41 protein-coding genes, 1 tRNA gene and 4 pseudogenes are annotated in these 52,596 nt (G+C 33.1%); 11 read left to right on the top strand and 35 right to left on the bottom strand.

Features of this window, described 5'->3' with window-relative positions; all coding sequences use genetic code 11:
* Positions 1-99 (top strand): annotated as a pseudogene (locus ACFX5F_RS15015) (IS982 family transposase); the annotation flags it as partial.
* A gap of 162 nt (positions 100-261) precedes the next feature.
* On the opposite strand, the gene ACFX5F_RS15020 reads toward ACFX5F_RS15015, so the two are convergent.
* The 22 genes and pseudogenes from ACFX5F_RS15020 to ACFX5F_RS15125 form a co-directional block, all read right to left on the bottom strand.
* Complete coding sequence (locus ACFX5F_RS15020; protein WP_379852846.1) at positions 262-462, bottom strand: hypothetical protein; 201 nt, start codon at positions 460-462, stop codon at positions 262-264.
* The gene (locus ACFX5F_RS15025) at positions 456-590 is read right to left on the bottom strand and encodes a chemotaxis protein CheB (protein WP_379852848.1); all 135 of its coding nucleotides are present in this window, start codon (positions 588-590) and stop codon (positions 456-458) included. The genes ACFX5F_RS15020 and ACFX5F_RS15025 overlap by 7 nt, the downstream gene beginning before the upstream one ends.
* A gap of 238 nt (positions 591-828) precedes the next feature.
* The gene (locus ACFX5F_RS15030) at positions 829-3,252 is read right to left on the bottom strand and encodes a response regulator (protein WP_379852849.1); all 2,424 of its coding nucleotides are present in this window, start codon (positions 3,250-3,252) and stop codon (positions 829-831) included.
* A 67-nt stretch (positions 3,253-3,319) separates the two neighbouring features.
* Entirely contained in the window at positions 3,320-7,285 is a 3,966-nt protein-coding gene (locus tag ACFX5F_RS15035; protein ID WP_379852850.1) for a DUF705 domain-containing protein, read from the bottom strand.
* 33 nt (positions 7,286-7,318) lie between these two features.
* Entirely contained in the window at positions 7,319-7,882 is a 564-nt protein-coding gene (locus ACFX5F_RS15040) for a chemotaxis protein CheB (RefSeq protein ID WP_379852851.1), read from the bottom strand.
* The gene (locus tag ACFX5F_RS15045) at positions 7,883-8,707 is read right to left on the bottom strand and encodes a CheR family methyltransferase (RefSeq protein ID WP_379852852.1); all 825 of its coding nucleotides are present in this window, start codon (positions 8,705-8,707) and stop codon (positions 7,883-7,885) included. It lies immediately after the preceding gene.
* 94 nt (positions 8,708-8,801) lie between these two features.
* Positions 8,802-9,236, bottom strand: a complete 435-nt coding sequence (locus ACFX5F_RS15050; RefSeq protein ID WP_379852853.1) for a response regulator — start codon at positions 9,234-9,236, stop codon at positions 8,802-8,804.
* A gap of 2 nt (positions 9,237-9,238) precedes the next feature.
* Positions 9,239-12,214 (bottom strand): ATP-binding protein, encoded by a 2,976-nt coding sequence (locus ACFX5F_RS15055; protein WP_379852854.1) that lies wholly within the window; start codon positions 12,212-12,214, stop codon positions 9,239-9,241.
* A gap of 2 nt (positions 12,215-12,216) precedes the next feature.
* Positions 12,217-12,780 (bottom strand): helix-turn-helix domain-containing protein, encoded by a 564-nt coding sequence (locus ACFX5F_RS15060; RefSeq protein ID WP_379852890.1) that lies wholly within the window; start codon positions 12,778-12,780, stop codon positions 12,217-12,219.
* Positions 12,781-13,273: 493 nt separating this feature from the next.
* Entirely contained in the window at positions 13,274-13,750 is a 477-nt protein-coding gene (locus ACFX5F_RS15065; protein ID WP_379852855.1) for a hypothetical protein, read from the bottom strand.
* A 3-nt stretch (positions 13,751-13,753) separates the two neighbouring features.
* Entirely contained in the window at positions 13,754-14,431 is a 678-nt protein-coding gene (locus tag ACFX5F_RS15070) for a peptidoglycan DD-metalloendopeptidase family protein (protein WP_379852856.1), read from the bottom strand.
* A 99-nt stretch (positions 14,432-14,530) separates the two neighbouring features.
* A complete protein-coding gene (locus tag ACFX5F_RS15075) occupies positions 14,531-14,722 on the bottom strand; it encodes a hypothetical protein (RefSeq protein ID WP_379852857.1) in 192 nt (63 codons plus the stop codon).
* 4 nt (positions 14,723-14,726) lie between these two features.
* Positions 14,727-15,901: pseudogene (locus ACFX5F_RS15080) on the bottom strand (IS3 family transposase).
* A 171-nt stretch (positions 15,902-16,072) separates the two neighbouring features.
* The gene (locus ACFX5F_RS15085; RefSeq protein WP_379852858.1) at positions 16,073-18,481 is read right to left on the bottom strand and encodes an alpha-ketoacid dehydrogenase subunit alpha/beta; all 2,409 of its coding nucleotides are present in this window, start codon (positions 18,479-18,481) and stop codon (positions 16,073-16,075) included.
* A gap of 186 nt (positions 18,482-18,667) precedes the next feature.
* The gene (locus ACFX5F_RS15090) at positions 18,668-21,424 is read right to left on the bottom strand and encodes a gluzincin family metallopeptidase (protein ID WP_379852891.1); all 2,757 of its coding nucleotides are present in this window, start codon (positions 21,422-21,424) and stop codon (positions 18,668-18,670) included.
* A 191-nt stretch (positions 21,425-21,615) separates the two neighbouring features.
* The gene (locus tag ACFX5F_RS15095; protein ID WP_379852860.1) at positions 21,616-22,344 is read right to left on the bottom strand and encodes an LOG family protein; all 729 of its coding nucleotides are present in this window, start codon (positions 22,342-22,344) and stop codon (positions 21,616-21,618) included.
* A gap of 69 nt (positions 22,345-22,413) precedes the next feature.
* Positions 22,414-25,245: an excinuclease ABC subunit UvrA gene (gene uvrA, locus ACFX5F_RS15100; RefSeq protein WP_379852861.1), complete on the bottom strand. Its 2,832-nt coding sequence runs from the start codon at positions 25,243-25,245 to the stop codon at positions 22,414-22,416.
* 86 nt (positions 25,246-25,331) lie between these two features.
* The gene (locus tag ACFX5F_RS15105) at positions 25,332-27,116 is read right to left on the bottom strand and encodes a chloride channel protein (protein WP_379852863.1); all 1,785 of its coding nucleotides are present in this window, start codon (positions 27,114-27,116) and stop codon (positions 25,332-25,334) included.
* 41 nt (positions 27,117-27,157) lie between these two features.
* Entirely contained in the window at positions 27,158-27,826 is a 669-nt protein-coding gene (locus ACFX5F_RS15110; RefSeq protein WP_379852864.1) for a DNA alkylation repair protein, read from the bottom strand.
* A gap of 13 nt (positions 27,827-27,839) precedes the next feature.
* The gene (gene ggt, locus ACFX5F_RS15115) at positions 27,840-29,525 is read right to left on the bottom strand and encodes a gamma-glutamyltransferase (protein WP_379852865.1); all 1,686 of its coding nucleotides are present in this window, start codon (positions 29,523-29,525) and stop codon (positions 27,840-27,842) included.
* 32 nt (positions 29,526-29,557) lie between these two features.
* The gene (gene ggt, locus ACFX5F_RS15120) at positions 29,558-31,243 is read right to left on the bottom strand and encodes a gamma-glutamyltransferase (RefSeq protein WP_379852866.1); all 1,686 of its coding nucleotides are present in this window, start codon (positions 31,241-31,243) and stop codon (positions 29,558-29,560) included.
* A complete protein-coding gene (locus ACFX5F_RS15125; protein WP_379852867.1) occupies positions 31,240-31,824 on the bottom strand; it encodes an acyl carrier protein phosphodiesterase in 585 nt (194 codons plus the stop codon). Before ACFX5F_RS15125 ends, ggt (ACFX5F_RS15120) begins: the two co-directional genes overlap by 4 nt.
* A 99-nt stretch (positions 31,825-31,923) precedes the next feature.
* On the opposite strand from ACFX5F_RS15125, the gene glmM reads away from it, so the two are divergent.
* Positions 31,924-33,312, top strand: coding sequence for a phosphoglucosamine mutase (gene glmM / locus ACFX5F_RS15130; protein WP_379852868.1), 1,389 nt, complete (start codon positions 31,924-31,926; stop codon positions 33,310-33,312).
* Between the two features lie 82 nt (positions 33,313-33,394).
* Here glmM and ACFX5F_RS15135 read toward each other — a convergent pair whose 3' ends face one another.
* The 3 genes from ACFX5F_RS15135 to ACFX5F_RS15145 all read right to left on the bottom strand — a co-directional run bounded on the left by ACFX5F_RS15135 (position 33,395) and on the right by ACFX5F_RS15145 (position 37,407).
* Positions 33,395-35,929 (bottom strand): TonB-dependent receptor plug domain-containing protein, encoded by a 2,535-nt coding sequence (locus ACFX5F_RS15135; protein ID WP_379852870.1) that lies wholly within the window; start codon positions 35,927-35,929, stop codon positions 33,395-33,397.
* Positions 35,916-36,830, bottom strand: coding sequence for a FecR family protein (locus ACFX5F_RS15140; protein ID WP_379852871.1), 915 nt, complete (start codon positions 36,828-36,830; stop codon positions 35,916-35,918). The genes ACFX5F_RS15135 and ACFX5F_RS15140 overlap by 14 nt, the downstream gene beginning before the upstream one ends.
* A gap of 61 nt (positions 36,831-36,891) precedes the next feature.
* Positions 36,892-37,407 (bottom strand): RNA polymerase sigma factor, encoded by a 516-nt coding sequence (locus ACFX5F_RS15145; RefSeq protein ID WP_379852873.1) that lies wholly within the window; start codon positions 37,405-37,407, stop codon positions 36,892-36,894.
* Between the two features lie 259 nt (positions 37,408-37,666).
* Here ACFX5F_RS15145 and ACFX5F_RS15150 point away from each other — a divergent pair, with 259 nt between their 5' ends.
* The 4 genes from ACFX5F_RS15150 to ACFX5F_RS15165 all read left to right on the top strand — a co-directional run bounded on the left by ACFX5F_RS15150 (position 37,667) and on the right by ACFX5F_RS15165 (position 42,040).
* The gene (locus ACFX5F_RS15150) at positions 37,667-38,710 is read left to right on the top strand and encodes a hypothetical protein (RefSeq protein WP_379852875.1); all 1,044 of its coding nucleotides are present in this window, start codon (positions 37,667-37,669) and stop codon (positions 38,708-38,710) included.
* Between the two features lie 96 nt (positions 38,711-38,806).
* Positions 38,807-39,583, top strand: a complete 777-nt coding sequence (locus ACFX5F_RS15155; RefSeq protein ID WP_379852876.1) for a membrane metalloprotease — start codon at positions 38,807-38,809, stop codon at positions 39,581-39,583.
* 37 nt (positions 39,584-39,620) lie between these two features.
* Complete coding sequence (locus ACFX5F_RS15160; protein ID WP_379852877.1) at positions 39,621-40,202, top strand: porin family protein; 582 nt, start codon at positions 39,621-39,623, stop codon at positions 40,200-40,202.
* A gap of 350 nt (positions 40,203-40,552) precedes the next feature.
* Positions 40,553-42,040 carry an aminotransferase class V-fold PLP-dependent enzyme gene (locus ACFX5F_RS15165; protein ID WP_379852879.1) on the top strand — a complete coding sequence of 496 codons (1,488 nt, stop codon included), beginning with the start codon at positions 40,553-40,555 and terminating at the stop codon, positions 42,038-42,040.
* A 124-nt stretch (positions 42,041-42,164) separates the two neighbouring features.
* Here the strand turns inward: ACFX5F_RS15165 and ACFX5F_RS15170 are convergent, their stop codons facing one another.
* Positions 42,165-43,034, bottom strand: a complete 870-nt coding sequence (locus tag ACFX5F_RS15170; protein ID WP_379852880.1) for a lysophospholipid acyltransferase family protein — start codon at positions 43,032-43,034, stop codon at positions 42,165-42,167.
* 115 nt (positions 43,035-43,149) lie between these two features.
* Here ACFX5F_RS15170 and ACFX5F_RS15175 point away from each other — a divergent pair, with 115 nt between their 5' ends.
* Positions 43,150-43,788, top strand: coding sequence for a rhomboid family intramembrane serine protease (locus ACFX5F_RS15175; protein ID WP_379852881.1), 639 nt, complete (start codon positions 43,150-43,152; stop codon positions 43,786-43,788).
* A gap of 58 nt (positions 43,789-43,846) precedes the next feature.
* The gene (locus tag ACFX5F_RS15180; RefSeq protein WP_379852882.1) at positions 43,847-44,536 is read left to right on the top strand and encodes an SIMPL domain-containing protein; all 690 of its coding nucleotides are present in this window, start codon (positions 43,847-43,849) and stop codon (positions 44,534-44,536) included.
* 193 nt (positions 44,537-44,729) lie between these two features.
* On the opposite strand, the gene ACFX5F_RS15185 is transcribed toward ACFX5F_RS15180, so the two are convergent.
* From ACFX5F_RS15185 to ACFX5F_RS15210, 6 genes and pseudogenes are all read right to left on the bottom strand, one after another.
* Positions 44,730-44,810, bottom strand: a tRNA-Tyr gene (locus ACFX5F_RS15185).
* A 173-nt stretch (positions 44,811-44,983) separates the two neighbouring features.
* Positions 44,984-45,370: pseudogene (locus ACFX5F_RS15190) on the bottom strand (TlpA family protein disulfide reductase); the annotation flags it as partial.
* Positions 45,371-45,388: 18 nt separating this feature from the next.
* Complete coding sequence (locus ACFX5F_RS15195; protein WP_073209871.1) at positions 45,389-46,156, bottom strand: DUF4369 domain-containing protein; 768 nt, start codon at positions 46,154-46,156, stop codon at positions 45,389-45,391.
* Between the two features lie 320 nt (positions 46,157-46,476).
* Positions 46,477-46,722 carry a hypothetical protein gene (locus ACFX5F_RS15200; RefSeq protein WP_073209869.1) on the bottom strand — a complete coding sequence of 82 codons (246 nt, stop codon included), beginning with the start codon at positions 46,720-46,722 and terminating at the stop codon, positions 46,477-46,479.
* Between the two features lie 167 nt (positions 46,723-46,889).
* Entirely contained in the window at positions 46,890-47,330 is a 441-nt protein-coding gene (locus ACFX5F_RS15205; protein ID WP_379852883.1) for a KTSC domain-containing protein, read from the bottom strand.
* Positions 47,331-47,504: 174 nt separating this feature from the next.
* Positions 47,505-47,753, bottom strand: a complete 249-nt coding sequence (locus ACFX5F_RS15210) for a hypothetical protein (protein ID WP_379852885.1) — start codon at positions 47,751-47,753, stop codon at positions 47,505-47,507.
* A 92-nt stretch (positions 47,754-47,845) separates the two neighbouring features.
* Here ACFX5F_RS15210 and ACFX5F_RS15215 point away from each other — a divergent pair, with 92 nt between their 5' ends.
* On the top strand, positions 47,846-48,391 hold the full coding sequence (locus ACFX5F_RS15215) for a hypothetical protein (protein ID WP_379852886.1): 546 nt from the start codon (positions 47,846-47,848) through the stop codon (positions 48,389-48,391).
* A 74-nt stretch (positions 48,392-48,465) separates the two neighbouring features.
* On the opposite strand, the gene ACFX5F_RS15220 is transcribed toward ACFX5F_RS15215, so the two are convergent.
* On the bottom strand, positions 48,466-48,861 hold the full coding sequence (locus ACFX5F_RS15220; protein ID WP_379852887.1) for a response regulator: 396 nt from the start codon (positions 48,859-48,861) through the stop codon (positions 48,466-48,468).
* Positions 48,858-51,698: a PAS domain S-box protein gene (locus ACFX5F_RS15225; RefSeq protein WP_379852888.1), complete on the bottom strand. Its 2,841-nt coding sequence runs from the start codon at positions 51,696-51,698 to the stop codon at positions 48,858-48,860. The genes ACFX5F_RS15220 and ACFX5F_RS15225 overlap by 4 nt, the downstream gene beginning before the upstream one ends.
* A gap of 378 nt (positions 51,699-52,076) precedes the next feature.
* On the opposite strand from ACFX5F_RS15225, the gene ACFX5F_RS15230 reads away from it, so the two are divergent.
* Positions 52,077-52,232, top strand: a complete 156-nt coding sequence (locus tag ACFX5F_RS15230; RefSeq protein WP_139259865.1) for a hypothetical protein — start codon at positions 52,077-52,079, stop codon at positions 52,230-52,232.
* An 8-nt stretch (positions 52,233-52,240) separates the two neighbouring features.
* On the top strand, positions 52,241-52,477 hold the full coding sequence (locus tag ACFX5F_RS15235; protein ID WP_379852889.1) for a hypothetical protein: 237 nt from the start codon (positions 52,241-52,243) through the stop codon (positions 52,475-52,477).
* Between the two features lie 20 nt (positions 52,478-52,497).
* On the opposite strand, the pseudogene ACFX5F_RS15240 reads toward ACFX5F_RS15235, so the two are convergent.
* Positions 52,498-52,596, bottom strand: a pseudogene (locus ACFX5F_RS15240) (IS982 family transposase); the annotation flags it as partial.

Genomic DNA, 52,596 nt, shown 5'->3' on the forward strand with positions numbered 1-52,596 from the left:
AGAATTTTAGCAAAAATAACAGCATTAACATTGGTTCAATATATCAATAAATTTATCTTTGATAGACCAATAAATAATATCAAAAATCAAATCATTTAATTACACCCAACGGGTTAATTTATATTAAATTATAAAGCGGTTTCGCGCAGTTCTAAATTTTGTAGTTAAAATTAATCGTTTTTCATGGCGTCAAGTTCTGCTTGTATTTCTTTACAAGCCTGAATACAAATTCGCTCAAGTTGAGAAAATAAGTCAATTAATTCAGAAGTATATTCTTTTTTTTCTGCAAACTCCTGAATTTTTTTCAGCCATATTTTCACATAAGATATCGATTCCCATTATTGAAAAAGAGGGTGTCATTTTATGTGTAGAAGTGGCTATTGTTTGCCAATTTTTTTCTGCTAAACCTTTTTTTAATGCGCCAATTAAAGAAGGAGTTTGGTTTAAATAGATTGTTAACATCTCAGACTTTTATAGTCTAGACTTAGGTGTTGAACGTCGATATATGCCATACTAGTATTAGCGGGTAATTTTTTTAGTAAAAGACTAAAACCCTCTAGTCCTCCGGCTGATGCACCAATAGGATCCACCGTAAAGGATTATTTTTCAATCTCTTTATTAGCTACTGATTTATCAGATTTAGGAATATATGCCATTATGCACTGTTTTTAAAATATTTTTTTATTATTAGTATCTTTTATCCAATTGTTGGATATCTTGAATTTTTAAACAAGGAAAACAATATGTTAATTTTAACCCTTTTGCAATTTTTTCAAAAATCATTTTTAAAGTGTTCTGATAATCTTTCATAATTTAGTTAAAATATCTTTATTTACTTTTTATGATGGCAAATTCTTCTTCTAATTCTTCACAAGCCTGAGTACAAATAGCTTCAAGTTGACTAATTAAATCGATTAATTCAGTTGTGCTTTCTTCTTTATCAGCAAGCTCCTGAATTTTTTTTGCCATACTTTCAAAATTTGCACTGATACCCATTATCGCAAAAGAAGGAATCATTTTATGTGCCGCAGCTGCTAATAAAGTCCAGTTTTTGGCTTCTAAACTCTGTTTTAAGGTAGTAATTAGAGGAGGCGTATGAGTCAAATATAACGTTATCATTTCCATCATTAATGCAGGATTTGACTTGGTACGGTTGTTCAAATACGTCAAATCAACACATTTTGTTTGTTTACATCGACTATTTTCAATCTCAATCAACTTTTCGGTTTTTTCGAGATTCGGTTTTTTTACTAAGCCCACGATCTTACTGTATAATATCTTTTCGTCAACTGGCTTCGAAATATAATCGTCCATCCCGACTGCTTTGCATTTAGCTAGATCAATTGTTGTAACATCGGCAGTCAATGCAATGATGGGAATTTTAGATTTCAGGGTATTACGGATATAATCCGTGGCTTCAAATCCATTCATTACTGGCATTTGCAAATCCATCAAAATTATATCATACGAATTCTTCTGAAACAATTCGATGGCTATTTTTCCGTTTTCGGCAATATCTCGTTCAAATCCAAAATCATCCAGTAGGGTTTTCATCAGTAACTGGTTAAGTGCAATATCTTCCACTACCAATACTTTTATATTTTTAATTTCCGAATTTAATTGTGTTGCAATTGTTTGTGATTTTGCTTTCGCTTTTGTTTTTCGGAAAGGAAGTGTGAAACTGAATGTTGAACCTTGGTCAATTTTGCTTTCTACTTGTATGTTGCCTCCTTGTGTTTCTACTAATTGTTTTACTATGGCTAATCCTAAACCAGTTCCTCCATACAATCTTGAGGTTCCATTGGTAGCCTGTTGAAAATTTTCAAAAACTGTGGGTATCTTTTCTGCAGCAATACCTATTCCCGTATCTGTAACTGCAAATCGGATAATGACTGTTTCATTATCTTCATGTACCAAGTCAACATTAACTGTAATCTCTCCTTTTGTGGTAAATTTTAAAGCATTACTGACTAAATTTAAAATAATTTGATGCAAACGAACTGGATCTCCAACCAAAACCTCAGGAATTTTACTGTCGTAATTTTTGAATAATTGCAGGTTTTTTTCCTGAATTTTTGTTTCAAACAAATGAAGCATGGCCGATAGTGATGTCGCTATTTTGAAAGGAGTTTGCTCAAAGGTCATTTTTCCTGAATCTACTTTTGCCAAATCAAGTATGTCGTCAATTAGTACTATTAAGGCATCACCCGAGACTTTAATAGCATTAAAATATTCATTCTGTTTATCCGTCAAGTGGGTTTTAATCAACACTTTTGTAAACCCGATAATCGCATTCATAGGCGTACGGATTTCGTGACTCATATTAGACAAAAATTGCTGTTTTGCTTTCATTGCGTCTTCTGCTTTACTTTTTGCTTCTTCGGCAATTAAGGTGGCCAACTCCGCAAATACTTTAGCTTCAATCAGCTCGGTTTCAATCCTTTTTTGATCTGTAACATCCCTGGCAACAATTACTACTCCAAGCACATTTCCTTTCTCATCTTTGTACACTGATCCGTTAAATAATACGTCTGTCAGATTGCCATTTTTATGGCGAAGAATAAGTGGAGAGTCAGCAACAAATCCTTTTTCGAAAACTTTTTGATACACTTCTCGTGCCTTCTGAGGCTCAGTGAAATAATTAAAAAAATCGGTTCCAATCAATTTCTCCCTTTCTATTCCTGTTACTTGTACTGATGCATTATTCATATCGGTTATTTTTCCTTCAGGACTAATAGCAAACAAAGGATCATGACTTGCTTCAATAAGACTAAGTGAATATTCAGATAATAATTTTTGTACAGTTAAATCAGTATTTAATTTTTTAAGTTGCTCAGCTTGAACTAATAGTTCCTGATTTTTCTTATATAAATCTACAAAAACCGCCACTTTTGCCTTTAATATTTCAGGTGAAAGCGGTTTAATCATATAATCAACGGCACCTGCTTGATAGCCTTTGAAAATTTGGACCGTATTGTCCATGCTTGCCGTTAAAAAAATAATCGGTACATGTTTGAGTGTTTCGATTTGGCGAATTAGTTCTACAGTTTCAAATCCGTCCATCAACGGCATTTGAACATCTATTAATATGATGGCAAAATCTTGTTCGTGGAGAAGAATTTTTAAGGCATCATTACCGGAAGTTGCTTTTATGCATAAATAATCCTCAGTAGAGAGAATTACTTCTAAGGCAAACAAATTTTCAGGTAGATCGTCTACTAATAAAATTTTAACAGGGCGATTTATTTTCATTTTCAATTGTAAAATAAAAGTTTAACTTAAGGCATAGGGGAGTTGCCAACTTTATCATGGCATTCCATTATTTGCTTAACCATACGCGCATCAATGATAACAAACGTTCTACATCAATTGGCTTAGTAATGTAATCGTTTGCACCAGCGTCTATACATTTTTGTTTATCATCTTTCATAGCTTTTGCGGTGAGGGCAATAACCGGTAAACTCCTGAATTTTATCTGAGCACGTATTCTTTTCATGGCTTCATAACCGTCCATTTCGGGCATCATTATATCCATTAGAACTAAATCAATATCAGGATTTTTTTCCAGCATATCTAATGCGGTTTTCCCATTTTCGGCTTTTATAACGTCCATCCCGCGTTCTTGAAGTATTTTGGATAATGCAAAAACATTTCGCATATCATCATCCACTAAAAGTATTTTTTTAGAATGAAATATAGCCTCTTTATCGTACAAATTATTTATGATTATTTGTTTCGATTTTGGTAAATTACTAATTGTACGATGCAGAAATAGCGCGGTTTCGTCCAGTAATCTTTCTTCTGATTTTATTCCTTTAATAATAATGCTTTCTGCATATTTTTGAAGCAGATTGTTTTCTTCTTTTGTTAGTTCTTTTCCGGTGTAAATAATAATAGGAGGCATGTTATGTCCTTTGATCTCTTCCAATTTATGGATGAGCTCAAAGCCACTTATGTCTGGTAAACCAATGTCCAAAATGATGCAATCGATGTTATTTTGTTCATATAGCTCCAAAGCTTCTTTACCGCTTCCTGCTTCAAAACATTTTACATCGCCATTACCAATAAGTATTCTCACTGCTTTTCTGGAGTTTTCATTGTCTTCAATTATCAGCAGGTTTTTAATTTTTCTGTTTACAAAATTCTCAATTCGGTTGAAAGCTTCTTCCAGTTCATTTTTAGCGATTGGTTTCATCAAATACTCCACAGCACCTTCTCTAATTGGTTCTAGTGTGCGGTCATTTGCTGATATAATATGTACTGGTATATGTCTTATGGATGGATTTGCTTTTAGTTCGTGTAATACTTGCCGCCCTTTGATGCCAGGTAGACCCATATCTAGAATAATGGCGTTAGGTTTGTATTTTGAAGTAAGTAATAGTCCATCTTCTCCTGTTGCTGCCGACAAGCATTTGAATCCTTTTTTGTGTGCTTGTTTTGAAAGTATAGCGGCAAAATTTCGATCATCCTCGATAATCAGTACCACTTTATCATCCTTACTTATCGTATCTCTATCATCTTTTATAGTGTCATAATTAAGATACGTTGATTCCTTTGTAACTTTTAGTGTATAGGAAACAGGTTGCACTGGAATGGGGTTGAATGTCTCTTCTTGAGGGTGAATTTGCAGAGGAATAATTAGAGAAAAAGTAGATCCATGGTTAAGTTTGCTTTTCAATTGAATTTCTGCTTCTAATAATTTTGCAAGTTCTCGAGAAATAGAAAGTCCTAGACCCGTTCCTCCATATTTTCTTGAAGTACCACCTTCGGCTTGCTGAAAAGCTTCAAAAATAGCAGTTTGTTTGTCTTCCGATATTCCAATGCCAGTATCGATAATGGAAATGTTCAATGTAGTTGCCGTATTTGGTTTAATAGATAAAGTTACACTTCCTTTTTCGGTGAATTTTATAGCGTTGGATATAAGATTTTTTAATATCTGATTCAATCGTTGTGAATCAGTATGTATATATTCGGGTAAATCAGTATTCAATTTGCAAACTAGTTTTAATCCTTTCTGTTCTGCCTGATGTCTAAAATCACGAATTAAATCATCGGTGAAATTTTTTAAGGATACTTTTTCAATGTTAATAGACATTTTACCTGCTTCAATTTTAGAGAGGTCCAGTACCTCGTTTATTAAGACCAGTAAGTCATGTCCACTTTTATAAATTATTTCCGCACTTTCAACCTGTACTTCGTCCAGATTTTTCTTTCTGTTTTCTGATAGATCTTTTGACAGTATCAGCAAGCTATTAAGCGGGGTTCTCAATTCATGTGACATATTTGCCAGGAATTCAGATTTATACTTGCTGCTTATCTCCAGTTGTTTTGTTTTTAATTCTATACTGTTTTTTGAAGCTTCGACTTCTTTATTTTTCTCTTCCAATGACTGGGTCTGCTCTTCCAATTCTTCATTGGTCATTTGCAATTCCTCTTGTTGTTGTTTTAGATTTTGCGCTTGCTGTTCCAGTTCTTCATTCAGTTGTCTGAGTTCTTCCTGCTGCATTTGAAGTTCTTCTGCTTGAATCGAAAGCTCTTTATTTGCAAAACTCAACTCTACTGCCCTTTTTTCTTTTTCATCATTTTGATACGCGAGTTCCTTGTTTGCAATTCCTAATTCGGCAGCCCTTTTTTCTTTTTCATCATTTTGATACGCGAGTTCCTTGTTTGCAATTCCTAATTCGGCAGCTCTTTTTTCTTTTTCATCATTTTGATACGCGAGTTCCTTGTTTGCAATTCCTAATTCGGCAGCTCTTTTTTCTTTTTCATCATTTTGGTACGCGAGTTCCTTGTTTGCAATTCCTAATTCGGCAGCTCTTTTTTCTTTTTCATCATTTTGAAAGGCGAGTTCTTTGTTTGCAATTCCTAATTCGGCAGCTCTTTTTTCTTTCTCATCATTTTGATAGGCGAGTTCTTTGTTGGCAATTCCCAATTCGGCAGCTCTTTTTTCTTTCTCATCATTTTGATAGGCGAGTTCTTTGTTGGCAATTCCCAATTCGGCAGCTCTTTTTTCTTTCTCATCATTTTGATAGGCGAGTTCTTCGTTGGCAATTCCTAATTCGGCAGCTCTTTTTTCTTTCTCATCATTTTGATAGGCAAGCTCCTTGTTGGCAATTCCTAGCTCTGCAACTCTTTTTTCCTTTTCTTCAGCTTGTTGTACCGTATTGACACTTATGGCAATACTATTCATAGAGACATTAACAAATTCCTTTTCTGTTTCGTTAAAATCGCTAAGCTTGCCTATTTCGATTACTCCTATCGTTTTTCCGTCAAGCAGAAAAGGGGTAATAAGTAAATTTTTAGGTTTAGCATCCAGCACGGTTGATATGATGCGTATTTGATCTTCGGATACTTCTGTTATAGCAATTTGTTTCTGTTCCCAGGCGGCCTGACCAATTAATCCCTCATTTAATTTAAATATTTCCTTACCTTCTTTTGAAGATGAAAAAGCAAATTTCCCATTTAGAATCAGCGTATTTTCTTTTTCATTAAATAGATAAACAGCTCCTATATTAGCGTTCAGATAATTACATAAAAAACTAATCGTATTGTTTGCTAATTGCACAATACTTTGATTTCCTATTAATTTTTCGTTGAGTTCTGAGTTACCGGTAAGCAACCAATTTTTATTGGCAGTTTCTGATTCGGAGCTTTTAAGTGCTTTTAAATTTCCAACGACTATAGTGTAAACAATGAGAAGAATTAGAATAATGATTAACAATAAAAAAGCAAAAACAAGATTAAACTTGCCGGCATCATATTCGCTGGTTTTCATTCTTTCATTAAGTAAAGTACGCTCTGTTTCCTCTGCTTTAGCAATTGTTTTTCTTATTTCATCTTGCAACTGTTTCCCCTCGCCAGACGCAATAAATTCTTGCGCTTTTTTAAAATCGCTTTTACGAAAACCAATGCATTTATTTAGATTATCAAAACGAACTTTGATTTGTTCCGAAAGTTCTTCAATATTTTTTTGTTGAATTGGATTGTCTTTTGTCAATTCCTTTACTTTAGCAAGTTGCTCTATTATTCTTGTTTTGGAAGATGAAAATGGTTTCAGGAAATCTTTTTCGCCCGTAATTACATAACCACGTATACCGGTCTCTGCATCGATAGAAGATATCAGTATTTGATCAAATTGAGATAACACCTCATTGGAATGATTAACCAAGCCATTTGAAGTGACAAATTTTTCACTATTTTTATAAGAGAAAATTGCAACTGCTAAAAGGACAACGACACAGGTACTAAATCCGATTACTATTTTTCTGCCAAGGGTCATTTTCATTTTTTTATTTGTAAAGTTTATATCTATTCGTTTTTACGAATTCAGTTTTATCAATAATGCGATTATGTTCTCTATTGATAAAACATGATCAGGTTCAATAGCCCTAATCGCTGATTCGGGCATATAAGGATATTCAGCTGTTTTTGGGTCTTGAATAATGGTCAGACCACCACATTCTTTTATTCGTTTTATACCTTTAGTGCCATCATTATTTGAGCCTGTTAGCACGATTCCTATTAATTTGTTCCTGTAAGCCTCAGCAGCTGTTTCAAACAAAACATCAATTGCTGGTCTTGCAAAATTTACGCGTTCGTCTATTGTGATTGAAAAAGTTTTATCTTTTTCAATTAGTAAATGATAATTAGGTGAAGCAATGTAAATTTTTCCATTTTCTATTATTTCTTTTTCATCGGCTTCCTTAACATGAAGATTACTTTTTTTATCTAAAAGTTGTATCCATTGGCTATCGGAAGTCGCCCCTACGTGTTGGACTATAATAATTGGTATTTTGAAATTAATCGGTAAGGCTGCGGATATAATTTTTAAAACATTCATGCCTCCAGATGAAACTCCTATAACAATTGCTTCATAACGCATTTAATATTTCTTTTTAAATATTCGTTGTTTAGTATCCATCTCTTGATACTCCGAATATAAATCGGAATATCGCAAACTTTCTTTAGATCCTAAACATAAAACGCCTCCATTAATGAGGCTATTGTAAAAAAGAGTTTGCACACTGTTTTGCAAATTTTTATCAAAATATATGAGTACATTTCGACATAATATCAAGTTAACTTCAGCAAATACGCTATCTGTTACTAAATTATGATTGGCCCAAACAATATTTTTTTTCAAAGATTGGTTCATAATCACATGATCATAACTCGAAGTATAATAATACGAAAAAGATTCTTTTCCTCCGGACAGTTGATAATTTACAGTGTATTCTTTTATCATTTTGTTCGAAAAAATACCTTCTTTTGCACGGTTCAATGCCAACTGGTTAAAATCAGTGGCATAAATCGTAGTTCTGTCATACAGGCCTTCTTCCTGCAAAAGAATAGCCATTGAATACGCTTCTTCTCCTGTAGCACAGCCAGCATGCCATATTTTTATAAAGGGATACGTTTTTAAAATAGGGATGACCTTTTCTCTTAATGACCGATAAAAAGTTGGATCACGAAACATTTCGGTTACCGTTATTGATAAATCCTGCAGTAGTTCTGAAGCAAATGCTTCGTCATTCAAAACTTTAGACTGCATTTGAGAAATATCTGCAAATCCTGAAATGGCCATTCTGTTCATTATTCTTCGGCGAATATGAGCTTGAGAATACTGCCTGAAATCATAACCATGTTTTCTATAAATCGCTTCTAATAGCAATGAAATTTCTAGATCTGATGTGTTTTTATACTGCATTTTATTGAAATAAATTTGGTTTTAACTTGACCAAATCGAGAGTGATTAAAATACCGATCGATGAATGATAAGGATAGTTATAGAGGAATATGGATTACATGCGGTCCATATACCAGCTTAATTCTTTTTCCATTTTTTGATATTTAAAAATGGTAGTAATAATCTTTTGTAAACGAACAAATGCAGTTTCACTTTTTACAACATAATCAAATGCTTTGTGATGCATACAGTTTATTGCTACCTCAATTTTATCCTGAGAAGACAACATTACAACGGGGATGTTAGGATTAAAATTTTTTATTTTATCCAAAGTTTCCAGTCCGTTCATGGCATTTTCTACAATACCATCAAGTTGATAATCTAATATTACAACATCAGGAGTATTAGACAAGTTTGCAACACACAGTTCCCCTGTAGGATAAGTTTCAATATTAAAATCAGCGTTTTCTAGAAATTCAATTTCTAGGGATTTTAAAAATAATGCATCATCATCTACCAAGAATATTTTTATTTTAGTATCGTTTTTCAAAATTATGTGTTTTTTATAAGGTTAAATTCTTCTTCTAGTTCATTACAAGCCTGCAAACAAATTTCTTCAAGTTGTCTGACTAAGTCGTGTATGTCGTCTTTTTGTTCTTTTGCGATTGCGTATTCATGAATTTTTTTTGCCATGTTTTCAAAATCAGGATGGATACCCATTATTGAAAATGAAGGAATCATTTTATGCACGGTTGAGCCTAATAATAGCCAATCTTCATCCGCTAAACTTTTCTTTATGGTGCATATTAAGGAAGGTGTTTGTTTTAAATAAAGTGAAATCATCTCCATCATTAATGTTGGATTAGACTTTGTTCGTTGATTTAAATAAACTAAGTCAATACATTTTATTTTTTTTTCAGAACCATTTTTATCCCCAATATTTTCATTAAGCTTTATACTAAGTTTCACCAATTTTGGTTTTTTTAGTATTCCAACTATTTTACTGTACAACACTCTTTCGTCAACAGGTTTTGCAATATAATCATTCATTCCTACGGATTTGCATTTTGCCAAATCTACTGTAGTAACATCAGCAGTCAATGCAATAATGGGAATTTTTGAATTCATCGTATTACGAATATATTCTGTGGCTTCAAATCCATTCATTACAGGCATTTGCAAATCCATCAGTATAATATCATACTTTTTAGCTTTTAATTTTTCGATTGCTATTTGACCGTTTTCGGCAATATCTCTATCGAATCCAAAATCATCCAACAGCGTTTTCATTAATAATTGATTAAGTGCAATATCTTCAACTACTAATACTTTTATATCTTTTATTTCGGTATCCAATTCTAGAATTTCATTCTCTAATTGAGCATCGGCATTTGTTTTTTGAAAAGGTAATGTAAAACTAAAGGTAGTTCCAAAATCAACAGTACTTTTTACTCGGATTTTTCCTCCTTGTGGTTCCACTAATTGTTTCACGATAGCTAGTCCAAGTCCGGTTCCTCCATATAGCCTTGAAGTATCGCTAGTTGCCTGTTGGAAGTTCTCGAATATGGTATCTATTTTTGCTTTAGGAATACCAATTCCAGTATCTGTAACCGCAAATTCAAGAATAACTTTTTCATTATCTTCATGCAGCATATGAACTCCTACGGTAATATCTCCTTGATTAGTAAATTTCACTGCATTACTAACAAGATTTAAAATTATTTGGTGCAATCGAACTGGATCTCCCACCAAAACATCAGGAATTTTATCATCGTATTCCTTTATTAATTGTAAGTTCTTCTCTTGGATTTTTGTTTCAAATAAATGAAGCATAGAAGATATGGATGCCTTCATTTTAAAAGGAGTTTTTTCAAATACCATTTTTCCTGCATCTACTTTTGCTAAATCAAGTATATCGTTGATAAGAACGATTAAAGCATCGCCACTCATTTTTATAGCTGTTAAATATTCTTTTTGTTTGGCAGATAATTCTGTTTTTAAAACCACTTTCGTAAATCCGATAATAGCATTCATCGGTGTCCGAATTTCATGACTCATGTTTGACAAAAATTGCTGTTTTGCTCTTACTGCATTTTCTGCTATAATTGTAGCATTTTCAGCATTAAGTTTTGCTTCTTCCGCAATTTCAGTTGCTAATTCGGCAAAAAGTCTTGCCTCTATTGATTCTTTTTCAATTCTTTTTTGGTCCGTGATATCTCTTGCTACCACAACAACCCCAAGTACTTCGCCCTTTTCATTTTTATAAACGGAACCATTAAGCAAAACATCAGTTAATCTATGATCTTTTATCGTCAATGGGTAGTCAGCTATAAAACCTTTGTCAAAAACTTCCTGATATGCTTTTCGAGCCTCTTGTGGTTCAGTAAAATAATCAAAGAAATCAGAACCAATTAATTTATCACGCAAAACTCCTGTCACTCTTACCGATGCCTCATTTGTATCTGTTATTTTCCCTTTTGGACTAATCGTAAATAGAGGATCGCGGCTTGCTTCAATAAGACTTAAAGAATATTGAGAAGCTAATTTTAAAGAATTGCTAAAATCTTCCAATTCTTTGTTTTCAATTTTTCGCTTTTCTTTTTCTTTATTCTGAAATATAAGTTCTTTGTTGGCAATCAGTAATTCTGCTGCTCGTTTTTCTTTTTCATCATTTTGAAAACGTAGTTCTTTATTAGCAATTACTAACTCATCAGCACGTTTTTCTTTTTCATCATTTTGGTACGCTAATTCTTTATTGGCGATAACTAACTCCTCAGCACGTTTTTCTTTTTCATCATTTTGGTACGCTAATTCTTTATTGGCGATAACTAACTCCTCAGCTCGTTTTTCTTTTTCGTCATTTTGGTACGCTAATTCTTCATTGGCAATAACTAACTCGTCAGCACGTTTTTCTTTTTCATCATTTTGATACGCCAATTCTTTGTTAGCAATAACTAACTCATCAGCACGTTTTTCTTTTTCATCATTTTGAAATGCTAATTCTTTATTTGCAATAACTAACTCTTCTGCACGTTTTTCTTTTTCATCATTTTGATACGCCAATTCTTTGTTGGCAATAACTAATTCATCGGCACGTTTTTCTTTTTCATCATTTTGATAGGCTAACTCTTTGTTGACAGAACGTAATTCAGTTGCCCATTTTTGTTCGGCAATATCTCGGGCTACAATCACAACTCCTAAAACATTGCCTCGATCATCTTTATAAACGGAACCATTGAATAATACATCTGTCAGTTTTCCCTCTTTATGACGAAGTGTAAGGGGAGAATCAGCAACTGAACCCTTAGCAAAAACTTCTTGGTATACTTCACGAGCTTTTTGTGATTCAGTAAAATAATCAAAGAAATCAGAACCTATTAACTTTTGGCGGTCAATACCAGTAATGTTGACCGTAGCTTGATTCATATCAGTAATTTTACCACTGCTATTTATAGTAACCAGTGGATCTAAACTTGCTTCAATTAAACTACGAGTATATTGAGGATCCTGCGTCCTTGATAGTTTCATTTTTAATTATTTGGTTCGTTTGAAATACCAATTTCTTCAATTGGATTTCGTCTTTTGTCTTTCAATTGTTTAAAATGAGAAGGGGAGAGACCCGTAACTTTTTTAAACTGACTCGATAGATGCGCTACACTACTGTAGTTCATTTTCCAGGCAATTTCAGTAATATTTAATTCACCATAAATAATCAATTCTTTTATTCTTTCTGTTTTATGGGAAATTATAAATTGTTCAATGGTTGTACCTTGGACCTCTGAAAATAAATTCGATAAATAAGTATAATCATGATTCATTTTTTCACTCAAATAATCAGAGAAATTTACTTTGATATTTTCCGTGGAATGATGTACCATTTCAATGATCACATTTTTTATTTTTTCAATCAGCATAGACTTTTTGTCATCCATCAATTCGAGACCTGAGTCTAAAAGCGCTTTTTTTAATTGTTCCCGTTGATTCATAGAAATATTTTCCATGATTTCAACTTCCCCTAAATCAACAACAATGAAATGAAGCCCAAGTTTTTTCAATTCCTCTTTTACCGCCATTTTACAGCGATTACTGACCATGTATTTGATATATAGTTTCAAATTATTATTTTTAATTGATCATGTAAAAATGATGTTATTATTCCTGATTTAACTTATAGAACTAAAAAAAAAAATTGTAAAATTCACAGATTTATATTTTTTCTAAATTTACAAATAAAGTATGATAATGAAAAGAGATTGCTGCTTCTATTAAATTGGAAGTGCTAAGAGCTGTAGTGATTTTAAAATAAATAAAAAAAAATTCTATAATTTTATCTATGAATACTACATTTTTTTTATAAAAATAAGAGTTCAAAAGCCAAATAAGTCACTAATTTACTAGTTTGCAGGATTCATTTTGCCGTATAATTTTTGAAGGTTTAGGGAATTCGTGAATATGTTTTTTACTAGAAAGACTAAAAAATAGAACCTTCTTGTATTTTTTATTCTTCAATGTTAAAGATAAAAAAAGAAGGTCTCTAATATATAAATTTTTGAAAATAAATACGAGCAATTGGTAATGCTAAATATTCTATTTCACTTGAAAATTATCGGTCCAATCAAGTGATTTAATAGCCGAAACTTTGTTTTCTTCATTCAATGAAACACGAAGTTCTTTGTTTGCTACTTTCTTTGTATATAACGCTTTATAACGAAAAATAAGTGTTTTGTCAATGTAGTTTTTATAAATTTCGACTAATTGCAGGTCGTTGAAAGTTCCATAATATTGACGAAATTTAGTACATGTTTTTGTCAATCTTTCTTCGGTTGTATTTTGAATTACCGAAGCGGTGGCTTCACTTTCGTTAAAAGGTTTAAACTTTGAAGTGTTGCAGGTCATCAGCACTCTTTTTCCGAGTTCATACGCTTTGTCTTTTTGAAGTTCATTGACATTTGACAGCATCAGTTTTGCAATTTTAACTTCGGCAGGTTTTGGTGTCTCAACGACCTTTTTAGATTTGCAGCTAATAAATAAAACGATACCTAAAATAAGAATTATCTTTTTCATGATTTATGTGATTTTTAATAATATGTTTGGATCTGGACAGTTTTCTAAATAATAATCCAGGTCATTTTTGCTGCAAACCCCAGGATAATCTCCATAATTATCTCCAATATTTTTTATAATTTGGAAATGCAAATGTGGTGCATAATCTCCATTAATGGCTGCATTGCCCAAAGTCGCTAATTGTTGTCCTTTTTTGAAAGTAGTGCCAACTTCAATTTCAGCAATGCTTTCTAATGAAAGGTGTCCATATAGTGTATAAAAAGTCTGACTTTCTATTTTGTGTTCTAAAATAATAGTTGGTCCATAATCTCCCAACCCTACATTGTGTTTGAAACTATGAATTGTTCCATCAAGTGCCGCCAGTACAGGAGTTCCCGCTTTTATCCATAAATCTAATCCAATGTGAATATTTCTTTCTTCTGTTTCAGCATCATTAAAAACGGCGCTTCGCTTGTATAAATTGCGCTCTTCGTTGTAACCACCAAAAGCTAATTTTGAATTTTCTTTGGCCAAATATTTTTCAATAAATTCTTCAAAATCAGTTGATGTGCTAATTTCTTGTTTTGAAAAAAAGGCATTTGACACGGATAAATCCAAAGGAGTATAGTATTTATTATCAACAGAATCATCGATTACTTTGACTTTTTGAATACTTTTTAAGATAGTTTCTAATGTGCTCATTTTGCATTATTTGTAATAAACCTTAAAATAAAATAAAAAATGCCAACATAAAAAATTTACATTGGCATTATAACTTTTAATTAAGAGAATATCCGAATCTTATTTTTTTACCTCAATTTTTGCTGTACCACCAGAAACATTAACACTAGTTTTAGTAGCTCCACTTTTAATAGTAACATTTACGCCATTTGTGCCAACTATTATTGACGAACTGTCTTTCACTTGTTTTGAAGAAGTTGGAGCGGCGGGAGTTGTCACGGTAGTTTGGATATGCAAATAAAAAGTGCACATTAAGTTAAGCTACATTTTTGTAATTAATTTGATTGTTAAATTCTTCAATAGTTGCATAATTCAAAGCAGAATGTCTCCTTTTTCTATTGTACCAAATTTCAATGTATTCAAAGATTTCCAGTTTCATTTGTTCTTTAGAAATCAGTTTGTTTCCATAAATCAATTCAGTTTTCAAGGATTTAAAAAAGCTTTCCGCTACTGCATTGTCCCAACAATTTCCTTTGCGGCTCATACTACGGGTTATTTTTTTGTAGGAATCAAGAACATTTACAAACTTTTTGCTTGCATATTGAACACCTCTGTCGGAATGAAAAATCAAACCTTCCTCAATATTTCAATTTTTAACTACCATTTTCCAAGCTCCAAGGGTAGTTTCTTCTGTACTCATTCCGTCACTCAAACTCCAACCGATAATTTTTCTGTCGTATAAATCCATAATAGTGGTCAGATATACAAACCCCTCTTTAGTTTGGATATATGTAATATCCGAAACCCAAACTTTTGAAGGCATTTTTACAATAAACTCTCTGTTTAATACATTTTCGACAACTAAATAATTATGATTTGAGTTGGTTGTAACTTTGAACTTCTTGCTTAATTTGCTTCGTAAGCCAAGTTCTTTCATATATTTTGCAACTGTAATTCGTGAAACTTTATAACCTAAATACTGTAATTCCAATGTTATTCTAGGACTTCCATATCTTTGCTTGGCTGCAAAATAAATCAATGTTATCTGTTCTTTTATGGTAATTTTTAGTTGTTGTCTTGCTGTGATTACTTGTTTTTTCCATCGGTAATAACTTCCGCTGCTCACTTGTAGAACTTTGCACATTTTTTCAATCGGGAATAGTTGTTCATTGCTTTTTATGAAACTATAAATCATCGACCGCTCTTGGAAAAAATGCCGATTGCTTTTTTTAATATATCACGTTCTAATTCGGCATCTTTGAGTCTTTTCTCCAGTTCGTGGATTTTTTCTTGCTCGGGAGTGAGTTTTAAATTTCCTTTCCCAGGAAAACTTCCTTCTCCAAATTCCTCAAACTCTTTACGCCATTTATACAACTGTGGTGCTGTGACTCCCAACTCTCTGGCGAGTTCTGATACATTTGTTCTATCATAACTCAATTGAACGGCTTTTTCTTTAAAAGCTTTGTCATAAATTTTGCGGACTTGTTTCATAGGCTAAAATTAAGATTAATTCTTAACTTAATGTGATGGCTAAGTTAGCATGTCCACTAATTAATTGATTACCAATTTAATATTTTATTCTTTTATAAACAAGTGATTAATTATTAATCAAAAAAAAATCCCAACTTCAAGTTGGGATTTCAATTTTTAAAAAATCATGTATTAATACAAACTTGGATATTTAACTGGATTTACCTCATTCATCATCCCATATACTTTTTCAAAAATATCTTCAGTCGAAGGTTTAGAGAAATAATCTCCGTCAGTTCCGTAAGCAGGTCTGTGTGCTTTTGAAGTTAAAGTTTGCGGTTTACTGTCTAAATAATTATAAGCATCTTGTTGTTCTACAATTTGTTGCAAGATATAAGCGGAAGCTCCTCCTGGAACATCTTCGTCTATAACTAAAAGACGGTTTGTTTTGGCAATACTTTTTACCACATCTTGATTAACATCAAATGGGAGTAAAGACTGTAAATCGATGATCTCACAATCAATACCTACTTCCAGTAATTCTTTGGCGGCTTGTTGCACTAATCTTAACGTAGAACCATAAGAAACCAAAGTAATATCTGTTCCTTCTTTTAATGTTTCAACAACACCAATTGGGGTTTTAAATTCACCATAATTTAACGGCATTTTTTCTTTCAATCGGTAACCATTTAAACATTCGATTACTAAAGCCGGTTCGTCACATTCTAATAAAGAATTGTAAAATCCGGCAGCTTGTGTCATGTTTCTTGGAACTAAAACGTGAATTCCTCGCACTGCATTTATAATCATTCCCATAGGAGATCCTGAATGCCAGATTCCTTCTAAACGATGGCCACGTGTACGTATAATTAAAGGTGCTTTTTGCTTACCTACCGTTCTATATCTTAATGTTGCTAGATCATCGCTCATAATTTGGATGGCATACAACAAATAATCTAAATATTGAATTTCGGCAATTGGGCGTAAACCACGTAATGCCATACCGATACCTTGACCAAGAATGGTTGCTTCACGAATTCCGACATCAGCTACACGAAGTTCTCCGTATTTCTCTTGCATTCCTTCTAAACCTTGGTTTACATCACCAATATTTCCTGCATCTTCGCCAAAGATCAATGTTTCTGGATATTTGGTAAAAATAGCATCAAAATTATCGCGCAAAATCATGCGTCCATCAGTGTCTTCTTTCGCATTGTCTGAATATTCAGGTAAAACTTTTTCTACTGAAAATACATTCAATTCTGTTTCAGAAAATAAGTTACTGCTAAAATTTTTCTGTGTTTTTTTAGTATAGGAAGTTATCCATTGAGATAATTCCTCTTTTCCGGCTTCATTCATCACTAATCGCAATGTTTTTCTAGCCGCAACAAGAATTTCTTTTTTCAAAGGAGATTTATTGCTACTTAATTCAGAAATGAATTTTAAGATTGTTTCTTTATTTTTACTGGTCTCTGCTACTCTTTGCAACAAAGAAACAAGTTCTTTCTGTTCGTCAATAATAGGGTTTAAAAAAGCACTCCAAGCCGCTTTTTTTCCTTCCAATACTTCTTTTCTGGCTTCCTGATCAATGGCTTCAATTTCTTCTGGAGACGCAATGTTGATGGCTATCATCCATAGTTTCATTTGGCGAATGCAATCAAAATCTTTCTCCCAGGCTAATCTGGCCGCATCCTTGTATCTCTCATGAGATCCTGAACTGGAATGCCCCTGTGGCTGCGTAAGTTCGTTTACGTGTATTAAAACTGGAACATGGTTTTCTCTTGATATAAGGGCAGCTTTCTCGTAAGTAGCAACTAAATCAACATAATCCCATCCTTTGACTGTTAGTATTTCAAACCCATTGGTATTTTTTTCTTTTTGGTATCCTTTTAGAATTTCAGAAATGTTTTCTTTAGTAGTTTGATGTCTTGCATGTACTGAAATACCGTATTCATCATCCCAAACACTCATTATCATTGGTACTTGTAGAACACCTGCAGCATTTATAGTTTCAAAAAATAATCCTTCAGATGTGCTGGCATTTCCTATCGTTCCCCAAGCAATCTCATTCCCTTTGTCAGAGAAATTACTTGCGTTTTTTATACCTGAAACTTCTCTGTAAATCTTTGAAGCTTGTGCAAGCCCTAACAACCTTGGCATTTGCCCGGCCGTTGGAGAAATATCTGCACTTGAATTTTTTTGTTTTGTTAAATCTTTCCAAGTTCCGTCTTCATTCAAACTGTGTGTCGCAAAGTGCCCACCCATTTGTCTTCCTGCTGACATTGGTTCTTGTTCAATATCCGTATGACCATACAATCCTGCAAAAAATTGTTGTACGGTTAATTGACCAATGGCCATCATAAAAGTTTGGTCACGATAATATCCAGAACGAAAATCACCGTCTTTAAAAGCTTTGGCCATGGCTAACTGTGGAACTTCTTTTCCGTCTCCAAATATTCCAAATTTTGCTTTCCCGGTTAATACTTCTTTACGTCCTAATAGACTACATTCCCGACTTACTATGGCTGTTCTATAGTCATTTAATACTTCGGTTTTGAAATCTTCAAATGTCAATGTAGAATTGGTTTTTTCTTTTATCATAATTGAAAAGTATAACTTTGTGAAGCAAATTTAATTAAAAACTAGCTATTTTCATAATTCATTGAAAAAAATATAATTTAATTATTACAATAAATTTGGTATAAAACGAACCTCTTTTTTTATTATATTCATCAAAATAACTATTTTAATAACAATTATGTAAATAAAAATCATTTTAACAATCGATTAGAACCATTTTCGATTAAAAAGATTGATTAATGTTTTTGGTGAAAAAGTAACTAAAAATCTTATTTTTTCATTGTAATTATTGTGCGCTATTTCCCATCCTTTGTTCGAATATACAGGGAAATACAATTCAAAATAATCAGTAACCAAGTTCAGACGAATACCACTATCATAAACAAATTTTGGATTTTGATACTTGTTTTTAACCAAACCCAAGTCTCCATAAATTTCTACCCAATTCCAAATATTAAAACTTCCGTTAACCGTCGTAATCCATTGGTTAGCATAAGGGGTTACTAATTTCGATTTAAATCCGCCCTCCGATAATATAAATTGCTGGCTAAAAAGACCAGTACTTTCGGATCTTCCATAATAGCCATAATCAAACAAATAATCCGTAGGTCTGTCCAGTGCGAAACTAAAAAAATCCGAATCGGTTTTGTTGTATAAAAAGCTTCCAGCGTACAATCTTAAATTGATTTGAAGATTATTTTCAAACAATTTTCGGTATTCCAATTCACTTGCAATTTTTCCGAATTTGCTTGCGATTTGTATATCCGACGTGAAACTGAGATGATTGGTCACTTCCGTTGTTGAATTAAAGTATTTCGCATCAAAAACCGAGTAATTCTCCGTTGAATTATCAACAACAAAAGCGCTTTTCTCGCGGTTTACTAAGACTTGACGCAGCATAATTAATTGTTTTCTGTTGTCTCTAAAATTTTCTTCCCTAATTCGCATTTGAATCATTGGATTTATCTTCTGATAAAAAGCATCAGGGGCGTAATGAAAATAAGTACCTGATAGCGAATATCTCGCGTTATATAGTCTGCTTTCTCTATAATTTTGGTTAATTGCAAACCAACCAGAACCGGAAAAATTATTAGTTTTAGTTGAATAAGATGGATTTATATCAAAGATAAATGGTTTATCTAATATTGTTTTGTTGTGTAATCGTAATCCCGGTGACAAACCATCGTATAAATTATAAGTTAGTGAGGGAACGTACAAAATTTGATTGTAGTAAGGATCTTCTAAATCCTTCATGAAATTAAATTTAAAAGGACGATTGTTTGGATAAAAACTTTTTAGAGACTTCCAGTTGTTTCGTAAATTATACTCGGGAACTTCATTTTTATAATTTATGACAATTTTATCTGCACTTTTTCTTTCTATCGTAAAACTGCTGTCTATTTCAGGTACATCAAGCCATTTCTTAAAAACCACTTCCCCTTTTTTAATCCCATAAACAGGAATAGGGACTAAGACTCCTGTTTTACTTTTTACGGAAAAAGTTATACTGTCTTGTGTTCTTGAAACTCCAGAAAATTTGTAATCAACAATAGCTCTGGAATTGATGATTGTTTTGAAAAACCAGTCAATATCTTTGTTTGTATTTGATTTTAAAAGCGTTTCAAAATCATCTCTGGAAGTTTGTTTTTCCTTGTTTTGAAGATAAAATTGACGAATACTATTCTTTACTGTATTCTGGTTTAAATAATCATCCAAGTATAAAAGACTTAAACCCGCACGATATTTACTCGCAATTTGCTCATTGAATTTTATTAAGGTATTTTTCGGATCTCCTAATGGCTGATCTAAATTTTTCCGTGCCATAAGCATATAAAAATAGCTGTATTGCTCGTTAAAATCTAAGTTGGTCAGATTATAACTTTTCAATAATTTAAATTTGGAAATACTACCAAACATCTTCGTATTTGGATGGTTTTCGTCAATGTATTTCATCATGGCATACACTTGAATTCCATCATAAATCCAGTCGTCATTTCTTGGATTTAATCGTAAACTATTTTTCAGATAAGTATTCAGATAGGTTTTCAAAAATTTAATTTCAAAAATAAACTCATCCGGAAACGGACTCAAGAAAGACGGTAATTGATTCAAACCATAAAAAGGGTTTCTCTCGTAATCCGTTTGCGAAACAATTATTTTTTCATGTGGATATTGGCCAATTTGTTTAGTGACATAAATCATCACACGATCCATAATAATTGCTTTTTGAACCGCACTTAGTTTATTTTCTTTAAGATTGGTCAGCACCTCGTTAGTACTGTTTTTAAAACTGATAAAACTGGATTTGGGTTCTATAAAAAGGCTGAAATCGGTTCTGTTTTTTCCAGATAATTTGTAGGTAGAAAAACCGACAGTCTTGATTGGAGTATTATTATTATTATTATTTAAATCGGAAATGGCTTCTAAATTCGAAGGAATCTTCAAATCAATATCAAAGCCAGAAACAGCGTTCGAGATATCATCTAAATTGTTGTTGCTGTATCGTATAAAATCATGATTTTCATATCGGGCGGGAGTAAGGAACCAGTTTTTAAGGTTTATTTCTTCTTTATCATTATAACCGTATTTAGTGAATTTATCACTTGGAATTTTAGCAATATAGGTAAGTTGTAATGTGATTTTATGGTTGGGGATTAATTTATCTCTTAATTTAACAACGATAAAATCTGGGTTTTTCTCTGTTCGTTCCCAAACAATTACTAAATGACTTTTATCCGTAATAGTCAAATTTTTGGTACTTCCTCGTTCTGCCTCTTTCGCTAAATGAAAACCTCTGTAAAACTCATCAGAAAATCGCTTGGCCAGTGGTGTGTTTTTATTGGAATAGGCATTGTTCCAATCATTCAAAACAATCGATGTCAAAGTATCATTCGACTGATTGAAAAAAGTCATTTCTTGTTCTATAGTCAACGTTTTATTCTCTGAATTCAATTCTACAGTCATTGTCGAATGATGTTGTCCATATTGTTTTGTTGAAACCAACACGACAAGAATTAAAACGATGATTTTATACAATGATTTCAAGTAAGTAATTTAAAATTTAATAAAAAATAAATGTACTTATTATTAAACATTAAATGAACAAATTTTAGTTCAAAATAAAATAAAAAAAGCTGCTTTTAGGCAGCTAATTCTTAGAAATTTGGTGATAAATCATATTTTTTATAAAATTTATCTAAAACTTCAACGACCTCATCCTCGGTGTCAACAATTTTAAACAAATTCAAATCTTCAGCGTGAACCGTACCCTCTTTTTCTACTAGTACCGTCTTAATCCAGTCAATCAATCCCGACCAAAAACTGGTTCCAACCAAGATAATAGGGAATCGGGCTATTTTTTTTGTTTGAATCAAAGTCATCGCTTCAAACAATTCATCCATAGTTCCAAAGCCTCCTGGCATCACTACAAAACCTTGGGAATATTTCACAAACATCACTTTTCGAACAAAGAAATAATCAAAATTCAAATTTTTATCGCTGTCAATATAAGGATTGTAATGTTGCTCAAATGGTAATACAATGTTTAGTCCCACTGAGGTTCCACCGCCTAAATGCGCACCTTTATTACCTGCTTCCATAATTCCGGGTCCGCCACCAGTAATCACGCCATAGCCTGCTTTACTGATTTTATAGGCAATTTTTTCGGCAAGCAAATAATATTCATGCTCTGGTTTTGTTCTGGCAGAGCCAAAAATAGTTACGCAGGGCCCTATGCGTCCCATACTCTCATAACCGTTTACAAATTCGGCCATGATTTTAAAAATCGCCCAACTGTCGTTGGTTCTTATTTCGTTCCAAGTCTTTCTTTTTAATCGGTCTTGGATAACTTTATCCTCATCATTGTCAAAATCTTCTAATCTCATTTTCTATATTTTATAATCTTATTTTTTTGGAGCTATTTCCACTTTTATCTGGGCTAGCGCTCCCAATTACTAAAGTAATTCTTTTTTCAAGAATTGCGCCGTATAACTTTTTTTATTTTTTATAATTTCCTCAGGAGTTCCTTTGGCAATAAGCTGTCCGCCACCTTTTCCGCCTTCTGGACCAATATCTATGATGTAATCCGCTAGTTTTATTACGTCCATATTGTGCTCGATAATCAAAATCGTATTTCCTTTATCAACCAGTTTATTAATCACCTCCATCAATACTCTGATGTCTTCAAAATGCAATCCAGTCGTGGGTTCATCCAAAATATAAAAGGTATTTCCGGTATCTTTTTTGGATAATTCACCTGCCAATTTGATGCGTTGTGCTTCACCACCGGAAAGCGTGGTACTTTGTTGTCCCAAAGTAATATAGCCTAAACCAACATCTTGAATTGTTTTTACTTTTCTGTAAATCTTCGGGATCATTTCAAAAAATGGAACCGCTTCATCTACCGTCATATTCAAAACATCAGAAATGGATTTTCCTTTGAATCGAATTTCTAATGTTTCTCTATTAAAACGTTTCCCTTGACACGTTTCGCATTCTACGTAAACATCGGGTAAAAAGTTCATTTCAATTGTTCGCACACCTGAACCTTCGCAGGTTTCACAGCGTCCTCCTTTTACATTAAAACTAAATCGTCCCGCTTTATATCCTCGAATCATACTTTCGGAAGTCATCGTAAACAGATTTCTGATTTCGGTGAAAACTTCGGTGTAGGTGGCTGGATTACTTCTTGGAGTTCTTCCAATCGGGCTTTGGTCAATATCAATTACTTTGTCGATGTGCTCCAATCCTTCAATTTTTTTGTAAGGCTTTGGTTTTTTGACACCATTAAAATAATAGGCATTCAAAATAGGGTAGAGCGTTTCATTTATCAAAGTTGATTTTCCACTTCCGGAAACTCCAGTCACGCAAATCATTTTGCCTAAAGGTAATTCTATCGAAACATTTTTCAAATTATTTCCTGTTGCTCCAGTCAGTTTCAGGAATTTTCCATTTCCCTCCCGACGTTTTGCAGGAACTTCAATTTTCATTTCACCGTTCATGTACATCGCTGTAATAGTATGATGTTTCAAGATTTCGGCTGGTGTTCCTTTACTGATAATTTCGCCTCCGTATTTCCCTGCTTTGGGGCCAATATCAATCACATAATCGGCACGTTCAATCATGTCTTTATCGTGTTCCACCACAATCACTGAGTTTCCAATATCGCGTAATTGCTCGAGAGAATGAATCAATTTGTCATTGTCTCTTTGGTGTAAACCAATACTTGGCTCATCGAGAATATACAAAACACCAACTAGCTGCGAACCAATTTGAGTTGCCAAACGAATACGTTGTGCTTCACCACCCGAAAGTGATTTGGAGCTTCGGCTTAAAGCCAAATAATCCAAACCTACATTCATCAAAAAATTCAATCGATCCTTAATTTCTTTGATTACTTCAGTGGCGATACGTTTTTGTTTATCCGATAAATGGTTTTCTAAATCAAGAAACCAAGCGGTCAAATCCGAAATGTCCATATCGCACAATTCGGCAATATTTTTTTCATTGATTTTAAAGAACATCGCTTCTTTTTTCAAACGAGAACCTTGGCAAACGGGACATTTTATTTCGTCCATGAATTCCTTTGCCCAACGTTTTATACTTGTGGAACCGCTTTCGTCATGTTGATTTTTGATGAAATGTGAAATCCCTTCAAAATCAATTTTATATTCACGGGCAACTCCTAAATCTTTAGAATTGATGGTGAATTTTTCTTTTCCACCATTCAAAATCATTTCCATCGCTTCCTCCGGAATGGTGCTAACTGCATCGGTCAATTTGAAACCATATTTCTCTCCAATTATTTCCAATTGCTTGAAAATCCAAGATGATTTGTACTCGCCCAAAGGAGCAAAACCGCCCGCTTTTATCGATAATTTTGGATTTGGGATTATCTTCTTCGGGTTAATTTCATTTACCGTTCCTAATCCGTTGCAATGATCACAAGCGCCTTTTGGGGAATTGAAAGAAAATAAATTGGGTTCCGGATTCTGATAAGAAATTCCGGTAGAGGGACACATTAAATTCCGACTAAAAAACCTCACTTCATTAGAATCTTGATCCAATACCATCAACACATTCTCCCCATGATGCATCGCTGTATTAATGCTTTCGGTCAAACGTTTTTCATTTTCTGGAGTATCATCAATAACCATTCTATCCACAACAATTTCTATATCGTGTGTTTTGTAACGGTCTAATTTCATTCCTAAAGTAATGTCGAGGATATCACCATTCACTCGAACTTTAAGGAAACCTTGTTTGGCAATTTGTTGAAAAAGCTCTGCATAATGTCCTTTTCGAGCCCGAATAACTGGTGCTAAAATATTGATTCGTTTTCCGGTAAAATCCTGAATAATCAAATCCTTGATTTGCTCATCAGAATAGGAAACCATTTTTTCGCCGGTATTGTAGCTGTACGCATCGGCACCACGGGCATACAGTAATCGCAGGAAATCGTATATTTCAGTGATAGTTCCTACGGTTGAACGTGGACTTTTACTGGTTGTTTTTTGTTCAATTGCAATTACTGGAGAAAGTCCGTCAATTTTATCCACATCTGGACGTTCTAAACCTCCCAAAAATTGACGCGCATAAGCAGAAAAAGTTTCTACATAACGGCGTTGCCCTTCGGCATAAATCGTATCAAAAGCTAAAGAGGATTTCCCAGAACCCGAAAGACCGGTAATTACGACCAGTTTTTCACGAGGAATAGAAACATCTATGTTTTTTAAGTTGTGAACTCGAGCGCCTTGAACTTCAATGGTATTGTCTTTGTCTAACATAATTTTTGCAAAAAAGCAAAGTTACCATTTTGATTTATTCTTTCGATAGAACAGTTTAGAAGTTTATGTTAAAACTAATTGGGAATTTATTCTATCGTCATTGATTTCAATTTGGTTCTATACGCTTCCAGAGCCACAGATTTCGAGATAAAACCATAGTATCTTCCTTCTTTTACTACTGGAAGAAATACAACTTTCGCATTTTCAAATTTATTCATTACGGTTTCCATACTGTCATTAGGAGTAATGATTTCTATGGGTTGAATCATAACTTCTTTTACCAACGTGTATTTTACTCGATATTGATTGAAGATGATCTCTCTTATAGTATTAAAATGAACAATACCTACCATTTTTTTATCTTTATCAACAACAGCAAAAATAACCTGATTAGAGTGTGAAATTAAATCAACTAACCGTTCTAAATTTTCATCAGGGGAAACGGTCAAATAATCTGTTTGAATGATGGAGTTAGTATCTAATGTCGTTAGAATATTTGAGTCTTTGTTACTCGTAAACGCATGCCCTTTTGCCGCTAAGCTCTTGACGTCCATGGAATGTTTTTCAAATCGTTTAGAAATGGCAAAACTGATTGAAGCAACTATCATAAGCGGAATCATTAAATTATACCCCCCAGTGATTTCAGCAATTAAGAAGATAGCTGTTAATGGCGCATGAAATAATCCGCTTAGAATTCCTGCCATTCCAACCATTGTAAAATTACTGATAGGTAACTTCGTAAGCCCCGTTAAATTTAAAAATTTAGAAAAGAAAAAACCCACATAAGAACCCAGAAATAGAGAAGGAGCGAAGTTTCCTCCATTACCACCACAACCTAAAGTAATTCCTGTAGCAAAAACTTTTAACATCATCGTTAAACCAACAAATATCAAAAGGGCCCAACTATTATTTCTAAAGCTACTGAAAAGGGTATTTTCAAGTAACTGTCCCGGATCACTTTCAGATAAAGTTTTAATACTTTCATAACCTTCACCAAAAAGAGTTGGAAAAACAAAGATTATGATTGCCAATATTGAAGCACCAAATAATGCTTTTTTATATGAAGATAATTTAAGTCGGCCAAAAAAATGTTCTACCCTAGCAAAGTTTCTGGAATAATAAACAGAAATAAATCCTGTGAATAAACCGAGAAGAATATAAAAAGGAATGTTATGAAAATCAAATGTTTGCTGTTGTTTGAAAGACAATAAAATAGTTTCATCCAATACAATAACAGATACCAACGCACCCGTAGCTGCAGCAATCATTATTGGAGTAAATGCTGAAATACTCACGTCAACTAATAAAACTTCAATGGCAAATAATACACCTGCAATTGGAGCATTAAACGCCGCAGCGACACCAGCCGCAACACCGCAACCTATAAGTAAGGTCCTGTCCTTATAACTTAATTTGTAACGCTGCGCGTAATTGGATCCAAAAGCGGCACCAGTAATCACAATTGGACTCTCTAAACCCGCAGACCCACCTAAACCAACGGTAAGCGAGCTGGTAATGATTTGCGCATACATTTGCTTTTTTGGTATGATACTCGCTTTTTTTGCGACCGTATATAAAATCTGTGATGTTCCCTTCTCAATTGTGCCTCCCAGAACTTTTTTGACAACAAAAACAGTCAAAAGTATTCCAATTATTGGTAAAATACTATTGATGAAGCTTAATTTTAAAATACCATTAATATATGTCGCAAACGAAAACACCCAATGGGCAAAGGATTTTAGTACAATCACCGCAAAAGCCGAAGAAATACCAACCATAACCGCAGATAAAAATATAAATTGCTTTGGTGTTAAAATAGATTGTGCAAAAGCGATTACGGTTTCTAGTTTCGAGAGATATTTTTTGAACATTCTATTTTTTTAAAGAGTGCTAAATTACAATTATTATTAGCTTACTTGATATTTTTCAATGCTTCTTTTGTACTCAAGGGCATTAAATTATTGTTAGCAACAAAAATTTTTACCGCTTCAGGATTTATTTTTGCATATTCCCTTAATGCCCATCCTATTGCTTTTTGAATGAAAAATTCCTTAGACATTTTATGTTTATTGCATTCAGTTTTCAATAAATCAAAGTTTGTTTTTTGTTTATAATTCAATTGAAATAAAATAGTGCTTCGATTCAGCCATATATTCTCTGATTTAGAAAAAAGGGCAATTATATTTTTGGTTTCCAATGAGAATTCTAATAAATATTCTCCCAAAATGTATTTTGCAATTGTATCAACACTATCCCACCAAGTATTTGTAACAATTAATTTTTCAATGATTTGAATATCATCTTTCTTATAATTTCCTTTGAGTTCTTTTATCAAAATTTCAATTGCGCAATAATGGAATTCCCGTTCTGGTTTCGAATATAGTTCTAAAGCAATCTCCCTTGCATTTTCAGTAACTTCGTTTTTGTTTTGTTTCCAAATTTCCTTGAAAATGCGTCTTCTGTCGTCTGTTTTTATTCCAAAGAAAGAAAAATTATTTCGCATATATTTGGCCATTGCAAAAGCATTTTCCGAATTTTGGTTTGCTGCGAAAGCATGCTCTAAGGCAGGTATAAATTTCATAAATTGTTCCTTTTTAAAATCCAACCGCTTTATCATCTCCTCTAAAATCTGCTCCACCTTCTAAAGTTTTATTTGGCAAAGCCAAAATAGCATCTACTTTTCCTATTACGGGAGTCATTTTTTCATTGATAAGATATCCTTTTGATTTCAAGGTTTCAAAGGTTTTTGTGTCGAAAGTGTTCGGTTCAAAAGTGATAAGATCAGGCAGCCACTGATGATGAAAACGGGGTGCATTTACGGATTCCTGCATACTCAAACTATATTCGTAAACATTTAATATCGTTTGCAATACCGAAGTGATAATCGTCGATCCACCTGGAGAGCCTACAACCATAAATAATTTTCCGTTTTTCTCGACGATGGTTGGCGTCATCGAACTCAACATTCTTTTTTGTGGCGCAATACTGTTGGCTTCATTTCCTACCAAACCAAACATATTTGGCTCACCTGGCTTCGTACTGAAATCATCCATTTCATTGTTTAAGAAAAAGCCCAATTCGTCACAGTAATATTTGGAACCATAACCATCATTTAATGTTGTAGTTGCTGAAACCGCATTGCCAAACTGATCCACAATAGAATAATGAGTAGTTTCCATACTCTCGTTATAATTTACTTTTCCTTCTTTTATATCCGATGATAAAGTGGCTTTTTCAAAACTAAAATTCGACATTCGTTGTTTTAAATAATTATCAGCCATTAATGCTTTTAGTGGAATTTTTACAAAATCAGGATCACCCAGATAATAACTTCTGTCGGCATAGGCTCTTCTTTCAGCTTCTACAATAACTTGAATGGCTTCTGTTGTATTGTGTCCCATTTTAGCCAAATCATGAGGTGCTATCATTTTGAATATTTCAGCCAGACATATTCCGCCACTGCTAGGTGGAGGCATAGAAATCACCTTTAGATCTTTATAATCAAAAGTGAGTGGCGTTCTCCATTTGGCTTCGTATTGAGCCAAATCTTCCAAAGTGATTATGGCTCCTTTTTCGTGCAGGTATTTAATTAATGTTTTAGCGGTTTCCCCTTTGTAAAATTCATCTCTGCCATTTTTGGTAATTCTTTTTAGAGTAGCAGCTAATGCCGGATATTTTATAAAGTCGTTTTCTTTGAAAACAGTAGAAAACAGAGAATTTGGTCCATTTCTTTTCAATATTTCCACTTTATAATCATTAAAACGAAGTTCTTGTTTCTTAGTAACTATCACACCTCTTTCTGCTAATGCAATTACAGGTTTTAATATTTCTTCGATAGACAAAGAACCTAATTTTCTATGAACTTCAAAAACTCCGGCAATCGTTCCAGGCACGCCAATGGCCAAAGCTGTCCCTGTACTTTTTCCTTTTATAACATTTCCTTTTTTGTCAAGGAACATATCTTTAGTGGCTGCTAATGGTGCTTTTTCTCGGTAATCCAATGAACCAACTTCGCCGTTTGCTTTTCGATACACCATAAAACCGCCACCGCCAAGATTTCCTGCAAACGGATAAGCAACTGCAAGCGCCAATTCGGTTGCAACCATCGCATCAAAAGCATTACCGCCTTTCTTCATGATTTCAACTCCAATTTTTGAAGCTTCTTCCCGTGCCGAAACTACCATTGCTTTATTAGCAACCAGTCCTGTAGGCTTTACCATTACATTTTGGGTTTTACATCCAATAGAAAAAATACTTAATAGAATAATAATTTTTTTCATTCTGATATTATGAATTTATAAGAATATATTATTTAAAAACCGACCGCTTTATTATCACCTCTTTTATCTGCACCACCTTCAAGTTTTCCATTTCGTAATACCAAAATAGCATCTAATTCCCCAATGATTTCCTTATTTTTTTCATTGATGTTATATCCTTTTTTCTTTAAATTATTTAATAATTCTTTATCAAAAGAATTGGGTTCAAATGTAATTTCATCAGGTAGCCATTGATGATGAAATCTTGGTGCATTTACTGCTTCTTGCATGCTCATTCCAAATTCATACACATTCAATATCGTCTGTAAAACAGATGTAATGATCGTTGAACCACCCGGCGTTCCCACAACCATAAAAAGTTTACCGTCTTTCTCTACAATTGTTGGCGACATAGAGCTCAGCATTCTTTTTTCGGGAGCAATGCTGTTGGCTTCCGTTCCTGTAAGTCCATATAAATTTGGAACCCCTGGCTTTGCGCTGAAATCGTCCATTTGATTATTTAAAAAGAAGCCCAGTTCATCGCAATATATTTTAGAACCATAATTGTCATTTAATGTAGTCGTTACCGATACAGCATTCCCTTTGGCATCCACAATCGAATAATGAGTGGTTTGCTTGCTTTCATATCCTTTAATTTTCCCATTAGCGATATCCGAAGATTTTGAAGCATGATCGAATGAAAAATCATTCATTCTCTTTTCTAAATAGGCTGGATCGACTAATTCTTTCAAAGGAAGCTCTACAAAATCAGGATCTCCCAAGAAATAATTCCGGTCGGCATACGCTCTTCGTTCCGCTTCCGTAATTACCTGAATCGTTTTTTGACTGTTGTGTCCCATTTGTGAAAGGTTATAAGGCTCAATCATTTTCATGATTTGATTTAAACAAATTCCGCCACTGCTTGGTGGAGACATTGAGGTAATCTTTAATTCTTTATATTGAAATGTAATGGGTGTTCTCCATTTTGCTTGGTATTTTTTCAAATCCTCCATTGTTACATTTCCGCCTTTATTGGCTAAAAAAGCAACTAGTTTTTGAGCGGTTTCTCCATGATAAAATTCATCACGGCCATTCATTGCAATTCTTTTTAAAGTAGCTGCTAATGCTGGATATTTAATAGTGTCATTTTCTTTATATTCTTTTGAAAATAAACTGTTACGCCCGTTAACCTTGATGAAAGAAGCTCGGTAATCCGCTAGACTTTGCGCTTGAAATTTAGTAACGACAACACCTCTTTCTGCCAAAGCAATTACAGGTTTCAGAATTTCATTTATAGGTAAGGAACCATATTTTTTGTGCACTTCGAATATTCCGGCAATGGTACCCGGAATTCCGGATGCCAAAGCGGTTTCTCTACTTTTACCTTCAATAACATTTCCGTCTTTATCCAAGAACATATCTTTTGATGCGGCCAAAGGTGCTTTTTCTCGGTAATCTATAGCACCTGTTTCGCCATTTGCTTTTCTGAAAACCATGAAACCACCACCGCCAATATTTCCTGCCTGTGGATGTGAAACCGCCAAAGCCAGTTCAGTTGCTACCATAGCATCAAAAGCGTTTCCGCCCTTTTTCATGATGTCAATTCCAATTTGCGAAGCTTCGTCGCGAGCAGAAACCACCATCGCTTTTGAAGTTACTAAACCTGTAGGTTCAACAGTTTTTTCATTTGATTTACAGCCTAAAACAGCAAAGGCAAGGAGAAAAAGTATTTTTTTCATAAGGTGATTATTTTTTCATTCGAAAATAGTATTAATTCTTTAAAAAACTCGCTAAACTCGGTTTCAAATTCCGAATAAAATTCTGAAAGTTCAGTTGTAGCAAAACGCATTTTGGATTCGTTTTTGGTGCGATGATCCATTTGTGTCAAAATTCGATTGATTCCTTCAACTGTTTGATAACTCACTAGCCAATTATGTTCAATCATGTAGGGCATCATTCCTTTGGTTCTATCGGATAAAATATCAGGATTATTATGCAAAGATTGATAAAAGCGACCTACAAATTCTTCTAGTTTTTCATTAGAGTACATGTTCCAGTTTTTAGCCAAAAAATGATCATAGAAAACATCTACGATCACACCCGCATAATGATGGTAATTTTTATGCAGGCGCTTAGTGCTTTGTCTGAATATGGAATGAGCATCTGTAAAAGTGTCGATGGCACGATGTAGAATAATTCCTTTTTGAACATCAATTGGATACGTTTCAAAATGTTTTCCCCGAATACCATCAGCCATAAAATTGCCGATTTTTATTAAATCATTATCTCCGGAAAGGTATATGTGCGCTAAAAAATTCATTCGCCTAATTTATGAATTATAAATGACTATTGTAAACTGTCAATTATTATATTTGTGATCAAATTAAAAATTTATATTTCAATATTTAAAATACTAATAATGACTTTAATAAAATCAATATCAGGAATTCGTGGAACTATTGGTGGGAAAGTAGGGGATAACCTGACCCCGGTTGATGCGGTTAAATTTGCTTCGGCGTATGGAACTTGGCTAAAAAAATATATAGGAAAAGATAAAATCACTGTTGTTGTAGGGCGTGATGCCCGTATTTCGGGACCAATGATTCACAATTTGGTGGTAAATACTTTAATTGGTTTAGGAATTGATGTCATTGATTTAGGACTTTCAACAACACCAACGGTTGAAGTTGCTGTTCCGTTAGAAAAAGCAGAAGGTGGAATTATCCTTACCGCTTCTCACAATCCAAAACAATGGAATGCCTTGAAATTATTGAATGAAAAAGGCGAGTTCCTAAATGGTGAAGAAGGGCTGAAAATTCTTGAAATTGCTGAGGCGGAAGCTTTCGATTTCTCGGATGTGGATGATTTAGGCGCTATTATTATTAACGATGCGTATATGGATATTCATATTGACGAGGTCTTAAATTTACCACTTGTAGATGTTGATGCTGTAAAAGCGGCTAAATTTAAAGTGGTGGTGGATGGTGTAAATTCTTCAGGAGGGATTATTATCCCAAGATTACTAGAATTAATGGGCGTTGAAGTAGTAGAATTATACTGTGAACCAAACGGACATTTTCCTCATAATCCGGAACCTTTAAAAGAACACTTAACAGATATTTCGGAATTGGTTGTCAAAGAAAAAGCGGATTTAGGTATCGTGGTAGATCCCGATGTGGATCGTTTGGCTTTCATTTGCGAAAACGGTGAAATGTTTGGTGAAGAATATACCTTGGTGGCTTGCGCCGATTATGTTTTGAGTAAAACACCAGGAAACACCGTTTCGAATATGTCGTCTTCCCGTGCATTGCGTGATGTGACAAATGCACATAATGGAAACTATGAAGCCAGTGCCGTAGGCGAGGTAAATGTAGTGGAATTGATGAAGAAGAATAATGCGGTGATAGGCGGCGAAGGAAACGGCGGAATCATTTATCCGGAATTGCATTACGGTCGTGATAGTTTGGTGGGAGTGGCGTTGTTTTTAACACATTTGGCCAACAAGAAAATGACAGTTTCTGCTTTACGCGCTTCGTATCCTGAATATTATATGAGCAAAAATAAAATTGAATTGACACCACAAATTGATGTAGATGCGATTCTTGTGGCCATGACTGAGAAATACAAGGATGAAGATATTACCACTATTGACGGCGTGAAAATTGACTTTGCTGAAAATTGGGTTCATCTAAGAAAATCGAATACAGAGCCAATTATTCGTATTTACACGGAAGCGTCTTCACAAGAAAAAGCAGATGTGTTAGCACTTCGAATCATTGAAGAAATAAAAGCAGTAGCAGGAATTTAATTTCATGTTTTTATATAATAGGAACCCTTTCAAAATAAAATTTGAAAGGGTTTTAATTTTTATTATGCGGTATAAAATGGAATTAAAAATTCACTCTAAAACTTACATTTGGGGTTAGGCCAAGTGATTTGTTATCCACTTTTATAGCGTTATCAGTGTTGTTTGGATCGACCTTGTAATACCTATTGATTATATTATCTTCGTTAGTTAAATTAATTATACCTGCACGCACAGTTGCCTTTATGGCATTTGTAACATTAAAGTTATAACTAAAGGATGCATCCAAACGCATGAAATTATTTAGGCTGCTACCATTAGGGCTATCATAATTGACCATCGTTGTATTGCCAATGGTTACTGTTTCATCACCTTTAACTGGTTTTGTATATGGTTGTCCATTTCTCCAAATTCCGCCAATAGAGGCTTTTAAGTTTTTATTAATTTCATAGTTAAGGCCAAAAGAAATCGAATGTCTAATATCTGCATTATTCGGGAATGTCGATGGATTAAAAGTTTCAAATTCATAATCATTGACACTAAAAGTATAACTAATCCAAGTACTATAGTTGCGAGCAGTCTTATTTGCTAAAAACTCGATGCCTTTTACAATATAGCTACCATGAGCATTTTTATATTGAAAATTGTTATAAAATCCCTGATTGGAGGCGGTGATTCCGTCAACTTTTTTTATGAAACCCGTAAGATCAACCAGTAGCTTATTTTTATTGAATTCCACACCAACAGAACCCTGCTTGCTTATGGCAACAGGAATATCATTATTATTTACCAGAACCCAACGTCTTTTCTCCACACCTAGAAAATCATCCTCAAAATCTACAATTTGAGTAGTAGATTGGTTTTTAAATTCTCCTTCAAGTTTTAACGCAAATTCGTTTGATAATTTTTGTCTAAAGTTTATTCTCGGCTCCACCAAAAACTTTGCAAATTTTTGAAAATAATTTAAGCGTACCCCAACTCTCAAATAGGTGTTTTTTTTGTTGAATTCGGCTTCAGAAAATACAGCATGATTTCGCAATACGTCTTTTATGGTGCTGGAGTAGGAAGGATTACTAACAACGGTTTGATTGAGCATACCCGTTTCATTTAATTGATAACCAACTAAGAAATTTAAGTGCTCATTAGTTTTGTAATAAGTATTCAATTTTACTCCCGTTTCAAGCACTTCGTTGGCTTCAGTCAAGCGTTGATCCGTTTCAACTCTATAATCCGCAGCATCAATATTATATCTAGAAAAGTAAGTGTTGAAGTTGGAACTTAATTTTGGACTCCATTGTGCTTTCCAATTTCCTCCGTAACCAATATTTTTCTGAGATAGGTTACTGGTTTTAGATTGGGTTGTATTTGAGTTTGCAGTTAAACGTTCTGAATAATCTAACGCATTATTAATCCCAATGACGTTGGCTCTGAATTGATGTTTTTCATTTAAATCAAAAAGCAATTTAGCCGTATAATCATAGAAGTAAAAGTCAGAGGAAGTATCATTTTTATCGCTGTCGGCATTGATTTCACTGTCTTGAAAACTGCGTTCAAAATATCGGGTATAGGTAGGGGATTTAAATAATTCGGTAACAGAACGGCGTCCGGATATATGTAGTGCCAGGTTTCTAGCAATAGGGATTTCCAAAAACGCATCGACACTGAGTAGATTTATTCCTCCGCCTCCTGAAAACGTATTAGATATAACATCCTTAGTGTACATACTTATCGTACTGGAAACGCCATCGCTATATTCCGCACTTGTTCCGTTTTTGCTCACCACTACTCTTTCGGTAAGGTTTGGGTTGTAAGCAGAAATTAAACCGAAAAAGTGACCGGAATGGTACATTTTGATATTATCCCACAGGATTAAATTTTGATCATTAGTACCGCCACGAACGTTGATATTAGCGATGCTTTCATTGGAACTTTCAACACCGGGAAGCGCTTGTATAGATTGCAAAATGTCCGGTTCTATTAATCCGGGAAGAATACCAAATTTTTTAGTATTTAAAACAGTGCTTCCATCTAAATATTTTTGTAATCCAGGGGTTAAATAGACATTTATCAAAACCTGATTCAGTTCCTCATTTTTTGCGGATAGAACAATTTCTTTGCAGTTTTTTTGTGCAGAAAACAATTCGCTTGCTTCAAATTGTTTGGATTCAAAACCCAAATAGGAAATGCTTAGTATTGCATTGATCGGAATGTTCTGTAATTTAAATTTTCCCGTTTCATCTGTTATGGTACTTCTTCCAATATCATTTACCAATATTGAAGCGCCAACTAAAAGAGATTTTTTTTCGTCGAAAACAACCCCACAAATGGATATTGTTTTGTTCAGCACTGAAACAGTAACATATCGACTGTCTAGCGCTTTAAAATTTAAAAGTGTTTTCGAATTTAGATAATCAATTGTTTCTTGTAATGTAAAAGAAGCATTCGGTTTGTCAATTTTAATGATAGCTACATCTTCAACGGCATACGAAAACTTAACATTGAATTGTTTTTCGACGGAAATAATAACGGCAGTCAAAGGTGTTTTTTTAGCTGTATTTTGTCCGTAACAAATACTGCCAATAAAAAGTAGCAAATAAATCAGCCATTTATTTAAGACCATAGTTGTAAAATATAATATTTTTGCCTTCGGTGCTGTAACTTAATTGAAGCGGAATTGTAACCGCTTGAAGCGCTATTTCTTTGTCAGTATGTGTAAAACTTCCCGTAAAAAGTTTTGAAGTATCCACATCTTTTACTTTAATTTTTATATCATATTGACGCTCTAGTTCTGCAATAACCTGATCTAACGGAATTCCGTTAAAGGTTGATTCTTGTTGTATCCAAGACGGGTTTGTTGCCTCGTAATCTTCAACGTTTTGAATTTGATTATTGATTACACGAAATGTTTTACCAGGGGGTAATTTTACGGTTTCATTTTTATACGTTACACTTACTAATCCCTCGTAACAGTGAACCTCAAAATAGTTGTCCCGTTGTTTTACATTAAAATGTGTGCCTAGTACTTGAACGATTCCATCGGAGGTATTAACACTAAAAGTTTGTCCCTTTTGCACCTTAAAATAAGCTTCGCCTTGCAGTGATAAATCTCTTTTTTCTTTCCATTTCTTTTCATTGAATGTTATTTTTGAAGCGGCATTTAATGTTACTTCTGAGTTATCGGGAAGATTGAAGGTTTTCGTTTGTGCTATTTGAGTTTCGAATGAGGTAGTATTATTAAAGAATAAGAAATAGGATGAAGTTAATAAAATAGCCAGGACAGCAGCAACTTTATAGAATGTCTTAAAGTTTAGTGTTCTAACTTTTGTTTCTTTTTTAGTTTTGTTTCTGAGCTTAAAAGATTCAAGTGCAACAGCTGCATCCACTTTTGGAGTTTCCAATTGTGATGCATAATGAGCAATTTTTTCCAGCGTTTCAAAACCTTCAGATTGTTTTAAATCCTTAATTTCTTTGCTTGAAAGCTCATTATTCAACCATTTTAATATCTCTTTTTCGTTTTTCATTTTATATCTCTATGTTTATAAGACAACTAACTTTGTATTTACCCTATAGCTAAATGACTAATTATATATTTTCTATTTGGGCTTTTAATATTTGTAGTGCTCCAGACATTCTTTTCTCTACGGTTTTTTGAGAGATATCGAGTAACTCCGCTATTTCTCTGTACTTTTTTCCATCTATACGATTCAGTAAAAATACTTCCCTTTGCACTTCGCTTAATGATGCGATTGCATGGGTAAGTTTTTGTTTAAATTCTTCTTCTTCTAATAAATATTCAGGACTTTGATTGTTGGTATCTAAATTTGGAGATTCTTTAGCATAAGCCAGTACGACTTTTTGATGCTTGATATTGTTTAGAAATAAATTATTGATGCTGGTAAACAAATAGGTTTTTACTTTACTAAAATCAATTTTGGAACAATTCTCCCAAATTTTAGTAAATGCATCCTGTACCAAGTCTAATGCAGCTTCGTTATCGCCACATTTATAATAAGCAAAGTTATTTGCCGATTGGACATGTTTTAAGTAAAAGTCTCTAAAATGATTTTCTTCGCAAAGTTTAGTGTTATCGTCGCTCATTTAATACTATTTCATTTTGGTAGGTGGTAAAAGTAATTTTTTTTTTCAAAATTAATGTTGTAAATTATGAGTTTACTTTATTTTAATTAAAATTTAAATGTTTAAAATATTGTAAATAAATGTGTTGCGTTTTATTTGATTAATTATTTTATTTTTTTTAGAATTTAGGGTAGGGTAAATACAAAGAGAGTTGTCTTACTAACAGAAAGGCGCAAGAAAGACCGCTTGTAAATATAAAAAAACATTAAATTTGAAAATCATGAAAAAATTAAAAACGATTACAGGGATTGCACTAATGGCTATTTTAGGTTTTACTTCTTGTCAAAGTGAAGTAAACGATGTTTACGGAGAAAATCCAAATACAAATGCAGCCAATTCTACGACTGCAAACAATTTAAAACGTACTTCTATGTACGATGGCTCATTTGATGATTTTATTGATGGAGCTTCTTGCTCTTCAATTGTACTACCAGCTAGTGCAAAAGTTAATGGTATTCAGGTTTCAATTTTAAGTCAACTGGATTACCAACAGGTAATTTCTATTTTAGGACAATACAATAATAATCAAGATACTGTCGTTCTGCAATTCCCTTTAAAAGTAAAATTAAGTAACTATACAGAGGCAACTGTTACTAATCAAATAGAGTATAATGCTATTCTTAATGCGTGTACATCAGCAGAGGCTTCTGGACAAGATGCCATTTCTTCGGTAAATATTAACTTCCCAATTACAATTTTAACGTATAATGTTAGTTTAGTACAAACAGGAAGTGTTGTCATCACATCCGAGCAACAATTATATACGTATATGTCTAATGTAAGCAGCACGGAATTATTTTCAGTAAAATACCCAATGACAGTTACGCTTATTGATGGTACAAAAACAACAATTTCAAGTGACGCTGAATTTCAATCGACTATTAATGCATCTCTAAAAACAGAAGCAACAATGGCAACGGCGGTTGAAAATTCAAAAAAACTAGAGACAATTTTGGTAAATGGAAAGTTTAAAGTGGAATCATTTTTAACTTCAGGAGTCAATACCGCAACTAACTATAAAGATTACACGGTTGATTTTGCAAATAATTTATCTGTAACTGCTGTTAGTACATTAAGCGCAACTGTAAATGGAACCTATGCTGTGAGTTCACAATTAGAAGTTTTTCTTAAATTGAATTTTTCTGGTAATGCGACATTCAATTTGTTAAACAATAATTGGAAAGTAACTAGTTTTACTGCTACATCAATTTCATTACAAAGTACTACTAACGCAGCAGTAACAGTAATTTTGAAACAAATATAAAGCAGGGTTTAATTTGAATGCTATATAATAAATAACAGTTGCGGTAAATACTGTAGCTGTTATTTATAAATTAACTAATAACTTAAAAAGATAATAATGAAAAAAAGAATTGCAGTACTAACGATATGTTTTGGCTTATTGCTATCCTGTTCAAAAGAGGATGATTTAAGTAACAGTTCCGGAACAGTAAGTTCCATTGCTAACAATAAAAAGCCTACCGGTAGTTCGGCAAATGATTTATTATCTGACAATACGTTTAAAAGTACAGTTGTTGAATTGGTTTATGTCGTAGGATTTGAACCCACAACTGCCGCAATAAACAACTTCGTAGCGTTTCTAGAAGCAAGAACCTATAAACCTGGGGGAATAACTGTAATTAAAAGAGCAATTGCCTCGCCTGGGAATGCTCCTTATACAAATGAAGAAATCGCAGCAATTGAGGATGCTAACAGAACAAAATACAATACGGCAAATCAAGTAGCGATATGGGCATTCTTTGCCGATGGACAATCAACTAGTGATACCAGTACAAGTGTTATTTTAGGAACCGCGTATAGAAATACTTCATTTGTTATTTATGAAAAAACCGTTCAAGGTTTAAGCGACAGTCCATTTGAGCCAAACAGGACTTTGCTTGAAACGACGGTAATTACACACGAGTTTGGACATATTCTTGGACTGACAAACCTTGGTACCGCTTTGCAAAGTAATCATGAAGATACGGCACATGCTAAGCATTGTAATGTAAATAGTTGCTTAATGTTTTGGTCTTCAGAAACAGGAAATGGTATTGGGAATATGGTTTCAGGTGGATCAGCGCCGCAGTTAGACGCACAATGTATTGCAGATCTGCGTGCCAATGGAGGAAAATAAAATAGTAGATATATTATAATTCAAAAACAGAAATTTTATGAAAAAGCAGAATTTAATAATTGCCTTATTTTTTGGGATGGTAGCTTCAATCAGTGCCCAAAATAAAACGTATCACAAATCAAACGCAGGTATAAAAGGCGGGTATAATTTAGCCGCAGTAAATTATGATGGTCAAGGAGAAACAGGACAACGTCATGGATTTCATGTAGGTGTTTACGGCGAGGAATTTATTAGCCCAAATTTTTCAATTCAACCGGAATTAATGTATTCTCAACAAGGATATGAGATCAAAGACAGTAATGGGACATTTACGCAAAAATTAAATTATATCAATTTACCGGTAATGCTTAAAGCGTATCCTTCTAAAAATTTCTTTTTGGAAGCAGGCCCACAAATAGGATTGGCTATTTCTCATAAAGAAGAGTATAATGGTTTCATTAGTAGTTCACAAGAATACGATCCAAACAATTTTGATTGGGGAATGAACTTTGGAGGTGGTTTTAAAACCGATTCCGGTATAAGTTTAGGTGTACGTTATCATTTGGGTTTAGGAGATTTGTATGATAGTGGTCAGGCACATAACAGAGTTTGGCAATTTTCAGTAGGGTTTGATTTATAAAACCAATAGTTCTAAAATAAAAAATCCTTTCAGAGTGTAAACTTTTGAAAGGATTTTGTTTTTAAGTTAATTTGGTTCCGTTTTTGGAGCGAATGATTGGGCTTTTTTAGTAGCAATGTTCCCGTTTTACGTTACAATCTTTCTAGTCCTGAACTTGTTTCAGGATCCTGAAACAAGTTCAGGACTAGAAAGGATTTTCACTGCAACCGGGGCTAAATTTGGAAGAATGGTGCTTTTTTGGGCGCGGATTAGAAATTCACATTATCAGGTTTCAAAAGAGACCTCCAAATAAATTTCTAATTTTAAAAATCGCAAGAAAACCTATATCTTTGAACTCAAATTAAGTAACAATGACCACCACAGAAATGCCAACTCAATTAGAACAATACTTCCAACAGTTTCGCGATAACATTATTGGAATCAATCAAAAATTTGAAACTCCCTACGGGCAGCAACAAATTATTTATACAGATTGGACAGCCAGTGGTCGTTTATATCGCCCTATCGAGGAAAAATTAATGAATGAATTTGGTCCTTTTGTGGCCAATACCCATACAGAGACTACAGTTTCTGGTACAGCAATGACTAAAGCATATCATCAGGCGCGTCATATTATAAAACATCATGTTAATGCAAATGCAGATGATGTTTTAATAACTGATGGAACAGGAATGACAGGTGTTGTCAATAAATTTCAACGTATTTTGGGATTAAAAGTACCAGAAAACCTAAAAGATTTCATCACTATTCCAGCCGAAAAAAAGCCAGTTGTTTTTATTTCTCACATGGAACATCATTCCAATCAAACCTCTTGGTTAGAAACTATTGCTGATGTTGAAGTAATCCCGTCCACTGAAGATGGTTTGTTCAGTATTGAAAATTTAGAAATACTGCTTGAAAAATATAAAGATAGAAGTTTCAAAATTGCTTCAATCACTTCTTGTTCCAATGTTACAGGAATTAGAACACCATATCATGATGCAGCAAAATTGATGCATCAGCATAACGGACTTTGTTTTGTGGATTTTGCCTGTTCTGGACCTTATGTAAAAATAGATATGCATCCCGAAGATCCAGAAAGTTATTTGGATGCTATTTTCTTCTCTCCACATAAATTCCTTGGCGGACCCGGAACTTGTGGCGTTTTGGTATTCAATAAAAAATTGTATCAAAATTTGGTACCTGATTGTCCTGGAGGCGGAACTGTAAGTTGGACAAATCCTTGGGGAGAACACAAGTATATTGATAATATTGAAGATAGGGAAGACGGTGGAACACCTGGTTTTCTTCAAGTCATAAAAACGGCACTGGCAGTTCAGTTGAAAGAGAAAATGGGAATTGATAATATTCTAAAACGCGAGCACGAAATCGTGGATTATGCTTTTGAATCATTAGGGAATGTACCAAACATTAAAATTCTTGCCGGTCAGCATCAGGATAGGTTAGGGGTGATTTCTTTTTTTATTGAGGATTTACATTTCAATTTAGGAGTGAAATTGCTAAATGATAAATTCGGAATTCAAACTCGTGGCGGTTGCAGTTGTGCCGGAACTTATGGACATTTTTTATTGCATGTAGACCAAGAAACCTCCCATAAATTAATTGACGAAATTACTTTAGGTGATTTAATCAGAAAGCCGGGTTGGATCAGAATGTCGATTCATCCAACAACTACAAATGCTGAAATTGAATTTGTTTGTAACGGGATAAAAGCATTGGCTGAAAACCACAAAATCTGGGCTTTGGACTATGATTATAATGCTGTCTCAAATGAATTTATAAATAAAGACGCAAAACCTTTAGAAGATCAATTGGTGAAAAGCTGGTTTTCATTGTAAAAAGTTGAGGTTTTAATAGAACTAAAAAAATCACATATTATAAACGCTATTGTTTATAATATGTGATTTTTTTTTAACTGGAAATTGCGACTGAAAACTGTAACTGAACACTGTCAACTGACCACTACCTTCTGTGTTTCCATCTTTTATGCGTCCAAAAATAATATTCAGGAGCTTCGTATATTTGTTTTTCTACTTCTTTTATAAAGATATGAGTAATCCCAAAGTCGGGAACTGAATTTGGATTGTCACTAATAGGAATTATGGTAAGTTCGTAATATCCTCTTTTTACCTTTTTTACTTTGGCAAAAACTACGGTCATATCATACTTTTTGGCTAACATTTCAGGGCCGGTATGAACAGGAACTTCAACACCCAAAAAGCTATCCCAATGGAATATCCGGTCTGCTTTTGGAGATTGATCACTAGCTAATCCATATACACAATGAATGCCATTTTTTTGATTATTAGAAATAAATGGAATTGTTTTATACGTTGGAACTAATTCCGTGTTGTATTTTGATCGAATATCTCTAGCGAGTTTATCAAAATATTTATTGGCTAATTTTTTGTAAACACCTACACCTTGAAAAGATATTTTTTGGTTCAGTGTAATGAGCCATTCCCAACTTGCATAATGAGAAGCTATTAGCATGATGCTTTTTCCTTTTTTCTCATACTCCTTTATTACCTCCAGATTAGTTATTACGAATCTTTTGTTCATTTCTTCAGACGAAATGGTCATGGTTTTTATCATTTCCATGAACATATCGCATAAATGCTGATAGGATTTTTTCTCTATTACAAGACGTTCTTTATCATTAAGATGAGGTAACGCCAAGGCTAAATTTGCTCTAACGGTTTTCTTTCGGTAACCAATGATGTAATAGACTATAAAATAGACGAAGTCAGATAACCAATAAAAAATGCGAAAAGGGAGAATAGAAATCATCCATAGAAATGGATAAGCTATTATAAATATAAGAAATTGCATTCAGTAATTTTTTATGCAAATATAAGGCAAAAATGAATATCGATATAAGTTTTGAACACTTACTAGTGAGATCTAGGAGAATCACTACATTTACAATTCAAAATAAATATACTTTATGAATGCCATTTTAATAGGAATAATAGTTGCTAATGTACTGATGAGTTACAAAGGGTTTAATGACCTTTCTTTTTTTAGAAAATACGAGTTTCATGTGGGCAGTATTCGAGCTGGAGAACAAATCCGAATGTTTTCGTCAGGATTTCTTCATGCTGATTTTCCACATTTGATTTTTAATATGTTAACGCTATATTTTTTTGCACCAGTTGTTATTGAGTATTTGGGAGATTTCTCTTTTGCTTTGATTTATATCGGGAGTTTAATTTTTGGAAGTTTGTTGACTATGCTTTTGCATAAAAATGATTATAGTTATAGAGCCGTAGGAGCATCAGGTGCAGTTACAGGGGTTTTATATTCGGCGATATTATTACAACCGGATATGATGTTGGGTTTATTTTTCGTTATTCCTATACCAGCTTATCTTTTTGGAATTCTTTATTTAATGTATTCGATTTATGGGATGAAAGCTAAAAATGATAACATTGGTCACACCGCGCATTTTGGAGGCGCGATTGGAGGATATATGATAACACTTATAAAAGACCCTCAATTGTTCGTAGATCATACCTTGATGGTCGTTTTATTGGCTATTCCTATAGTTATTCTTTTTGTGATGGAAAAAATGGGCAAGTTATAAGTAATGGCACAACTTTTGAAAGAATATTACAACAAAAAACAATTAAACCCTAGATAAGATGAAAAAAGCAGTACTAATTCTGGCAATTCTATTTCTGACACTTTCTTATGGTCAGGAAATTAAACAAATTCCGCAAATAAATGTAAATGGGGAAGGTAAAGTAAAGGTTGTTCCAGATCAGGCGACTATACTTGCAACTATTGAAACCAAAGGGAATAACGCCAAAGATGTTAAAAAGGAGAATGATCAAAAAATGGAAGCCGTTTTAAGATTTATTAAAAAAATGAATTTGGATCCTGCAGATTACAAGACCCAACGTGTTTCTTTGAATCCGCAATACGATTATGAAAAAAAGAAACACAGCTATAATGCAACTCAAACTGTGGAGATTTTGCTAAAAGATTTATCAAAATATGATGAATTAATGGATGGTTTAGTTGATCAGGGAATTAATAGAATTGATAGTGTAACCTTTCAATCATCAAAGTTGGCTCAATACCAATCTGAAGCTAGAAAATTAGCGATGAAAGAGGCAAAATTGAAAGCGGAGGACTATGTATCTGTTCTGGGACAAAAAGTAGGGCGCGCTATGATAATATCTGACAATTCACAGACTTATTATCCACAACCGATGTATGCGGCCATGAAATCAATGGAAATGAGTGATTCTAAAGCTCCAAGAGAAACGCTTGCAGTCGGCGAAATTAATACTACTGCTAATGTTAGTGTAAGTTTTATTTTGGAGTAATAAAATACATTAAAAAATATATAAATCCCATCTCATTTAAAAAGGAGATGGGTTTTTTTTTGAATTTATTTTCACGGAAAGAAACGTTAAACATTTTAGGTAGATACCAGACCAAAATTAGGATCCTTCGGGACTGGAGAGCCTACAAATTTTTATATAAAAAAAAACGTTTCAATTGCTTGAAACGTTTTAGTGGGGAGAGCAGGATTCGAACCTGCGAAGTTTACACAGCAGATTTACAGTCTGCCCTCGTTGGCCGCTTGAGTATCTCCCCAAGACTCAACAAGCATTGCTTATTGTGCTAACCGGATGCAAATATAAAAACTGTTTTGAAGTTTCCAAACTATATTTACACTTAATTTTAGTATTATTTTTAAAGCATTGGTATTGAATAAAATAAAAAAATCTCCACTAGGGAGATTTTTTAGTTTATTCTAATAATTGGACTTATTTAGCTAAAAGCTCCATAATTTTTGCTCTTAATTCTTCACCTCTTAGATCTTTTGCAACTACATTTCCTGATGCATCAAGAATAAAAGTGGCAGGAATAGATTCTACTTTATATTGTTTGGCTATTGGCTCGTCCCAAAATTTTAAATTTGAAACATGATTCCATGTCAATTTATCTTTTGCAATAGCTTCTTTCCAAGCTTTCGCATCTTTATCTAAAGACACACCAACAATATTAAGACCTTTTGAATGCAGGTCTTTATAAATTGCTACAACATTTGGATTTTCTGCTCTACAAGGTCCACACCAAGAAGCCCAAAAATCAACGATTGTAACTTTACCTAAACATTCTTTCAGAGAAATTATTTTCCCTTCAGGATTAGGACCAGAAAAATCTGCTCTTCATTTAGCTTCAGCTGCTGGAGCTGGAGCCGGCGCTGGAGGAGTAGTTCCAACAGAAGGTGATTTCATTTCAGCAAGTTTTGCCTTTACTGCTTTACCTGGCTTCGTATTTTTTAGAGACTCCTCTAAGCCATTGTACATTTTTTCAGATTTTTTAGAATCAGCGCTTGGATCATTCAACATTCCTTGAATAATTAAAACAGAAATAAATGATTTTGGGTGAGTTTCAGCATAAGCGACATATTTAGCTTTTGAAGCCTCGCCAACTTCTTGCTGGATTTTAGCAAAATCTTTCATTAAACCATTGATTACAACAGTATCTTTAGCTTGTTGCGCGGCATTCATTGCTTGCATGTTTTTCGTTTGGAAATCCATTAATTTCTTTTGAACTTGGGTGATTTCCTTATTGAAAGTTACATATTCATCATTGTTGTACGTACCCGAAACTTTTGATTTTTGAAGAGTATCTTTATTTACTACAATTGTAATATCGCCATTTTCTAAAATGAAAGGAATTTTTTCTTGTGTTCCTTCAATTTGTAATGTATGAAAAGAAGGCTCTAAAGCTTTTCCTTTAATTTCAAATTTACCATTTTCAATTTTTACAGTATCGATAGCAATCATTCCCATACCATTTTCATTCTGGGTTTCCATGATAACTGTTTTTCCATTTTCAAATCCTGTTGCAGTACCTGAGATGGTATATTTATCTTTAGTACAAGAAGTCAAGATCACAACAGCAGAAAGTAATAAAATTATTTTTTTCATTATTTATTTAGTTAATTAAGTTAAGTCAGCAAAAGTATTTAAAAAAATAAATTATCTATAACTTTAGCACTTAAATTTTTGTTATAGTTTTTTATTCTTAATAAGCTTTTCGGGTCGCTAAAAGCGAAATTATTGGAGTTATTATACTAAATCAAATTTGTAATTTTTTTTGATTTCTATTTCTAAAAAAACGTGATGCTGTAACTGTTTGATTAGTAGCGGTTTTACTTAATTTTAATTAAAATAAATAGTAGTAACAACATAATTACACCTTCGAGTAATGGAAAAGGTTAAGGACTGTATGTAATTTAGAAGTATAATTAGTTGTTCCTTATTGGAGTAGGATGATTAATTTCACATGTAGCATTGCTATTATCGGCATGTTCTAATTCATTAACGGTAATCTTAATGTCTAAATTGATTTGTCTTAATTTTTTGTTTAGATCAGCAGATATAGGATTCAATTCAAGATCTAATTCAATTTGAGATTTTTGTAGCTGCAATATGTCCAACGTTTCTTGTGCTTTTTTGCGTTGGGACTTAAATATTTCGCAAGGATCTTTCATTATTTTATTTTGTAGGTTTATATTTACTTGGAATTGCTAAATTATTAAATATAAGTTTATTACACAAGCTTGTTTTTTGAAAGATTTTTTGAAAACAAAAAATAAAATTGTATTAAAATAGAAAAGCACCCGTTTATAGGGTGCTTGGGATATTTTATCTTAAAAAATTAATCTTGGTTTATCGTTTTTCTCCAAGTAAAAGAATTAAGAATATGTCTTTTTGCAAATCTTCCAGGAGAATCTGCATTGACCATTTTCACATAAGTTGCTTTTGGTACACTAATATACTCGTAAACGCTACCATTTGAAAAATTGATGATCAATCGACCTTCAACAAACTTATAATCTGAAATTGTTGAAGTAGCAATAGTTTCAGTATATTCTGGTAAGTTTTGTTTAAGAGTTTCCGGATTGATACTTACTAAGAAATGATAAGCTTCAATAATCTTTTTACTATTTTCTTCAGCAACTTTTAATCCAGCTTCATCTCCTGAAAATTTGTCAGGATGTGCTTCTTTCATAGCATTACGATAAATCGTTTTCAAATCTTTAAGCTCAGCGGTTTTGTCTACATTTAGTAGTTTGCGGTATTCAACTATTTTTTTCATAAATATGGTAACTACTTGTCTTTTAATATAAAATCAATATAATTTGATTTCAAAATCGACAAATTTTTTGCAAAGGTACACTTTTTTTTAACTTTTTAGTTTATGACTAAAAAATTTTCAAAAAAAAGTGACCAATATTTAGGTATTTTATTTAAAAATAAGGTTCAATGATTTTTATTGCTGTGGCTTATTATTTGCTTTGTCAAAGTTTTTTGACTTTTTCTGATATTTATTATAACTAATATCACTTGGGTTTTCGATTATGGATTTTATTGTAATCCAATCTCCAACAGTATGTTTAGCCTGAACCATTTTGTAATCTAAAAGATATACACCACAAAAAAAATTGTTGTTTTCATCTTTTTCAATTATTCCGGTATATATACCTTTTTGTAACATCTTTTCGTCTGCAGCTTTGGTCATGATCTATTTTATTTATTGAAATTCTAGTTTGCAAAGTTAATCAAATATTATTTGTCTTGCTCTATTTTAGACTTTCTGATTACCTTTGTTTTATGGAAAAAATATTTCGTCCAAATCCTAATTCATTCAAAAATACCTTTTGTGTGTTTCAAGAAGTGTCATTGAGTAGCCTGAAAGGATTGGTAGTTCAGTACCAAAGTAAAGCAGGGAGCAGTTATTATTATTCTAAATCAGGAATGTATCGATTGTCTAATCATTGGGGCCGGTTGGCTAATAGCAAATGGCGATTGGAGCCACTGGAGCCAGAATCAGAATCTAAAATTAAATTAGGTTTTGCTCCTTGGGAGAATTTTTATCATGATAATCCAGTGGATGAGTTGTATTATTTAGAAGCAAATTATTTGAAACAGACTGTCAATTATCAGCATAAAAACAATCTAAATTATGATAATAAAGCCATTCTTCGAACAAGTTTTGAAACCACAAAAAGAATCAAACAAATTAGGAATCTCTTTGCGCTGACATCATGGGCAAAGTATTTTGAATATGATGATTTGAACATTTTGCGAAAAAAAATTATCGACGAATTAATCTTTACCAATAAAACTTTGGAAGAGATAAAAAGAGAAATCGTTTAGCTTTCAATCCTTAATGACAAAGATTTATGTTATACGAAATAAAATCAACAATTGCCAAAATTTATTATTGTGCTTTAATCGTTCGAGGCAATTAAAGTTAAATCGTTTATGTTTATAGGTTTAGATAAATATCCTAATATATCTGGATACGTTTTCGATTTGTTTTTGTCTTCTATAGCAATGGAAGAACTTACGACATAAACAATCATTTTTTTGGTCATTGAAGGCTTCAAAATTGTCATTTCTTCCATAAATTCCCATCCATCCATTATGGGCATATTAATATCCAATAATATTATATCTGGTAGCAATTCATCCTGCTTTGCTATATGAGTTAAAGCATCTATCGCTTCTTTACCGTTTTTAAAAGAAGTTGCGGTAGAGAACATTTCAGATTTTTGAATTATTTTATTAACTATAATTTGGTATATAGTATCATCGTCTATTACCCATATTGTTTTTTTTCTCATTGAATATAAATTTTAAATGTTGTCCCAATATTAGGTTCGCTTTCTACAGTTATATTGCCTCCCATGGCATCAATTTGATTTTTTGTTATAAATAGTCCAATTCCTTTTGCATCTGAATTATTACTGAATGTTTTGTACATTCCAAAAATTTTATCCGCATTTTTAACAAGATCTATTCCAACTCCATTATCTGAAATTTGTAATACATTTAACTCTTTTTCTAAAAACCATTTGATTGAAATTACTGGTTTTCGTTCCGGATGCCTGTATCGAATGGAATTAGAGATAACATTATAAAGTATACTTTCCAGATAAGCCGGATTATAATTTACCATGACGTCGTGTGGTATCATAGAGGTAATTGCAACATCATTTAGTGTTATTTGTTCGGTTAGGACCCTTTGCGCCGTATCTATATATTGTTTTAGATTTAAGGATTCTGATACTAAACCTATATTCGTTCTTATATTGATGACGTCGTTTAAGTGAAGCATGGTTTCATTCAAGGAATTAGAAATAGATTTCAATAACTGGATCATTTCATTCCTTTCTTCTTCTGATTCCGAAATTTCAATTATATCCATAATTGAAGAAATATTGCTCGTATGTGATCTTAAATTATGAGAAACGATATAAGAGAAATTAAGAAGTCTTTTATTTTGCTCAGTAACTAAATTGAAAGAATCATTTAATTCTTTTTCGGCTGTTTTAGTTTTTGTAATGTCAATCATAATACCCCGCAAACTTACTGCTTCACCATTCTCGAAAACAATATTTACTATATCTCTCAGCCAAACAATCGAGCCGTTTTTAGCAACCATTCGGTACTCAAAATCGTGATTTAAATTTTGCATGGTCTTAGAAGAACAAAAATCTACTGTCCATTGCTTGTCTTCTTCATAAATATGATCTAGCCAAAACGTATCACTTGCCAACCATTCTTCGGGAGTATAACCTAATATTTTTTCGACTTTTTGACTAATAAAAGAGAAGGCAAGGTCTTTAATTTTACATTCCCAAACAATTCCGTCTATTGTATTGATTAAAGATTCAGTTCGAATTTGGGTATCCGAAATAAGTTTCTCACTTGCTTTTCGCTCTGTAATGTCTTCAGTAGAAACAATAATTCGCGCAAGTGTTTTTCGATAGCCTCGTATTATATTCCACCTTAAATTTATATCACGAAACTCACCATTTATACTTTTAATTTTGGTATCGTTAATAAATTGATTTTCACCTTGACTGATTGCAACTAATTGCTTTATGAATTCATATTTGCAATTAAACTCAAATAATACACCGCTATTTTCAATCAATTCTGCTTTACTTTTAACATTGAAAAGTTTTAAACAAGCATGATTCGCATCTATAATTTTAATAAGTGAATTCAATTTGTTTAATACAGCGGGATTGTTTACTAAAAAATGGGTGATTTCATCTTCTTTCTTTCCCAGCAAATTTAATTCTTGCAGATATATTTTGACTTCCGAAAAATCTTCTTCTCGCAATGATAAGGGTGAGTCATCAAATAAGCTCTTGAATCGGATCTCACTTTTTTCAATTAATTCCTCTGCTTCTTTTTTTAATGAAATGTCTTCTATAATTGCAATGTGGGTGGTGGGTTTCTCACCAATATCCCAAAGTGGTGAAACAGTAAGTTTTGTCCAGATAACATCATTTTTTTTTGTAATGTATCGCTTTTCCATTGCATATTTTCGGATTTTCCCTTCTTTTAGTTTTTCCATATTCCTCAAATCCTCTTCTAGATCATCAGGATGCGTTACGGATTGAAAATTTCGCTCTTTCATTTCCTGTTCAGAGTATCCAAGTAGGATACAATTTTGCTTGTTGACTTCGAGAAAATTACCTGAATAAGAATCGACATAGGCAATTCCTACGGCGGCCTGATCAAAAATTGACTTGTATTTTATTTCACTATTCAAAAGTTTCGTTGCCTGGTTATGAACTAAAAGCTGTAATTCTTGAGGCATTCTTAAAAGAGAAGTTATCGTGAAGCCAAAAACTGCCGCAAAAATAAGACCTAATATTCCTGGGATTAAAATTTGGTAGTAAAGATAATTTTGATGCTTAGAAATTAGGTATAATTTCCATTCTCCATCAGGAATAGATGCAGAAATGTGATATTTTTTAGAAAAATTACTTGCATTAGGTAAATAAAAAATTTCTTGTAAGGTAACTGGATTTTTTTTGGATAACTGAAAATAATATTTTGACCCATCAACATTATTAATGCCTGAATATTCTAATAAATGATTCAATTTAATGACTACAGCAGAAAATCCCCAAAAAACGTTATTATGAAAAACAGGGAAACGTCCAACAATTCCAACACCTCCCTGTTTTAAATGTAAAGGACCGGCAAAATACATTTTTTGAGTTGCAATCGATTTTAGTGCTTCCTTAAGATAAGGAGGAGCTAAAATATTTAAATTTATCGCAGCCTCATTCCCTTTCATTGGATAAATATATTTGATCACTCCTTTTGGCACTAGTTGAACGGCAGAAATACTATGATTGGATTCTAATAGTTTTTTTCCAATAGCATCAAAATTTTCTGGATCACCTTTGTCATTTATAGTTAATGCTAAAGTTAATGCAGTAGTGTAGCAGTTTCTTAGGGATTGTTCTATATTTTGATGAACGCTTTGTAGCGTGTTATTCATTTCCGTGTGCTCATCTTCTTTAACTATTCGATATTGTTGATAAACAATATAGCCAACAACTAGGCTTAAAAAAAGGAACACAAGCAGACCTGTAGTTTTTGGTTTATTTAAAAACCACGAAATAAACTTTGTCCATTTTTTTTCTAATATCATAGGATAATTTGATCGGCTTTGAGACTTTTTTTTACTAGTGGCTAAATATAAATAAAAAAAATTAATTAGCACAAGTCGTTAATTGATTGCAAAGAAATTTTCTGACGCTAGTGAAGTAGTCCATATTGTATTCCTATATAATTGTTTATCAACGCTATTTAAATTGCGGATTTAATTTTTGTAATAAAATTTAATTTATCTATAAGTAATATCTTATTTTTTTTATTTTTTTTCGTTTAAAAAGTTGCTAATTAGTCTCAGTGAATCTTGAATTCAATCGATAATCAAGACAAAAACAATCTAAATTTGAATAAATAACCCGAACTTTGCACAAGTTTTGAATCAAATAATTGATTGTGATAATTAAGAGTAAAGGAAATGAGTAGAAATAATGAAGGGAATATCAAGAAACACAACGATAAACTGCATAAAGCACAGGACAAAGCAAAGCAAGCTGAACGAGATCGTAAAGAAAAATTAAAGCAAATTGTAAAGAAGTTTAACGAAACTAATTCTTCCGAGAGTAACCAATAAATACTAGTATGCAAAAAGATAAATTCAATATAATAAAAAATAAGGTGCAGGAAATAATTAATTTTATTGCCGAAAAAAATTCGAGAGAGGCCAACAATAGATTAGTTGAAGTAAGTGAGGAACTGGACGAATTGCTTGATTTTTCTGACGACGATGAAGATCTAATGGAAGTAAGTCGCTATCAAGTATTGTTAAATCAATTGCATCAAAAAATAGCGGGGCTTGACGGACAAGCGACAAGTTAAATTTAACCCGTTGGGTGTAATTAAATGATTTGATTTTTGATATTATTTATTGGTCTATCAAAGATAAATTTATTGATATATTGAACCAATGTTAATGCTGTTATTTTTGCTAAAATTCT

This window comes from Flavobacterium zhoui, from assembly GCF_042787235.1.
Lineage (GTDB): Bacteria > Bacteroidota > Bacteroidia > Flavobacteriales > Flavobacteriaceae > Flavobacterium > Flavobacterium zhoui.

Coding starts and splice junctions, on each gene's coding strand:
- ACFX5F_RS15020 (WP_379852846.1), bottom strand. CDS start 462: ATGTTAACAATCTATTTAAACCAAACTCCTTCTTTAATTGGCGCATTA.
- ACFX5F_RS15030 (WP_379852849.1), bottom strand. CDS start 3,252: ATGAAAATAAATCGCCCTGTTAAAATTTTATTAGTAGACGATCTACCT.
- ACFX5F_RS15035 (WP_379852850.1), bottom strand. CDS start 7,285: ATGAAAATGACCCTTGGCAGAAAAATAGTAATCGGATTTAGTACCTGT.
- ACFX5F_RS15040 (WP_379852851.1), bottom strand. CDS start 7,882: ATGCGTTATGAAGCAATTGTTATAGGAGTTTCATCTGGAGGCATGAAT.
- ACFX5F_RS15045 (WP_379852852.1), bottom strand. CDS start 8,707: ATGCAGTATAAAAACACATCAGATCTAGAAATTTCATTGCTATTAGAA.
- ACFX5F_RS15055 (WP_379852854.1), bottom strand. CDS start 12,214: ATGAAACTATCAAGGACGCAGGATCCTCAATATACTCGTAGTTTAATT.
- ACFX5F_RS15060 (WP_379852890.1), bottom strand. CDS start 12,780: ATGGTCAGTAATCGCTGTAAAATGGCGGTAAAAGAGGAATTGAAAAAA.
- ACFX5F_RS15065 (WP_379852855.1), bottom strand. CDS start 13,750: ATGAAAAAGATAATTCTTATTTTAGGTATCGTTTTATTTATTAGCTGC.
- ACFX5F_RS15070 (WP_379852856.1), bottom strand. CDS start 14,431: ATGAGCACATTAGAAACTATCTTAAAAAGTATTCAAAAAGTCAAAGTA.
- ACFX5F_RS15075 (WP_379852857.1), bottom strand. CDS start 14,722: ATGTGCACTTTTTATTTGCATATCCAAACTACCGTGACAACTCCCGCC.
- ACFX5F_RS15085 (WP_379852858.1), bottom strand. CDS start 18,481: ATGATAAAAGAAAAAACCAATTCTACATTGACATTTGAAGATTTCAAA.
- ACFX5F_RS15090 (WP_379852891.1), bottom strand. CDS start 21,424: ATGACTGTAGAATTGAATTCAGAGAATAAAACGTTGACTATAGAACAA.
- ACFX5F_RS15095 (WP_379852860.1), bottom strand. CDS start 22,344: ATGAGATTAGAAGATTTTGACAATGATGAGGATAAAGTTATCCAAGAC.
- uvrA (WP_379852861.1), bottom strand. CDS start 25,245: ATGTTAGACAAAGACAATACCATTGAAGTTCAAGGCGCTCGAGTTCAC.
- ACFX5F_RS15105 (WP_379852863.1), bottom strand. CDS start 27,116: ATGTTCAAAAAATATCTCTCGAAACTAGAAACCGTAATCGCTTTTGCA.
- ACFX5F_RS15110 (WP_379852864.1), bottom strand. CDS start 27,826: ATGAAATTTATACCTGCCTTAGAGCATGCTTTCGCAGCAAACCAAAAT.
- ggt (WP_379852865.1), bottom strand. CDS start 29,525: ATGAAAAAAATTATTATTCTATTAAGTATTTTTTCTATTGGATGTAAA.
- ggt (WP_379852866.1), bottom strand. CDS start 31,243: ATGAAAAAAATACTTTTTCTCCTTGCCTTTGCTGTTTTAGGCTGTAAA.
- ACFX5F_RS15125 (WP_379852867.1), bottom strand. CDS start 31,824: ATGAATTTTTTAGCGCACATATACCTTTCCGGAGATAATGATTTAATA.
- glmM (WP_379852868.1), top strand. CDS start 31,924: ATGACTTTAATAAAATCAATATCAGGAATTCGTGGAACTATTGGTGGG.
- ACFX5F_RS15135 (WP_379852870.1), bottom strand. CDS start 35,929: ATGGTCTTAAATAAATGGCTGATTTATTTGCTACTTTTTATTGGCAGT.
- ACFX5F_RS15140 (WP_379852871.1), bottom strand. CDS start 36,830: ATGAAAAACGAAAAAGAGATATTAAAATGGTTGAATAATGAGCTTTCA.
- ACFX5F_RS15145 (WP_379852873.1), bottom strand. CDS start 37,407: ATGAGCGACGATAACACTAAACTTTGCGAAGAAAATCATTTTAGAGAC.
- ACFX5F_RS15150 (WP_379852875.1), top strand. CDS start 37,667: ATGAAAAAATTAAAAACGATTACAGGGATTGCACTAATGGCTATTTTA.
- ACFX5F_RS15155 (WP_379852876.1), top strand. CDS start 38,807: ATGAAAAAAAGAATTGCAGTACTAACGATATGTTTTGGCTTATTGCTA.
- ACFX5F_RS15160 (WP_379852877.1), top strand. CDS start 39,621: ATGAAAAAGCAGAATTTAATAATTGCCTTATTTTTTGGGATGGTAGCT.
- ACFX5F_RS15165 (WP_379852879.1), top strand. CDS start 40,553: ATGACCACCACAGAAATGCCAACTCAATTAGAACAATACTTCCAACAG.
- ACFX5F_RS15170 (WP_379852880.1), bottom strand. CDS start 43,034: ATGCAATTTCTTATATTTATAATAGCTTATCCATTTCTATGGATGATT.
- ACFX5F_RS15175 (WP_379852881.1), top strand. CDS start 43,150: ATGAATGCCATTTTAATAGGAATAATAGTTGCTAATGTACTGATGAGT.
- ACFX5F_RS15180 (WP_379852882.1), top strand. CDS start 43,847: ATGAAAAAAGCAGTACTAATTCTGGCAATTCTATTTCTGACACTTTCT.
- ACFX5F_RS15195 (WP_073209871.1), bottom strand. CDS start 46,156: ATGAAAAAAATAATTTTATTACTTTCTGCTGTTGTGATCTTGACTTCT.
- ACFX5F_RS15200 (WP_073209869.1), bottom strand. CDS start 46,722: ATGAAAGATCCTTGCGAAATATTTAAGTCCCAACGCAAAAAAGCACAA.
- ACFX5F_RS15205 (WP_379852883.1), bottom strand. CDS start 47,330: ATGAAAAAAATAGTTGAATACCGCAAACTACTAAATGTAGACAAAACC.
- ACFX5F_RS15210 (WP_379852885.1), bottom strand. CDS start 47,753: ATGACCAAAGCTGCAGACGAAAAGATGTTACAAAAAGGTATATATACC.
- ACFX5F_RS15215 (WP_379852886.1), top strand. CDS start 47,846: ATGGAAAAAATATTTCGTCCAAATCCTAATTCATTCAAAAATACCTTT.
- ACFX5F_RS15220 (WP_379852887.1), bottom strand. CDS start 48,861: ATGAGAAAAAAAACAATATGGGTAATAGACGATGATACTATATACCAA.
- ACFX5F_RS15225 (WP_379852888.1), bottom strand. CDS start 51,698: ATGATATTAGAAAAAAAATGGACAAAGTTTATTTCGTGGTTTTTAAAT.
- ACFX5F_RS15230 (WP_139259865.1), top strand. CDS start 52,077: ATGAGTAGAAATAATGAAGGGAATATCAAGAAACACAACGATAAACTG.
- ACFX5F_RS15235 (WP_379852889.1), top strand. CDS start 52,241: ATGCAAAAAGATAAATTCAATATAATAAAAAATAAGGTGCAGGAAATA.